General features: G+C 66.4%; 53 protein-coding genes and 2 pseudogenes (1 of these 55 running past the window's edge). 29 read left to right on the top strand and 26 right to left on the bottom strand.

From position 1 onward, the window contains the following. Positions 1-364, bottom strand: the beginning of a protein-coding gene (locus J7360_RS02795; protein WP_057660516.1) for a nucleoside transporter C-terminal domain-containing protein. It extends 935 nt beyond the left edge of the window; the window shows 364 of its 1299 coding nt (coding positions 1-364); its start codon is at positions 362-364; its stop codon lies beyond the left edge, outside the window. A 901-nt stretch (positions 365-1265) separates the two neighbouring features. Between J7360_RS02795 and J7360_RS02790 the strand changes: the two genes are divergently transcribed. From J7360_RS02790 to J7360_RS02770, 5 genes are all read left to right on the top strand, one after another. Then, positions 1266-2234 carry an aldo/keto reductase gene (locus tag J7360_RS02790; RefSeq protein ID WP_033473935.1) on the top strand — a complete coding sequence of 323 codons (969 nt, stop codon included), beginning with the start codon at positions 1266-1268 and terminating at the stop codon, positions 2232-2234. 154 nt (positions 2235-2388) lie between these two features. Continuing rightward, complete coding sequence (locus J7360_RS02785) at positions 2389-2628, top strand: hemin uptake protein HemP (RefSeq protein WP_003485179.1); 240 nt, start codon at positions 2389-2391, stop codon at positions 2626-2628. A gap of 265 nt (positions 2629-2893) precedes the next feature. After that, positions 2894-5125, top strand: a complete 2232-nt coding sequence (locus J7360_RS02780; protein WP_057660514.1) for a TonB-dependent hemoglobin/transferrin/lactoferrin family receptor — start codon at positions 2894-2896, stop codon at positions 5123-5125. Between the two features lie 5 nt (positions 5126-5130). After that, a complete protein-coding gene (locus tag J7360_RS02775) occupies positions 5131-5700 on the top strand; it encodes a hypothetical protein (RefSeq protein ID WP_057660510.1) in 570 nt (189 codons plus the stop codon). 15 nt (positions 5701-5715) lie between these two features. Next, positions 5716-6639, top strand: a complete 924-nt coding sequence (locus tag J7360_RS02770; RefSeq protein ID WP_007972115.1) for a DUF6607 family protein — start codon at positions 5716-5718, stop codon at positions 6637-6639. A 126-nt stretch (positions 6640-6765) separates the two neighbouring features. Here J7360_RS02770 and J7360_RS02765 read toward each other — a convergent pair whose 3' ends face one another. From J7360_RS02765 to J7360_RS02735, 7 genes are all read right to left on the bottom strand, one after another. Beyond that, positions 6766-7119: a DMT family protein gene (locus J7360_RS02765; protein ID WP_005910790.1), complete on the bottom strand. Its 354-nt coding sequence runs from the start codon at positions 7117-7119 to the stop codon at positions 6766-6768. 79 nt (positions 7120-7198) lie between these two features. After that, entirely contained in the window at positions 7199-8083 is an 885-nt protein-coding gene (locus J7360_RS02760) for an ABC transporter permease (RefSeq protein WP_033483786.1), read from the bottom strand. Next, entirely contained in the window at positions 8080-8913 is an 834-nt protein-coding gene (locus J7360_RS02755) for an ABC transporter ATP-binding protein (protein ID WP_057660509.1), read from the bottom strand. The genes J7360_RS02760 and J7360_RS02755 overlap by 4 nt, the downstream gene beginning before the upstream one ends. 3 nt (positions 8914-8916) lie before the next feature. After that, on the bottom strand, positions 8917-9963 hold the full coding sequence (locus J7360_RS02750; RefSeq protein ID WP_209033210.1) for an ABC transporter substrate-binding protein: 1047 nt from the start codon (positions 9961-9963) through the stop codon (positions 8917-8919). Between the two features lie 40 nt (positions 9964-10003). Further along, on the bottom strand, positions 10004-10921 hold the full coding sequence (locus tag J7360_RS02745; RefSeq protein WP_209033208.1) for a TauD/TfdA family dioxygenase: 918 nt from the start codon (positions 10919-10921) through the stop codon (positions 10004-10006). A 248-nt stretch (positions 10922-11169) separates the two neighbouring features. Continuing rightward, positions 11170-13653 carry an FtsX-like permease family protein gene (locus J7360_RS02740; protein ID WP_209033206.1) on the bottom strand — a complete coding sequence of 828 codons (2484 nt, stop codon included), beginning with the start codon at positions 13651-13653 and terminating at the stop codon, positions 11170-11172. Next, positions 13650-14255, bottom strand: a complete 606-nt coding sequence (locus J7360_RS02735; RefSeq protein ID WP_343237334.1) for an ATP-binding cassette domain-containing protein — start codon at positions 14253-14255, stop codon at positions 13650-13652. Before J7360_RS02735 ends, J7360_RS02740 begins: the two co-directional genes overlap by 4 nt. Before the next feature lie 103 nt (positions 14256-14358). On the opposite strand from J7360_RS02735, the gene J7360_RS02730 reads away from it, so the two are divergent. The 3 genes from J7360_RS02730 to J7360_RS02720 all read left to right on the top strand — a co-directional run bounded on the left by J7360_RS02730 (position 14359) and on the right by J7360_RS02720 (position 17248). Next, entirely contained in the window at positions 14359-15027 is a 669-nt protein-coding gene (locus J7360_RS02730) for an arylesterase (protein ID WP_209033202.1), read from the top strand. A gap of 91 nt (positions 15028-15118) precedes the next feature. Further along, complete coding sequence (locus J7360_RS02725; RefSeq protein ID WP_002811889.1) at positions 15119-15832, top strand: response regulator transcription factor; 714 nt, start codon at positions 15119-15121, stop codon at positions 15830-15832. A 144-nt stretch (positions 15833-15976) separates the two neighbouring features. Continuing rightward, positions 15977-17248: a HAMP domain-containing sensor histidine kinase gene (locus J7360_RS02720; protein ID WP_057660502.1), complete on the top strand. Its 1272-nt coding sequence runs from the start codon at positions 15977-15979 to the stop codon at positions 17246-17248. Between the two features lie 425 nt (positions 17249-17673). Here J7360_RS02720 and J7360_RS02715 read toward each other — a convergent pair whose 3' ends face one another. Next, positions 17674-18375, bottom strand: coding sequence for an SGNH/GDSL hydrolase family protein (locus J7360_RS02715; RefSeq protein WP_022558345.1), 702 nt, complete (start codon positions 18373-18375; stop codon positions 17674-17676). Positions 18376-18557: 182 nt separating this feature from the next. Here J7360_RS02715 and J7360_RS02710 point away from each other — a divergent pair, with 182 nt between their 5' ends. The 8 genes from J7360_RS02710 to J7360_RS02675 all read left to right on the top strand — a co-directional run bounded on the left by J7360_RS02710 (position 18558) and on the right by J7360_RS02675 (position 23959). Beyond that, on the top strand, positions 18558-18938 hold the full coding sequence (locus tag J7360_RS02710; protein WP_005910722.1) for a diacylglycerol kinase: 381 nt from the start codon (positions 18558-18560) through the stop codon (positions 18936-18938). 94 nt (positions 18939-19032) lie between these two features. Beyond that, positions 19033-19671 (top strand): LemA family protein, encoded by a 639-nt coding sequence (locus J7360_RS02705; protein WP_005910712.1) that lies wholly within the window; start codon positions 19033-19035, stop codon positions 19669-19671. A 336-nt stretch (positions 19672-20007) separates the two neighbouring features. After that, positions 20008-20901: a TPM domain-containing protein gene (locus J7360_RS02700; protein ID WP_057660497.1), complete on the top strand. Its 894-nt coding sequence runs from the start codon at positions 20008-20010 to the stop codon at positions 20899-20901. Continuing rightward, positions 20901-21392, top strand: coding sequence for a TPM domain-containing protein (locus J7360_RS02695; protein WP_007972126.1), 492 nt, complete (start codon positions 20901-20903; stop codon positions 21390-21392). The genes J7360_RS02700 and J7360_RS02695 overlap by 1 nt, the downstream gene beginning before the upstream one ends. 53 nt (positions 21393-21445) lie before the next feature. After that, positions 21446-22336 (top strand): prolipoprotein diacylglyceryl transferase, encoded by an 891-nt coding sequence (lgt, locus tag J7360_RS02690; protein ID WP_022558348.1) that lies wholly within the window; start codon positions 21446-21448, stop codon positions 22334-22336. Then, positions 22333-23127, top strand: a complete 795-nt coding sequence (locus J7360_RS02685) for a thymidylate synthase (protein ID WP_007965797.1) — start codon at positions 22333-22335, stop codon at positions 23125-23127. The genes lgt and J7360_RS02685 overlap by 4 nt, the downstream gene beginning before the upstream one ends. A 53-nt stretch (positions 23128-23180) precedes the next feature. Next, positions 23181-23468 (top strand): hypothetical protein, encoded by a 288-nt coding sequence (locus J7360_RS02680; protein WP_033481460.1) that lies wholly within the window; start codon positions 23181-23183, stop codon positions 23466-23468. Then, positions 23465-23959 carry a dihydrofolate reductase gene (locus tag J7360_RS02675; RefSeq protein ID WP_007965795.1) on the top strand — a complete coding sequence of 165 codons (495 nt, stop codon included), beginning with the start codon at positions 23465-23467 and terminating at the stop codon, positions 23957-23959. The genes J7360_RS02680 and J7360_RS02675 overlap by 4 nt, the downstream gene beginning before the upstream one ends. 111 nt (positions 23960-24070) lie before the next feature. On the opposite strand, the gene J7360_RS02670 is transcribed toward J7360_RS02675, so the two are convergent. The 8 genes and pseudogenes from J7360_RS02670 to J7360_RS02635 all read right to left on the bottom strand — a co-directional run bounded on the left by J7360_RS02670 (position 24071) and on the right by J7360_RS02635 (position 31581). After that, on the bottom strand, positions 24071-25144 hold the full coding sequence (locus J7360_RS02670; protein ID WP_057660494.1) for a sigma-54 dependent transcriptional regulator: 1074 nt from the start codon (positions 25142-25144) through the stop codon (positions 24071-24073). A gap of 104 nt (positions 25145-25248) precedes the next feature. Further along, entirely contained in the window at positions 25249-26436 is a 1188-nt protein-coding gene (locus J7360_RS02665) for an acyl-CoA dehydrogenase family protein (RefSeq protein ID WP_007965791.1), read from the bottom strand. Positions 26437-26560: 124 nt separating this feature from the next. After that, entirely contained in the window at positions 26561-27319 is a 759-nt protein-coding gene (locus J7360_RS02660) for an ABC transporter ATP-binding protein (RefSeq protein WP_022558351.1), read from the bottom strand. Continuing rightward, positions 27316-28169 (bottom strand): annotated as a pseudogene (locus tag J7360_RS02655) (ABC transporter permease). The gene J7360_RS02660 and the pseudogene J7360_RS02655 overlap by 4 nt, the downstream one beginning before the upstream one ends. Before the next feature lie 8 nt (positions 28170-28177). After that, positions 28178-29182, bottom strand: coding sequence for an aliphatic sulfonate ABC transporter substrate-binding protein (locus J7360_RS02650; RefSeq protein WP_209033200.1), 1005 nt, complete (start codon positions 29180-29182; stop codon positions 28178-28180). Between the two features lie 11 nt (positions 29183-29193). After that, entirely contained in the window at positions 29194-30357 is a 1164-nt protein-coding gene (ssuD, locus tag J7360_RS02645; protein WP_057660487.1) for an FMNH2-dependent alkanesulfonate monooxygenase, read from the bottom strand. 209 nt (positions 30358-30566) lie between these two features. Continuing rightward, on the bottom strand, positions 30567-31130 hold the full coding sequence (gene msuE, locus J7360_RS02640; protein WP_007965781.1) for an FMN reductase: 564 nt from the start codon (positions 31128-31130) through the stop codon (positions 30567-30569). 172 nt (positions 31131-31302) lie between these two features. Next, the gene (locus J7360_RS02635) at positions 31303-31581 is read right to left on the bottom strand and encodes a hypothetical protein (RefSeq protein ID WP_176215008.1); all 279 of its coding nucleotides are present in this window, start codon (positions 31579-31581) and stop codon (positions 31303-31305) included. Between the two features lie 42 nt (positions 31582-31623). On the opposite strand from J7360_RS02635, the gene J7360_RS02630 reads away from it, so the two are divergent. The 8 genes and pseudogenes from J7360_RS02630 (at position 31624) to J7360_RS02600 (ending at position 42016) form a co-directional block, all read left to right on the top strand. Beyond that, positions 31624-33735, top strand: coding sequence for a TonB-dependent receptor (locus tag J7360_RS02630; protein ID WP_232782208.1), 2112 nt, complete (start codon positions 31624-31626; stop codon positions 33733-33735). Positions 33736-34133: 398 nt separating this feature from the next. Beyond that, positions 34134-35426: an acyl-CoA dehydrogenase family protein gene (locus tag J7360_RS02625; RefSeq protein ID WP_022558355.1), complete on the top strand. Its 1293-nt coding sequence runs from the start codon at positions 34134-34136 to the stop codon at positions 35424-35426. Beyond that, positions 35423-36196 (top strand): annotated as a pseudogene (locus J7360_RS21275) (NtaA/DmoA family FMN-dependent monooxygenase); the annotation flags it as partial. The gene J7360_RS02625 and the pseudogene J7360_RS21275, both read left to right, overlap by 4 nt. 73 nt (positions 36197-36269) lie before the next feature. Beyond that, a complete protein-coding gene (locus J7360_RS21270) occupies positions 36270-36884 on the top strand; it encodes a hypothetical protein (protein ID WP_007970942.1) in 615 nt (204 codons plus the stop codon). Continuing rightward, positions 36881-38515: an ABC transporter substrate-binding protein gene (locus J7360_RS02615; protein ID WP_209033195.1), complete on the top strand. Its 1635-nt coding sequence runs from the start codon at positions 36881-36883 to the stop codon at positions 38513-38515. Before J7360_RS21270 ends, J7360_RS02615 begins: the two co-directional genes overlap by 4 nt. Next, the gene (locus tag J7360_RS02610) at positions 38512-39489 is read left to right on the top strand and encodes an ABC transporter permease (RefSeq protein WP_022558356.1); all 978 of its coding nucleotides are present in this window, start codon (positions 38512-38514) and stop codon (positions 39487-39489) included. The genes J7360_RS02615 and J7360_RS02610 overlap by 4 nt, the downstream gene beginning before the upstream one ends. Further along, entirely contained in the window at positions 39486-40370 is an 885-nt protein-coding gene (locus J7360_RS02605) for an ABC transporter permease (RefSeq protein WP_057660478.1), read from the top strand. Before J7360_RS02610 ends, J7360_RS02605 begins: the two co-directional genes overlap by 4 nt. Further along, complete coding sequence (locus J7360_RS02600; RefSeq protein WP_209033194.1) at positions 40367-42016, top strand: ABC transporter ATP-binding protein; 1650 nt, start codon at positions 40367-40369, stop codon at positions 42014-42016. The genes J7360_RS02605 and J7360_RS02600 overlap by 4 nt, the downstream gene beginning before the upstream one ends. A gap of 187 nt (positions 42017-42203) precedes the next feature. Here J7360_RS02600 and J7360_RS02595 read toward each other — a convergent pair whose 3' ends face one another. The 9 genes from J7360_RS02595 to J7360_RS02555 all read right to left on the bottom strand — a co-directional run bounded on the left by J7360_RS02595 (position 42204) and on the right by J7360_RS02555 (position 51520). After that, the gene (locus J7360_RS02595) at positions 42204-43148 is read right to left on the bottom strand and encodes a symmetrical bis(5'-nucleosyl)-tetraphosphatase (RefSeq protein ID WP_007965228.1); all 945 of its coding nucleotides are present in this window, start codon (positions 43146-43148) and stop codon (positions 42204-42206) included. 28 nt (positions 43149-43176) lie between these two features. Further along, positions 43177-43560 carry a Co2+/Mg2+ efflux protein ApaG gene (apaG, locus tag J7360_RS02590; RefSeq protein ID WP_007965232.1) on the bottom strand — a complete coding sequence of 128 codons (384 nt, stop codon included), beginning with the start codon at positions 43558-43560 and terminating at the stop codon, positions 43177-43179. Positions 43561-43596: 36 nt separating this feature from the next. Then, on the bottom strand, positions 43597-44385 hold the full coding sequence (gene rsmA, locus J7360_RS02585; protein ID WP_209033192.1) for a 16S rRNA (adenine(1518)-N(6)/adenine(1519)-N(6))-dimethyltransferase RsmA: 789 nt from the start codon (positions 44383-44385) through the stop codon (positions 43597-43599). A 117-nt stretch (positions 44386-44502) separates the two neighbouring features. Continuing rightward, positions 44503-45474, bottom strand: coding sequence for a 4-hydroxythreonine-4-phosphate dehydrogenase PdxA (pdxA, locus tag J7360_RS02580; protein ID WP_057660474.1), 972 nt, complete (start codon positions 45472-45474; stop codon positions 44503-44505). Between the two features lie 19 nt (positions 45475-45493). After that, the gene (locus J7360_RS02575; RefSeq protein ID WP_057660472.1) at positions 45494-46885 is read right to left on the bottom strand and encodes a peptidylprolyl isomerase; all 1392 of its coding nucleotides are present in this window, start codon (positions 46883-46885) and stop codon (positions 45494-45496) included. Beyond that, complete coding sequence (lptD, locus tag J7360_RS02570) at positions 46882-49317, bottom strand: LPS-assembly protein LptD (protein ID WP_172955781.1); 2436 nt, start codon at positions 49315-49317, stop codon at positions 46882-46884. The genes J7360_RS02575 and lptD overlap by 4 nt, the downstream gene beginning before the upstream one ends. Before the next feature lie 116 nt (positions 49318-49433). Beyond that, positions 49434-50342: a histone deacetylase family protein gene (locus tag J7360_RS02565; RefSeq protein WP_057660470.1), complete on the bottom strand. Its 909-nt coding sequence runs from the start codon at positions 50340-50342 to the stop codon at positions 49434-49436. Positions 50343-50380: 38 nt separating this feature from the next. Continuing rightward, positions 50381-50938, bottom strand: coding sequence for a cob(I)yrinic acid a,c-diamide adenosyltransferase (locus tag J7360_RS02560; RefSeq protein ID WP_005921106.1), 558 nt, complete (start codon positions 50936-50938; stop codon positions 50381-50383). A gap of 3 nt (positions 50939-50941) precedes the next feature. Further along, positions 50942-51520: a hypothetical protein gene (locus J7360_RS02555; RefSeq protein ID WP_057660468.1), complete on the bottom strand. Its 579-nt coding sequence runs from the start codon at positions 51518-51520 to the stop codon at positions 50942-50944. 340 nt (positions 51521-51860) lie between these two features. On the opposite strand from J7360_RS02555, the gene ubiH reads away from it, so the two are divergent. From ubiH to J7360_RS02530, 5 genes are all read left to right on the top strand, one after another. Next, a complete protein-coding gene (ubiH, locus tag J7360_RS02550) occupies positions 51861-53069 on the top strand; it encodes a 2-octaprenyl-6-methoxyphenyl hydroxylase (protein ID WP_057660467.1) in 1209 nt (402 codons plus the stop codon). Beyond that, positions 53066-54247, top strand: a complete 1182-nt coding sequence (locus J7360_RS02545) for a UbiH/UbiF family hydroxylase (RefSeq protein WP_057660587.1) — start codon at positions 53066-53068, stop codon at positions 54245-54247. Before ubiH ends, J7360_RS02545 begins: the two co-directional genes overlap by 4 nt. A 127-nt stretch (positions 54248-54374) precedes the next feature. Then, positions 54375-55097: an alpha/beta fold hydrolase gene (locus J7360_RS02540; protein WP_057660465.1), complete on the top strand. Its 723-nt coding sequence runs from the start codon at positions 54375-54377 to the stop codon at positions 55095-55097. A 102-nt stretch (positions 55098-55199) separates the two neighbouring features. Beyond that, positions 55200-55631: a nuclear transport factor 2 family protein gene (locus tag J7360_RS02535; RefSeq protein ID WP_022558369.1), complete on the top strand. Its 432-nt coding sequence runs from the start codon at positions 55200-55202 to the stop codon at positions 55629-55631. A gap of 151 nt (positions 55632-55782) precedes the next feature. Beyond that, positions 55783-56814: a transporter gene (locus J7360_RS02530; RefSeq protein WP_057660463.1), complete on the top strand. Its 1032-nt coding sequence runs from the start codon at positions 55783-55785 to the stop codon at positions 56812-56814. Positions 56815-56843: the final 29 nt, after the last annotated feature.

The following is a 56843-nucleotide window of genomic DNA, read 5'->3' as shown; positions in this document are numbered from 1 at the left end:
TCTGCATCACGCCCAGGTGGTAAAGCACGCCCATCAGCGCCGAGAAGAAAATGATGGTGGGCAGCACCTGGAACGCAAAGATGAAGCCGTAGCTGTCGATGTTCATCAGGTTGCCGAAAATGAAGGTGGACCCCTCATTGACGAAACTCAGCACCTTGACGAAGCCCTTGCCCAGCGCGTCGAACACGTCGCGCCCGCCCGGCACCAGCAGCACCAGTGCGGCGAACGAAATCTGCAGGGCCAGACCGGTGGCGACCAGCTTCCAGTCGATCGCGCGGCGGTTGCTCGAAAACAGCCAGGTGATGCCGATGAGCACCGCCAGACCGAACAGGCCGAAACCGATCCTTCCCAAACCTTCGACCATTCCAATCCCCGGGCTGCTGATGGCAAAACGGGAAGCCTAGAGCAGGGGGTGACAGGGGGCAAGGCGAGGGGCATTCAGATGGCCTCGGTCGACCCACAGGCGAGAGGCGGCGGGCTCGGGCAGGCCCGCGTTGGCGCGCCGTGGGACCGTGCTTGCGCAAAGTCGGGAGTTCGCTTGGACGAGGTGGCGGCATTTCACAGCGTGGCGGCGCGGCTGGCGGCTGTCGTGGCCGCGCCCGAATGAGGTGTTCACCGTCATGCGTCAGCGTTCGGGGGAACTGCCGCGCAGCCTGCAGTGGCTGAAGCGCGTGATTCGATCTACTGCTGCGACTGCTACGGCTGTCGTTGCTGTATCCGCTTCATTGGGCGGGGTGTCTCTGGCGCAGATGGCCTGGGACTGTTGGCGTTTGTGCGCGAGTGCTGCTGACCGTTGCACGCATGTCCGCCGGCGTCATGCGCTGGTGTATCCAGGCACGGTGCCGCATCCGGTGTCGGGGCACGCCGTCAATCCGTCCATGCGGCTGGCTGGCGCATGCATGCCACCAATGGCCCCACCCTGATTGCGACGCCACACGCCGGCGATTTTGCCTGTTACCGGCAAGCAGTCGCTGCAGCAAGGCGTCGCGTCTGTCACCTGTGGATTGATGGTGACGCATCACGCATGTAGGTGTGGAAACGCCCATGCAAGCCGAAGCATTCGGTGCAGGTAACCACCAACGGCAGACCAGCACCGACGCAAGCACCGATCACGGTGCATGCGCAGTGCAGGCGGTGCTGCGAACAGGCAGTCGAGCCGGGAACAGGTCGATGTACGGCGCCGTACACGTCGCGCGCTGTGCCTGCCCGACTACACTGCGCACTCCGGTCCGGGGCAGGTGCCCTGGAGGTTGTGGGAGTTCGCCATGCTTTACCGTCGTCTGGGTTCCACCGGGCTGCAGCTATCGGCCTTGTCGTTCGGGGCCTGGGTCACTTTCGGCAAACAGATCGGGCGCAGCGAAGCGCGCAATCTGATTGCCGCCGCCTGGGACAACGGCATCAACTTCTTCGATAACGCCGAGGTCTACGCGCGCGGTCGCGCCGAGGAAGTGATGGGCGATGTGATCGCCGATCTGCGTTTGCCGCGCGATGGCTTTTGCGTGTCGAGCAAGGTGTTCTTCGGTGCGGTCGACAGCCCGCGGCCGACCCAGCGCGGGCTCTCGCGCAAGCATGTCACCGATGCCTGTCACGCCGCGCTCAAGCGCCTGCGCGTGGAGTACCTGGATCTCTATTACTGCCATCGACCGGATCCGGAGACCCCGATCCAGGAAACCGTACGCGCCATGGATGCGCTGATCCGCCAGGGCAAGGTGCTGTACTGGGGCACGTCCGAATGGAGCGCCGCGCAGTTGCGCGAGGCCTTCGCCATTGCCGAACGCGAACATCTGCATGCGCCGGCGATGGAACAGCCGCAATACAACCTGCTGCACCGCGAGCGGCTGGAGCGCGAATACGCGCCACTGTGCGAGAACGGGCTGGGCACCACGATCTGGTCGCCGCTGGCCTCGGGCCTGCTGACCGGCAAGTACAACGCGGGCGTGGAGGCCGACAGCCGGCTGGGCCAGCCGGGCAACCAATGGTTGCAGGACGAAGTGCTGGGCGCGCCTGAAGCGCGCCGGCTGGAGCGCGCCCGCGCGTTCTGTGCGGTGGCGGCCGAGCTTGGCCAGTCGCCGGCGCAGTTGGCCATCGCCTGGTGCCTGCGCAACCGGCATGTGTCCAGCGTGATCCTGGGCGCGAGCCGGGTCACGCAGCTGGAAGAAAACCTCGGTGCCCTGGACACCCTGGATCAGGTCGATGACGCCGGCTGGGCGCGGGTGGAGTCGAGCACGCGCTGAGCCTGGGTCGATCGCGTGCTGCGGTGGATGTCTTGTGGCGGTCGCCGCAGCTGAACCATCGACACCCATCGATTTGTGTCATGAATCGAAAATCAGAGAGCAATTCAAAGATCAGGCTCATCAAATGAGAATGGCTCTTGATCATTAAATGAGAATGGTTATTATTTGTCTGGCCAACCGACTGGAGAACCAGATCATGACCGCTCACCCCGTGCTGCTTCGCTCCGAACCGGTCAATCTGCGCGACCGCGCCACGCCGCGTGCCGTGCCCGCCGAAGACCTCATCAGCAGCGAGGCGCTGCTCAAGGGCCGGCGTGAAGTGCTGATCCAGCACGGCGATCGCGTCTATCGCCTGCGCCACACCAGCAACGACAAGCTGATCCTGACCAAGTAATTCCAGCCACGAACTGGGCTGCGCACAGCCATTGTGCGCAGCCGCTGCCGCAACGCTCATCGTGCGCCTTGAGTGCCGATGACGCGATCCTGCTCCGCGCGCAACGCTCGATGGCCATCGCATCCCATCTGCCGCACTCGCTCGATGCGTGTGCGCAAAGATCGCAGCGGGCGCTGCCGCCGCCGCCCGCCACTCCACTCCCTCTTCCCTGCCGCGCGCGGCCTATGCCGCAACGCGCGCTGCCGGGGACGCGTAAAGGTTCCGGATGATCCGCCTGCATCCGCTGGTGGTCGCGCTGTCGCTGGCGCTGCCTGCTATTTCCCTGTGTGCCCGTGCTGCCGAACGCGATGCCGGAGCGGAGGCTGCGCGTGAGGTGCACGACTTCGATCGGCTACAGGTCACCGCCACACGCACCCAGCGCGCACTGGTGGATGTGCCCAGCACGGTGGATGTGATCGATCGCGAACAGCTCGACAACCAACTGGTGCGCGAACTCAAGGACCTGTTCCGCTACACGCCGGGGGTATCGGTCACCAGCACCAGCGGCCGCTTCACCGGTGCCAGCGGCATCCGCATCCGCGGGCTGGATGGCAACCGCGTGGCGATGTTGGTGGATAACGTGCCGGTGCCGGACAGCTTCAGCTTCGGCAGCTATCTCAACGCCAACCGCAACTTCGTCGACCTGGAAACGCTCAAGCGCGTGGAAGTGGTACGCGGACCGGCCAGTTCGTTGTACGGCTCGGACGCATTGGGCGGTGTGGTCGCCTTCGTCACCAAGGATCCGTCGGACTATCTGAGCGCCGCCAAGCACAGCTACGTCGGCCTGAAGTTCGGCTATGAAGGCGACTGGAATGGATTGTTCGCCGGTGCCACCGGCGCGTTCGGTGGCGAACGCTGGAGCGGCATGGTGGCGGTGAGTCATCGCCAGGGTCAGGAAACGCAAAACCAGGGCGATCACCGCAGCCGCGATTTCACCCGCACCGCGGCCAATCCGCAGCGCATCGATGGCCGCAGCGTGCTCGCCAAACTGGTGTACGCGCCTAGCGCGCAACAGCGCTTCAAATTCACCGTCGAAGGCAACGAAGACTACGGCCGCATCGACGCGCTGACGGGAGTCGACACGCGTAGCCCGACTGCTTCGCTGCGCATCCTGTCGCAGCAGGGACGCGATCATCAGACCCGTGCGCGGGTATCGCTGCGGCATGAAATCGATGCGCTGGATTCCGCATTGGCCGACGATCTGCAGTGGCAACTGTATCGCCAGGATAGCGAGAGCCTGCAGCGCACCAACGAGTTGCGTGGCAACAACACGCGCCGGCATAACGAACACACCTTCGATCAGCGTGTTTACGGGCTGCTGGTGAACGCGCATAAATTCATCGACACCGACACGCTCAGTCACCAGATCACCTATGGCCTGGATGGCACCTGGACCGACACGCGGGCCAAGCGCGACGGCTATTCGGTCAATCTGGCCAATGGCGTGGTGACCAACCGCGTCGGTCAGGACGTGTTCCCGGTGCGCGATTTTCCCATGAGCGAAACCACCAAGCTCGGGTTGTATGCGCAGGACGAAATCGGCCTGCTCGATGGCCGCTTGTCGCTGACGCCGGGCGTGCGCGTGGATGATTTCCGCCTGTCGCCGCAGGTGGACGATATCTTCCGCGAGGACAATCCAGGCGTGGCCGCTGAGACTCTCGACGACACCCAGCTCTCGCCCAAGTTCGGCGCGGTGTGGCGGTTCTCCGATGCGTGGTCGGCGTACGCCAACTATGCGCATGGCTTTCGCGCGCCGCCGTACAACGACGTCAATATCGGCTTCACCAATCTGCAGGCGCGCTATACCGCCATCGCCAATCCGGACCTGAAATCGGAGACCAGTCGCGGTGGCGAACTTGGCCTGCGTTTCAACGATGCGGTCGGCTATTTCGGGCTCGCCGTGTACTACACCGACTACCGCAACTTCATCGAATCGTATGCGCCGGCTGGCGTGAATGCCGACGGGCTGGCGCTGTTCCAGTCACGCAACGTGGACGATGTAGTGATCAAGGGCGCCGAAGCGCGCGGCGGGATCGATCTGGGCGCGCTGGCGGGTTGGCAGGGCTGGTCGGTGAACAGTGCGGTTGCCTATGCGGAAGGCGACAACCTCACCGACGGCACCCCGCTCAATTCGGTCGACCCGTTGCGCGGCACGCTTGGCGTGGCCTTCGACGGCGAGCGCTGGGGGGCGGAATTGATCGGCACCTTTGTGGCCCGCAAACGTCGCCCGCAGCTGGACAGCTACTACGCTCCGGCCGGCTACGCCACGCTGGATCTGATGGGCCACTGGGAATTCGCGCCTGGCGCCAAGGTCACTGCCGGCATCTTCAATTTGGCCGATCGCCGTTACGTGGACTGGAACGCGCTGCCTAACGGCACGCTGGCCAGCAGCACGGTGCTGGACCGCTTCACCGGCGCCGGGCGCACCGCTTCGGTCAGCCTGGCCGTGAACTGGTAGCGGCCATGCCCAACGTCCGCGCAGTCCCGTTGTCCTTGCATGCACGCGCGACCTGCGCGGCACTGCCGCGACCACAGCAATTGGCTGCCCTGGGGACGGTACTCTGCCTGTATCGGCCAGCGTTGGGCAACGAACTGGATGGTTGGCAGCACGCAGTCGCTGCGGCCGCGTCCCGTCGGGTGGATAGCGACGGCGTGCACGAAAGCATCTGGTTCTTCGATGTCGCAGGACACTGCTGCTGGCGGCTCTGCCTGTTGCCGGACAGCGATTTCCTGAGCTGGGACCGCCTGGTCTCGCGGCTGCCACCACTGCCAATGGACACGCACCAACTGGGCGTCGGCGAACGGCTATGGCGCCGCCTGGCCGGGCGCATGCGCGGCGATGCATGGCGCTTGAGCGCACTGCGCTTGCAGCCTGCGGCCAGCCACGAGCATCCCATCACCGCCAGCCTGGCCACCGTCTCTGCGCTGGGCGCTGAGGTTGCTGCACGGTTGGCGCGCGAAGAGGGCATCGACGGCCGCGTGGTCGTGGACGACTGTTGCTGCTGCGCGCACGCCCCTGATGTTCCCCGATGAAAACCGAGAGTGCCGATGAGCCGATTGTTCTCCCGCTGTGTTGCCGCCACACTGAGCCTGTTGCCGTTGCTTGCCGCCGCCGATGCTCAGCGTGATCGGCAAAGCATCCTGGCGATGCAGGGCGAATACGCGGTGGACTTTGCCTTCGACGAAACCGTGCTGCTCAAGCCCGGCTACGAGCGTGCCTCGGCGATGCGCAGCGGCGCCAGCGAAGTGGTCATCGTGGTGGAGGATTCGCCGCGCAAGCTGGTGCTGCAGCACGTGCTGGTCGACGAAAAGACCGGGCATGTGACCAAGCACTGGCGGCAGGACTGGACCTTCGAGGCACCGCAACGGTTTGAATTCACCGCCGAGCAGACCTGGACGGTGCACGCGCTGCCGCCGGCCGTGAGCGCCGGTGCCTGGACCCAATGCGTGTATGAAGTCAGCGACGCGCCACGTTATTGCGGCACCGGCCGCTGGGACTACGCCGATGGCCACCCCACCTGGACCAGCGATCTAAGCTGGCGCCCGTTGCCGCGGCGCGAGTACACCAAGCGCAGCGACTACAACGCGCTATCGGTGATCAACCGGCACACGCTGACGCCGAATGGCTGGACCCACGAACAATTCAACACCAAGGTGTTGCGCAAGCCCGACGGCACCCAGGAAACGATTGCGCGCGAGTTCGGCTTCAACGATTACCGCAAGACCACCGAGGTGGACTTCGCCCCGGCCTATGCGTACTGGAAGGGCACCCAAGCCTATTGGGCCCGGGTGCGCACGCGCTGGGCCTCATTCCTGCAAACACCACCGGGCCTGCATCTGAAAACCAAGCCGGACGGCATGGCGATGATCGTGCCGATGTTCGAGCAGGCCGAGTCAGTGCAGAAGGGCAAGCGGGTCAAGGACGCGCAAATCGATGCGGTGTTCGCGCAGTGGGTCGAGGCGGCGAACTAGGCACCCCGATGCCGCAGGAGCGCATCCGGGCGCGACATGGCATTCCCGATAAGGCCAATCGCGCCGCGGGACGCGCTTGCGAGGTCGCGCCCGGGTGCGCTCCTAGGAGCGAGACGGCGCTTGTCGTTACTCCTTGAACATCAAAAACGCCGCCACCAGGATCAGGCCGAACGCGGCCCAATGGTTCCACTTCAGCGACTGCCCCAGGTAGAAGGTGGAGAAACCGGCAAAGACCAGCAGCGTGATCACTTCCTGCATGCCCTTGAGCTGCGGCGCCGAATACACCGCGCTGCCCAGACGGTTGCCAGGCACCTGCAGGCAGTATTCGAAAAACGCGATGCCCCAGCTGACCAGGATGGCGATCATCAGCGGCGTGGTCTTGTACTTCAGGTGTCCGTACCAGGCGAAGGTCATGAACACGTTGCTGGCGATCAGCAGCAGGACCGGATACAGGTAGGCGGTGAAGGGGGCAGTGGGCATGGCGGCGAGCGGCAGAGAATGGGGGCCGAAGCATAAGCCAACCTCGTTAAGCGCACGCGACCGGACCGCCGAGGCCGCTCTAGCGCTGCATGCCCCAGCGGCGCACCGTCAGCCGCTCGACCGCCTGGAACACCACGCCCTCCACCAGCAATCCCAGCACGATCACCATCGCCAGCCCCGCGAACACCTTGTCGGTATAAAGCTCGTTGCGGTTCTGGAAGATGTACCAGCCCAGGCCGCCCTGGCCGGAGGTGGCGCCGAAGACCAGTTCGGCAGCGATCAAGGTGCGCCAGGCGAACGCCCATCCGATCTTCAGCCCGGACAGGATCGCCGGTAGCGCTGCCGGAATCAGCAGTTGCGCCACATAGCGCGGGCCGCGCAGGCCGTAGTTGCGCCCGGCCATGCGCAGCGTGTCCGGCACTGCCTGGAAGCCGGCGTAGGTGGTCAGCGCCAGCGGCCACAGCACCGAGTGCACCAGCACGAACACCAGGCTGCCGGTGCCCAGCCCGAACCACAGCAAGGCCAGCGGCAACAGCGCAATGGCCGGCAGCGGGTTGAACATGGCGGTCAGCGTGCCGAGCACATCGCGGCCCCAGCGTGTGGAAGCGGCCAGTGCGGTCAGCACGAACGCCAGCAGCACGCCCAGCGCATAACCCTGCGCCAGCACGCGCAATGAGGCACCGACCCGGCGCAGCAGTTCGCCGGACAGCAGCCCGTCGTAGAACGCGCGCGCGGTCTGCCCTGCGCCGGGCAGCATCAGATCGTCGCCGACCAGCCGCGCGGCGATTTCCCATGCCGCGACCAAGACCGCCAGCACCAGTGCCTTGCGCAGCCACGGCGGTGCCTGCCAACGCGTGGGCGTGGTCGCGGCAACCAGGGCAGGGTCCAGCGGCGTCAGCGCCACTTCGTACTCGGGTCGCACCGGTGGAATCGGCGGCAATGCGCTTGCAGTGCTGCGGCTCATGTCAGCGCCTCGCGTTGGCGCAGGGACGGGCGACGCAGCGGTGCCACCTTGTCGTCATCCAGCGTTTCATCGGGCAGATCGAACAGCAACCGGTGAATACGCTGCGCGGTCTGCTGGAATGCCACGCTGCCGGCACTGTGCGGGCCGAAGGCGTGCGCGTTGAGTTCGGCGCGCACCTGGCCCGGGTGCGGCGACAACAGCAAGACCCGGTTGCCGACCACCAAGGCCTCTTCGATGGAATGGGTGACGAACAGCAGCGTGAAGCGCAATTGTTCCCACAATTCCAGCACCTGCTCCTGCATGCGCGAACGCGTCAGCGCATCCAGTGCCGCGAACGGTTCGTCCATCAGCAGGACACGCGGACGCATCGCCAGGGCGCGTGCAATGGCCACGCGCTGCTTCATGCCGCCGGACAAGGTGTGCGGGTAGGCATCTGCAAATCCGCTCAGCCCGACCTGGGCCAGACTTTCGTCTGCCCGCTCGCGCGCTTCGGCGCGGCCGAGCTTGCGCGCCGCGCGCAGCCCGAACACCACGTTCTCGCGCACGGTTTTCCATGGCGCCAACTGATCGAATTCCTGGAATACGACGACCCGGTCGGGCCCGGGGCCGGTGACCGCATGCCCCTCCAGACGGATCTGTCCTTCGCGCGGCGTAACGAAACCGGCAACCGCCTTGAGCAATGTGGATTTGCCGCAGCCCGATGGCCCGAGCAGCACGAAGCGGTCGGCTTCGTGCACATCGAAGCGCACGCGATGGGTCGCGCGCACCACGCGCTGGGCGGAGGCATATTCCAGGCTGACATGATCGACCTGCAGCAGGGGCGTCGACATCGCTCAGCTCCCGCCCGCAATCAGCGGGTCGTCGAAAAAGTAATCGCCCACCTTGCCCGGTGCCTGCTTGATCGCCCCGCTGTGCTGCATGAACTTGCCCAGCCCCAGCGTGTTCTGCGGCGCCACGGTGAACTGCACCTTCGGATCCTTGAGGATCTGCAGCACCAACGCGCGGTCGATGCCCGAGCCATTACGACGCAGGAAGATATCGGCTGCCTGCTCCGGATGGGCAGTGACGAACTTTGCTGCCTGGTCCAGCGCGGCGACAAATGCGCGATAGGTCTTGGGATTGTCCTTGCGGAATTTTTCCGTGGCGTACAGCACCGTTGCCGACGACGGGCCGCCTTCGATCTCGTACGAACGGGTGACGATATGCGCGGCCGGGTTGCGTGCCAGTTCCTGCTCCTGAAACGGCGGACTGGCAAAATGCGCGGTGATTTCGCTGCGCCCACGGATGATCGCCGCGGCGGCATCCGGATGCGGCAACGCGACCTGCAGCGCATCGAGCTGATGGGTGCCCTTGTCGCCCCAGCGTTGTTGCGAGGCATGCTGCAGAAACCGCGACTGCACCGAGACACCTGTCGCCGGCACTGCAATGCGGTCCTTCGGCGTGAAATCGCCGATGGACTTGATGCGCGGATTGTTGCTGATCAGGTAGTACGGGAAATTGCCCAGCGAGGCGACGCCGCGGACATTCTGGCGGCCGCGCGTGCGGTCCCAGATGGTGAACAGCGGGCCGACGCCGGCACCGGCGACATCGATCGAACCGGTCAACAACGCATCGTTGACCGCCGCCCCGCCGGAGAGCTGCAGGAACTGCACGTCGATGTCCACGCCGGCGGCCTTGCCCTGCTGTTCGATCAACTTCTGGTCCTGCGCCACGTCCAGCAGCAGGTAAACGATGCCGAATTGCTTGGCGATCCGCAGCTTGCCTTCGGCTTGCGCATGCGCGCTATGCAACAGCGGCAACGTGGCCAACACCAACAGCGCGATGCGCCGCGAAAAACGCCGGTGCGGCAAAGGAGCGTGGGAAGAGACGGTCAAACGCATGCGGCGCTCCAGTCGAGAAGGGGGAGGGAACAGGTGATGCTCAAAAAGGCGCATCGCCTTCGATGGTGGTGCGGTTGAGCCGACGGCGCAGATGATCCGGCGTACCCGCAGCCAGATGCATCACCGAGCGGTTGTCCCAGAACACCATGTCGCGCGGCTGCCAGCGATGCCGATACACCAGCGCAGCATGCGTGGAGTGTTCGAACAGCGTCTGCAACAGCGCGCGGCTTTCGTCCTCGGGCAGGCCGACGATGCGAGTGGTGAAATGCTCGCTGACGAACAGCGCCTTGCGGCCGGTTTCCGGATGCGTGCGCACCACCGGGTGCTGCACCGGCGTCACTTCGGCAATCTGCTCCGGCGTCAGTGCCGGGCGCCACGGATTGCGGGCGCGCAACTCTTCGTACTTGGCCAGATAACTGTGTTCGGCACGCAGGTCCTGCACCGTGCGCTTGAGCGATTCGGGCAGCGTCTGCCATGCCAGGTGCTGGTTGGCAAACAGCGTGTCGCCGCCTTCGCTGGGCAACTCCTGCGCATGCAGCAGCGACCCCAGGCTCGGGGTTTGCTTGTACGACAGATCCGAGTGCCAGTAATGCCCGGCGTCGCCCATGCCGATCAGCTCGCCGTTCTCCTTGATGTTGGACACCACCAGCACTTCCGGCTGCCCGCGCAGTTGAAAGTTGCGCAGCACATGGATCTGCAGCGGCCCGAAGCGACGGCTGAATTCCACCTGCTGCGCCGGTGTGATGCGTTGATCGCGAAACACCAGCACGTGGTGATCCAGATGCGCGCGATGGATACGCGCGAAGGTGGCGGCATCCAGCGGTTGCGCAAGGTCCAGGCCGATCACCTCAGCGCCCAGCGGCGCGTCGAAGGGCACGATCCGGACACTGGAGGTCTGCACGGGGGAGGACGCATCGCGCGGCGTGTGCACGCGCGCTGCGGAAGTGATGCTGGCCATGGCGTGGCACCTCGACGGCAACGAAAGGCCGCCTGGGCCGGCGGCCGGACACACCACTGTAGGCAGTCGTGCCACCGCTGCGAACGTACGATTTGCAAGGTGCTTATGCGCTGCAGACATATGCTGCACTCAGCGACGGGCGAGGCGTCTCACGCGGCGCGCCACGGCGTCCGTTACCTGGCCTGCAGCCCAGCTACCAGGCCGCGCGTCGCACGCCGTTGCCCGCATGCGACGCGTGTTACCCGTGCTTACTCGCTCCGCAATGCCAACGCCGGCGGCGTGGACAAGATGCGCCGGGTGCCCGACCAACCCGCCAACAGGCTCAACGCCAGCCCGAATGCGCCGCCGAGCAGCAGTCGCGGCCAATCCGGCGTCAACGCAATCTCGAACGCCTGCGTCCCCACGACCGCGCCGATCACGGCCGCAGCGGACACTGCCAGCGTCGCCGCCAGCAAGCCAAGCGCGCCGAATTCCACCAGCACCGCACCGCGTAGCTGGCCACGGCGTGCGCCCAGGGTGCGCAACACCGCGCTGTCGTAACGGCGTTCGCCCGCGGTGGCCTGCAACGCGGCCAGCAACACCAGCACGCCGGCCAGCAGGCTGAAGCCCATCACCAATTGCACCGCCTGTGCCACCTGGTCGATGACCTCGCGCACGCGCCCAAGGATGGCGTCGATATCCAGCAACGAAATGTTCGGATAGTCGCGACTCAGCGCCGCCAGCTTGGACGCATTGCCCGGCGGCAGGTGGAAGGCGGAAATCAGGTTGTACGGCGCATCGCCGACCGACCCTTGATTGAGCAGCAGGAAGAAGTTGACCCGGAACGAATCCCAGTCGGCCTTGCGGATGCTGGTCACGGTGAACGTGCGTTGCTGTTCGCCCAGCAGCAAGGTGATGCGATCGCCCAGTTTGAGCTGGTAGCGCTGCGCCCAGCCTTCTTCCACCGAGGCTTCCGCCGCGGTGCTGTCGGCCGCCCAGAACTTGCCCTGCAGCAGCGTATTTGCGGGCGGGAATGCATGGCGCCAGGAGAAATTCACCGGGCGGTTGTCGCCGTCGCCATCGTCGGCCGGGTCGCGGTCGCCGCGCACCGGCGGTTTGTCGTTGATGGCGACCAGGCGCCCGGTGGAGAACGGCTCCACGGCCGCATCGTTCACCCCCAGACCGCGCAGCGTCTGCAGCACCGGCTGGGTTTGTTCGGGCTGGATGTTCATCAGGAAGTAGTTGGGCGTGTCCGCCGGCAGGCGGTCGCGCCATTGACCGAGCAGGCCCGGGCCGACCACCGCCAGCAGCAACAGCGCGCATAACGACAGCGACAGCCCGACCAGCTGCACCACGCTCAAGCCGCAGCGCCGGGTCAGCGAGGCCAGGCCAAGTTTCCAGGCCCCGCGCAGGCGGTGCTGGATCGGTCGCAGCAACGCGAGCAGGGCCAGCCCCAGCAACATCGCCACCAGTGCCAGCGCGGCCAGGCCGCCCAGCACCCAGCCGGCCAACATCAGATTGCCGGTGGCATAGACGGTGAGCGCCAGCGTGGCGGCCAGGGCTGCGCCATACACCAGCAGCGAGCTGGGCGGCACTGCAGCAAAGCTGCGGTTGAGCACGCGCATCGGCGGCACGTTGCGCAGCCGTAGCAGCGGCGGCAGGCCGAAGCCCAGCAACAGCACCAGGCCAATACCGGCACCGGCCAGGGCAGGGGTGGCCTGTGGCAGCGGCAACCGGTTCGGGATCAGACTGCCCAGCGCCTGCACCAGGCCTTCCTGCGCGAGCATGCCAAGCCCGATACCGACCAGGCAGGCCGGGATCGCGGTCAGCAGCAATTGCAGCGACAGCATCGCCAGGATGTCGCGCTGGCGGGCACCCAGGCAGCGCAGGACCGCCACGGTGTCGATGCGTCGCATCGCAAACCGGTTCGCTGCCAGGGCCGTGGCCACGCCGGACAACAGCACCGCCAGCAACGCCGACAAGGCCAGGAAGCGGCCGGCGCGATCAAACGCTGCACGCATGCCGCGCTGGGTGTCTTCGATACCGACCAAGCGATACTCGCTGGCGCGTGGTTTCAACCAAGCGCGCAAATCGGCGATGGCATCCGGTGCGCCGGCGAACATCAACCGATAGGAGGCGCGGCTGCCGGGGCCGAGCAGGCCGGCGCCTTCGATATCGGCGCGATTGACCAGCAGCGGCGGCGAGAGTTGCATCAGCTCACCGGAGGCATCGGGTTCGGCGCGCAACACACCGGTGATGGTCAGATGGCCGGCGCCGAATTCCAGTTGCTCGCTTACGCGCAGGCCCAGCGCTTCGAGCAGGCGCGGATCGGCATAGGCCTGGCCCGGCGGCGGTGCGCTGGCGACGCTGCCTTCCGTCCCGGTGCCGTTCTTGGACACCAGCAACTGCCCACGCAGCGGGTAGCCGGCGCCGACGCCGCGGATATTGGCCATCTGGCTGGCATCGCCATGGAACAACACGCTAGGGAAGCTGACCATGCGCGTACTCTGCAGGCCGCGTCGTTTGGCTTCTTCGGCGAAGTCGGCCGGGATTTCCTGCCGCCCGGTCACGCCCAGATCGCCGCCGAGCACTTCGGCCGCGCTGGAGGTCAGCGCGAGCGTCACCCGGTCGACCAGGGTGCCCACCGCGGTCATCACCGCCACGCCCAGCACCAGCGCGGCGAACACGGTCAGCAGGTCACCGGCCAGGAATTCGCGGCGCACTGCGCGCGCGGCTTGTCGCACGACGTTCATGCGGCCGGACCGGTCTGTGCGTGCAGGCGGCCGCTGTCGATGCGGTAGATGTGGCGACAACGCTGCGCCAGCGTCATGTCATGCGTGACCAGGACCAGCGTGGTGTCGCTGGTGGCATTGAGCGCGAACAACAGGTCGCTGATCTGCGCGCCTGTGGCCTGGTCGAGGCTGCCGGTGGGTTCATCGGCGAACAGGATGCGCGGGCGCGCCACGAATGCACGCGCCAACGCCACGCGCTGCTGCTCGCCGCCGGACAGCTGGCGCGGATAATGCCGCGCACGTGCGCTCAGGCCCACGGCCTCCAGGACTTCGCGCACCCGCGCGGAATCCTCGCGCCCGGCCAGTTCCAGCGGCAGTGCGATGTTTTCTTCGGCAGTCAGCGCCGGCAGCAGGTGAAAGCTCTGGAACACGAAGCCGACGTCGCGGGCGCGCAGCGCGGCGCGTGCCTCTTCGTCGAGCTGGCCCAGGTCCTGGCCCGCCAGCACGATGCTGCCGCGGCTGGGCAGGTCCAACCCGGCCAGCAAGCCGAGCAGGGTGGTCTTGCCCGAACCGGACGCACCGACGATGGCGATGCTGTAGCCTTCACTGACCGTCAAGCTCACGTTGTCGAGGATGTGGAGCGTTCCCTCCGGGCCACTGACGGACTTGCCGACCTCGCGAACGTCGATGGCGGTGCGGGTGCTAGAGCGGGGGGCCAGACTGTCGATGAGGAATCTCCGAATGCGTGAAAGAACACTGCGATATGGCGTGCTGGTCCTGTGGCTGCTGACACTCTCCCTGCTTGCGCCGGGGATCGCCTCTGCCAAAAGTCCGGTTGCCACCGCGCCGATCCTGGTCGTCGGCGACAGCCTGAGCGCTGCGCACAACATCCCGGTGCAGTCCAGTTGGGTGACTTTATTGGACCAACGCCTGAAGCGTGACATGGCGACGCCACCGGCGGTCGTCAATGCCAGCATCAGCGGCGAAACCACCTCCGGCGCGCTGACCCGGCTGCCGGGCCTGCTGGAAAAGCACCGCCCCGGGGTGGTGGTCATCGAACTCGGCGGCAACGACGCGCTGCGTGGGCTGACTCCCGCCCAGCTCAAGGGCAATCTGGAAAAGATGATCCAGCTCAGTCAGCAAGCCGGCGCCAAGGTACTGCTGCTCGGGATCGACGTACCGCCCAATTACGGCCCAGCCTACCGCGAGCGGCTCAAGGCGACCTATGCGGACCTTTCCAAACAGTACAAGACCGCGCTGGTGCCGTTCTTCCTGGAAAAGGTCGCGCTGCAGCCCGGCCTGATGCAGGCAGACGGTCTGCACCCCACCGCCGCTGCGCAACCGAAGGTGCTGGAGACGGTGTGGCCGGCGTTGCGCCCGCTGCTCGGCCGCTAATTGCCGGACAACGCAAAACGTGAGCCAGTCTTCACGCCCTTTCCACCGGCGATCCGGCATGTTTCACAAAGCTGAATACCGAGGAAAGTCCATGCGTCAGACCAAGGAAACGTCCGGCCTCGTGCTGGTCGTCGAAGACAACCGCAATATCTCCGAAATGATCGGCGAGTACCTGGAAGGCCGTGGCTTCGAGGTCGACTACGCGCAGGACGGCCTGGACGGCTATCGTCTTGCAGCGGAGAACAGCTACGACGTGGTCGTGCTGGATCTCATGCTGCCACGCCTGGACGGCATCGAAGTGTGTCGCCGCCTGCGTAACGACGCACGCAAGTCCACCCCGGTGTTGATGCTGACCGCCCGCGATACGCTGGACGACAAGCTCACCGGCCTGGGATTCGGTGCCGACGATTACCTGACCAAGCCGTTCGCGATTCAGGAACTGGAAGCGCGCCTGCGTGCCCTGATCCGTCGCGAGCGTCGCCAGGTGGGCTCGGAAGTGCTCAAGGTCGCCGATCTGGTGCTTGACCCGGTGAGCATGCGCGCCACCCGTGCCGGCACCGAGCTGCAGCTTTCGCCGATCGGCCTGCGCCTGTTGACCATCCTGATGCGCGAGTCGCCGCGTGTGGTCACCCGCCAGGAAATCGAGCGCGAAATCTGGGGCAATGGCTTGCCGGATTCGGACACCCTGCGCAGCCATCTGTACAACCTGCGCAAGATCATCGACAAGCCGTTCGACCGTCCGCTGCTGCACACCGTGCAGAGCGCCGGCTATCGCATCGCCGACATCGCCCAACCGATGGCGTGATGTCATGCGCGCCGGCCGCCGTTCTGGCGGCCGGCCGCTGTGCAGGCGCTCACGCGCCGATCGATCTCCTGTGCTGCCGGCTGGTTGCACGAAGGACTCACGGAAGTGTTGCCTATACTCCGGCGCACTTCCCTGGATGCAGCAATGCCACACGGGCTCCCGAGAAAAATACGTCTCGCCTTCCTGCTGCAGGTCGCGCTGGCGAGCCTGGCGCTTGTGCTAGCCGGGTACTTGGTGTCGTTCGTTATCAAATACAGCCTGGTGCGCACCGTGCTCGCCGACGAGGCCGTGCATTTCTGGCAGATGCAAAAGAGCGCGCCGGACAACCGGCCGCCGAATACGCGCAACATCCAGGGATATTTTTTGCCCACCGGTACCGCCGCCGAGGCCGCTCCAGCCGCGCTGCGTCACCTGTCTCCGGGCTTCAGCGAAGTGGCTGCCGCCGATGCGCTGGTGTATGTCGATCAACGCCCGGAGGGGCGGCTGTATCTGGTGTTTCCGCGCTCGCGCGCGGCGCATCTGACGTTGTGGTTCGGTGTGGTGCCGGCGATTGTGGTGTTGGTGGCGATCTATGGCGTGTCCTGGTTCACCTACCGGGTTTCCAAGCGGCTGGTCTCGCCGATCAGCTGGCTGGCCCGGCGCGTGTCGCATTGGGACCCGCGCAACCCGGATGTGGACGAACTGGCTCCGGAGCGGCTGCCTGCCGAACTGCAGGGCGAAACGCGCCAGCTGGCCGCCGCGCTGCATGCGCTGGGGCTGCGCGTCAGCGAGCATGTTGCGCGCGAACGCAACTTCACCCGCGATGCCAGCCATGAATTGCGCACTCCGCTCACGGTGATTCGCGTGGCCAGCGACATGGCCTTGGCCGACGACGAATTGTCCGCGCGCACGCAGCGCAGCCTGCGCCGCATCCAGCGCGCCGGCCACGATATGGAGGCGGTGATCGATGCGTTCCTGATCCTGGCACGCGAAGCCGAGATCGACCCGCAGAGCGAAAACTTCGATGTGGCCGAGCTTGCCAGCGAAGAACTGAAAAGCGCGCGTGAGCTGCTTGGCGATAAACCGGTGTCGTTGCGCATGGTCGGCGACCGCAGCCTTCAGATGTTCGCCCCGCCCAGGGTGATGCGAGTGGTGCTCAGCAATCTGTTGCGCAACGCCTGCGCTTACACCGATACCGGCAGCATCGAGGTCGAGGTGACACACGACCGCATCGTGGTCCGCGATACCGGCATTGGCATGAGCGAAGAAGCGCGGGCACGCGCGTTCGAGCCGTTCTTCCGCGCCGACCCCACCCGCCCGCAAGGCACTGGGCTTGGCCTGTCGATCGTCCGTCGGCTGTGCGATCGCTTCGGCTGGCGTATCGAACTGCAGAGCGAAGCCGGCGTCGGTACGTCCGTGGCGGTGGTCGTCGCCTGAGGCGGCATTCGGTGGTCCTGGCGCGTGCTGATGACGCCTTGCTGCCGGCCAAGTAGTCAGGCAGCGATGGCAGGAAACGACGAACGGCTGCCGCACGGGTATTGGATAACCGCGTGGCCCGCTATGTTTCCTGCTCGGCAGCCGGAACGCGCAACGTGGCGTCAACAGTGCAGCGCGCGACGCGTACGCGCTTGCGGCGTGTTTGGCGACGTTGCAGAGGCCTGGCATCGCTCGCGCACCGCCAACGCGGTCGCCGCGGGCCTTAATCGCAGACGCCTACGTCAGTTGTGTGGGACAGGACCGGCAGTTTGCCGCCACCCGGCAGTTTGCCGCCACGATGCAACGTGCTGCCCTGGAGCGGCAGCCAACGTCTCACCTGCAGACCGGCGATCCGGCGACAGGCGCCGGATCGGCTCGGTTGTGTTCTAGCGTTGTTCCAATACCGGTGCCACGACCTTGCGCCAGATCGCGTACCCATCGGCCGTCATATGCAGCCTGTCGGCGCGGAACAGTTCTGCGCGCGGCTTGCCGCTGGCATCGAGCATCGGCGTATAGATGTCCACGAAGTCCACATGCGGCAGCGGGGCTAGCGCGTCCTTGATCAGGCGGTTGGCCGTGATCACGGCCGGCAGCAGTTGCGCGCGCGACGGGCTGGGCTTGATCGACAGATAGCTGATGCGTGCCTCGGGCAGGTCGCGGCGTACACGTGCCACGAATGCCAGCACGTCATCGCGCACCTGTTCGGGCGTGCGGCCGCTGTTGAGGTCGTTGTCGCCGGCGTACAGCACCACCTGGCGTGGCGCGTATGGAATCACGATGCGGTCTGCGTACCAGGTGCTGTCGCGCACTTCCGAGCCGCCGAAACCGCGATTGATCACCGGCTTGCCAGGGAAATCCTGTGCCAATGTCTCCCAGAACCGGATCGATGAGCTGCCGACGAACACGATGCCGTGCTTGGGCGGCGGCTGACGCGCGTCGCTTTCGGCGAAGCGTTGCATGTCTTCTTCCCAAGCGGCATTGGAGACCTGCGCCGGCACCGCCGGAGCGGTGTGCAGGGCGTCGGCGTGCACATGGCCGGACAGAAAGGCTAGGGCGCACAGCACGCTGCGCAGGCGATGGATGGTCATGCAGGAACCTTCGACAGTGAAGCGGGCTCCCATGGTGCGCCAGGCTGGAAGCTGAGGGCAAACCTGCCGGCAGCTGGCGGGGCGGGGCGCCACGGTGCAAGATTCGCACTTTCCCCAGCAGCGACAATGCCATGCGTTCGACTTGTTCCCTTCTTCGCCCATGCGGCAGGACGCACTGACGCATGGCCGATCAATTGGGGCACGTTCCGCGCGGCCCGCGCCGCATGCTCAAGGCGGCGATCTGGTCATGGCAGGGATTGCGCGCGGCGTGGCTGCACGAATCCTCGTTCCGTCTGGAGGTCTGTCTGGCGGCGGTGCTGGTACCGCTCGGTCTGTGGCTCGGGCAGTCGGGACTCGAGCGCATTGCACTGATTGCACCACTGTTGATCGTGCTGGCTGCCGAACTGCTGAACTCGGCCATCGAAGCGGTGATCGAACGCTACGGCCCGGAACACCACGTATTGGCCGGGCGTGCCAAGGACATGGGCTCGGCCGCGGTATTCGTGCTGCTGATCAATGTGCTGTTGTGCTGGGGATTGATCCTGCTGCCGCGGCTGTGGTGACGCACGGTGGGCAGGGAACCGGTCAGGGGCGTGTGCATGCGGGCTTGACTTGGCACGTGGCATGCTCGGGCTCTCTTCCAACGGAATCGCCTGCATGCCTGTCCTGATTCGCGCCCTGGTGTTGCTGATCCTGACCGCGTCGCTGTCCGGTTGCGGCTATAACGCGATCCAGCAGAAGGAAGAGGGCGTCAAGGCCGGTTGGTCGGAGGTGCTCAATCAGTATCAGCGCCGCGCCGATCTGATTCCCAACCTGGTACGCACCGTGCAGGGCTACGCCCAGCAGGAACGCCAGGTCCTGACCGAAGTGACCAATGCGCGCGCGCGCGTCGGCCAGATCCAGGTCAACGCCGATGACGAAGCGTCGTTGAAGCAGTTCCAGCAGGCGCAAGGCGAGCTGGGTAGCGCGCTGTCGCGGTTGTTGGTGGTCAGCGAAAACTATCCGCAGCTCAAGTCGGACCAGTCGTTCCGCGACCTGCAGGTGCAGCTGGAAGGCACCGAGAACCGTATTACCGTGGCGCGTGGCCGCTATATCCAGACCGTGCAGGACTACAACACCTACATCCGCTCGTTTCCGCAGGTGATCACGGCCAAGATCTTCGGATACCAGCCCAAGCCCAATTTCAGCGTGGAAAACGAAGCGCAGATCTCGCGCGCTCCGCAGGTGGATTTCGGCACGCAGCAGGCGCCACAGCAGACGCCGCAGCAACAACCCGCGCCGCAGCCTGCGCAGTAATCAGCGGCGGTGCGTGCCTGTGCGGTCGTCGCCAGCAAGCGCAGCACGCGCTGTCGAAAGACGCACAGGCACAAGCCAAAGCAACGCATGCCAAGCGGCACATCAGCACGATCTGCGGACCACACCAACAGGACGTTTGAGGCGAGAGCAAGCCGCTCTTCCATCGGGGAAAGCGGTTGGGTGAGGGGACGGTGCCAGGCCTTGTAATCGTCCCAACCACCCGTGGCTTCGCTTCGGGCAAATCCTCTCTCTGTAGGAGGCATTGTCGCGCAGGGAGAGGGCTTGGCAAAACCCAGCGTTGATCGACGATCGGCGCGCATCACCTAGGAGTTGGCAATGCGGCGAATGGCTTTGCGAGTGGTGTGGATGATGGCGTTGTTGCTGTTGCCGGCGTCGTTGCTGGCGCAGGAGTTGGCTGCCATCCCGCCGCTGCGCTCGCCGGTGGTCGACGTCACCGGCACCCTGGATGCGGGGCAGATCCAGCAACTCGAGCAACAGGCGCTGGCCTTGCAGCAGCGCAAGGGCGCGCAGCTGCAGATCTTGATCGTGCCGACCACGCAGCCGGAAGCGATCGAGCAATACACCCAGCGCGTGTTCGACCAATGGAAGATCGGCCGCAAGGGCGTGGACGACGGCGTGCTGCTGCTGGTGGCCAAGGACGACCGTCGCGTCCGCATCCAGCCGGGTTACGGCCTGGAAGGCGCCATTCCGGACATCACTGCCAACCGCATCATCCAGGAGTATCTGGCGCCGCGCTTCCGTGAGGGCGATTACGCTGGCGGCATCGCGGCGGCGACCGCAACCCTGGCCGGCCTGATCGAAGGCGAGGCCCTGCCGGCGCCGGTCAGCGGGCATGCCGAGGGCGGCAACGGCGCGGGCGGCGGCGGCTGGATCATGGCGCTGTTCATCGGCTTGGTAGTGGCCATGGTGGCGCGCGGCATCCTGGGCGCGCTGCCGCGCCCGCTGCGCGCCGTGCTGACCGGCGTTGCCGCCGGCGGTGCGGCATTGCTATTGACGTCGTTGCTGTTCGCCAGCGCGGGTGCGGCGGTGATCGGCTTGCTGGCGGGCCTGTCCTCCGGCTCGCCGGGCCGCTTTGTCGGCGGCGGCGGTTGGGGCGGCGGCGGCTTCGGTGGATTTGGCGGCGGCGGCCGTGGCGGTTTCGGCGGCGGTGGTGGCTGGGGCGGTGGCGGCGGGTCATCAGGAGGCGGTGGCGCCTCGGGGAGCTGGTAATGCGGTGGCTCAGGCATATCTTCGCGCCCTCGGCGCAGCGCACATTTCCAGCCGCATGCATGGACGCCATTGCGGCGGCGGTGACGGCCAGCGAGCGCTCGCACACCGGCCAGATCATGGTCGCGGTCGAGGCCGACCTGCCACTGGAGGCGTTGTGGCGCGGGCACAGCGCGCGGCAGCGCGCCGAGCAGGCCTTCGCCCAGCTGCGGACCTGGGATACCGAAGCCAACAACGGGGTGCTGATTTACCTGCTGCTGGCCGACCACGCCATCGAGGTGGTGGCGGACCGCGGCCTGCGCAGCCGGGTGCCGGAAGCGCGTTGGGCAGAAGTGTGCCGGCGCATGCAGCAGTTTCTGCGCGAAGGCCAGCACGAAGCGGCTGTCCTGGCCGGCATCGAGGCGGTGACCGAGTTGTTGGCCGAACATTTCCCGGCCAGTGACGGGGCGCAGCATGAAGACGAGCTACCTGACCGGCCGCGGATTTTAGGTTGAGCGCGTGCGAGGTGTCAGAATAGCGGCCTCGCTCTACGTGATACGCGGTCCGCATGATCTATCTGCACGCCATCGACCCCATCGCCTTCTCGCTCGGCCCGGTGCAGGTGCACTGGTACGGCTTGATGTACTTGGCGGCGTTTTTCTCGGCCTGGGCCCTGGGCCGTTCGCGCATCCTGCGCGGTCGCCTGCCCGGGGTAGACATGGATGGTTTTTCCGACCTGCTGTTCTACGGCATGCTTGGCGTGGTGTTGGGCGGGCGCATCGGCTACATGCTGTTCTATGCGTTCGAGACCTTCCTGGCCAACCCGCTGATCCTGTTCAAGGTCTGGGAAGGCGGCATGAGCTTCCACGGTGGCCTGCTTGGCGTGTTGATCGCTTGCTGGTTGTGGGCGCGCAAGCACCGGTTGCACTTCTTCGATGTGATGGACTTTGTCGCCCCGCTGGTGCCGCTGGGTCTTGGTTTCGGGAGGCTCGGCAATTTCGTCGGCGGCGAATTGTGGGGAAAATTCACCCAGGCCGGCTGGGGCGTGATCTTTCCGCATGCGCCGGAGCTGGCCGACCGCTTGCCCGCGCAGATCCAGGCGCAGTACGCCGCTGGCGCCTTGAATCAGTTCGCACGCCACCCCTCGCAGCTCTATGAAGCTGCGCTGGAAGGGGTAGTGATGTTCGTGGTGTTGTGGACGTTCTCGATGAAGCCGCGCGCACGGTATGCGGTCTCCGGCCTGTTCGCATTGCTGTATGGCGTGTTCCGTTTCATCGTCGAATTCGTGCGCGTACCCGACGCGCCGATCGGCTACCTGGCCTTCAACTGGCTGACGATGGGCCAGATTCTGAGCCTGCCGTTGATTGCGGTCGGCCTGGTGTTGCTGGCGATGTCGCGTCGCGCGCCGGTGTTGCAGCCGGTGCTGCCGGTGATCGTGGGCGTGGAGGCTGCCAAGTGAAGCCGTATCTGGAGTTGTTGCAGCACGTGCTGGAACACGGCGCAGAGAAGTCCGACCGCACCGGTACCGGCACGCGCAGCGTGTTCGGCTGGCAGATGCGCTTCGATCTCAACGACGGCTTTCCGTTGGTGACCACCAAGAAGCTGCACCTGCGCTCGATCATCCATGAGTTGCTGTGGTTCCTGAAGGGCGACACCAATATCGGCTACCTCAGCGACAACCAGGTGCGCATCTGGGACGAATGGGCCGACGACAATGGCGATCTCGGTCCGGTGTACGGCAAGCAGTGGCGGCGCTGGAGTGGCCCGGACGGTGTCGAGATCGACCAGATGCAGTGGCTGGTGGATGAGATCAGGCGCAACCCGGATTCGCGTCGTCTGGTGATCAGCGCCTGGAATGTCGGCGAGCTGCCGCAGATGGCGCTGATGCCGTGCCACAGCCTGTTCCAGTTCTACGTGGTGAACGGCAAGCTCAGTTGCCAGCTTTATCAGCGCAGCGGCGACATCTTTCTGGGCGTGCCGTTCAATATCGCCAGCTATGCGCTGCTGACGCACATGGTGGCGCAGGCCACCGGCCTGGGCGTTGGCGATTTCGTGCACACGCTGGGCGATGCGCACCTGTATTCCAATCACTTCGAGCAGGCGCGCGAGCAGCTGACGCGCGCACCGCGCGCGCTGCCCACCTTGCGTCTGAATCCCGAGGTCACCGACCTGTTCGCGTTCCGCTTCGAAGACATCGCCATCGAAGGCTACGACCCGCATCCGGCGATCAAGGCGCCGGTGGCGGTGTGACGAGCGAGTTGCGGCATGGTCCGCTGGTATCCACTTGAGACGACAGCACTGTGATGGCCAAGCATTCGATCAAGGCACGGGAAAAACTGGCTGATTCGCTGATGGCAATGCAGGCCAGCCTGTTGGTGAATCTCACGAGCATCCTGCTCATCGCACCGATCGGCTTTTTCGGTATTGCCTTGTACAAGGGTGAACCCCTGCAGCTGACGAACGTCTTCGGTGGGCAGTCTTCGGCGGCGCTGGCGGTGATTGCCCTGTTGTACCTTGCGGCTTTCTGCCTTGGCATGATGGGCCGGCACGCCGCGATGAAGATCTACGACACGCTGTATCCGGACCGATGAAACTGACCCTGATCGTCGCCTTCGACCGCAACAACGCCATCGGCCGCGATAACGATCTGCCGTGGAAATTGCCGGACGATCTCAAACGCTTCAAGTCGCTGACGCTGGGCAAGCCGATCCTGATGGGGCGCAAAACGGCGCAATCGCTGGGGCGTGCGTTGCCGGGGCGAGTGAATCTGGTGCTGACGCGTTCGGGGCAGGTGCCGTTCGAGGGCATGCATGCGGTGGCATCGGTGGAACAGGCGATCGAGCGCGCTGCGCAGGATGGCGCGCAGGAGCTGTGCGTGATCGGCGGCGGCGAGGTGTATCGGCTGACCATGCAACGTGCCGATCTGCTGGCGGTGACTGAAGTAGACACGGTAGTGGATGGCGCCGATACGCATTTCCCGCCGATCGATCCTGCGCTGTGGGAGGCCGTGCAGCGCGAATCGCACGCGGCCGATGCCCGGCATGCGTTCGCATTCGACTATGTGGACTATCGGCGGCGTTGACGCCCTTGCGTGAGCGACCGAAGCGCGCTGCGTCTGCGGTGACCGCACCGTAGCAGCGCGTCATGTGAGCCGTGCTATGCGCAGCGTCGTCTCGCAAGCAGCCAGGCGTGACTACCCCAGGCGTTTGTTCACCACCAGCTCGCCCAGTTCGATCAGCCGCGCGCGCACGATGTTGCGGCTCAGCCCCAGCAGCGCGGCAGTCTTGACCTGGTTGTGGTGGCAGTGCCGATACGCGGCACGGAACAGTTGATCTTCCACCGTCGCATGCAGCGCGCCACCGGCGCTTTCGAACAGGCTGTCGAAGGCGCGTTCGAGCAGGGCCTGGCCGTCTTCGTGCGGGTCGCCGCCTGCCTGGCCTGGCAAGCGCAGTTGCGACAGGCGGATGTCTTCGGCGCGCACCACGCCGTCGCGGTGGATCAGCAAGGTGTGGTGGATGACGTTCTCCAGCTCGCGGATATTGCCTGGCCACGGGTACTCGACCAACAGGTGCTCGGCATCCGCGCTGATGGTCACGCGGCCGTGTCCCAGGCGCTGGCTGTAGATATCGACGAAGTGGCGGATCAGCGGCGGAATGTCGCCGGGGCGTTCGCGCAGCGGCTTGAGCTCCACGCCCACCACGTTGAGGCGATAGAACAGGTCCTGGCGGAAATATCCATGCTGGATGGCGTGGTCCAGCGGCACGTTGGTGGCGGCCAGTACGCGCACATCGATCGGCACGCTGCGGCGCGAGCCCAGCCGTACCACTTCGCGCTCCTGCAGTACGCGCAGCAGCTTGACCTGGATCGGCATCGGCAGGTCGCCGATTTCATCCAGAAACAAGGTGCCGCCGTTGGCCTCCTCGAACCAGCCGGCCTTGGCGCTGAGGGCGCCGGTGAACGCACCTTTCTCATGCCCGAACAGTTCGGCATCGACCAGCGACTCGCTGAAGGCGCCGCAGTTGACCGCTACGAACGGATGGCGGGCCCGCGCGCTGCGATGATGGATGTGACGTGCGACCAGCTCTTTGCCGGTGCCGGATTCGCCGACGATCAGCACGCTGGCCTCGCTCGGCGCAACCCGTTCGAGGTGCGTCAGCAATGCCTGGGAAGACGGGTCTTCGAACACGTGCGCGGTGGCGCGCACGGCGTTGCCGGTGAGCACGTGTTGCTGCGCTGCAGGCAGGGTGAGCAAGCGGACCTCGGACATGGGACGGGCTCGTGCGTGGGGGAGAAAAGGGCGCGAGGCGGCGTCGGTTCAACACGGCGGGACGCGAGGTCCGAGTCGGAAATGCAGGTGACGCATCGTCTGGCTCAGGAATAGAAACTGGGAGTGGGTGGCTGGTGCCGCAGCGCCCATTCGCCAAGTTCGCGCAGCTTGTAATCGACCGGATCGTGCAGCGTCTGGGTGCGCAGGTTGCGCCAGTAGCGGTCCAGCCGCAGCGCTGCATGCGTGGCACGCGCGCCGGTGACCTCGAAGAGTTTGCTGCACACCTCCAGCCCGACGCGTGTGGTGGCGACCTTGGCGGCGGCCACCGCCAAGGCGACTTGCGCGCGCTCGTCGCGGCCGAGCGCATGCTCCTTGCGCCAGGCGGCGTCGAGCAATCCGGCAGCGCGTTCGGTCAGCAGTCGGGCGCTTTCCAGGCCCAGCCAGAACTCGCCGTAATGGGCCAGGATGTAGGGGTCTTCGCTGGCTTGTTCGACCCCGGAGCGGTGCCAGGCGCGGGCTTCGCCCAGGGTGTAGCTGCGCGCTTCCTCGAATGCGCCCTCGGCAATCCCCAGGAACAGATGCGCGAACAGCAACTGCGCGATCAGTGGGCGCAGACAGGCGAACGGAGTGCTCAACGGACCGGGATCCAGCAGTAGCTCGCTTTCTTCCACGCGGACGCGCTCGAAGGTGGTGCTGCCGCTGTCGGTCTGGCGCTGGCCGATGTTGTCCCAATCGTGGCCGAGCGTGATGCCGCTGCGCGCGGTGGGAATCGCACCGATCAACAAGTTGCCGCTGCGCTCGTCCAGGGCCGAGGCGATCAGCATCTGCGAATCGATGGCGCCGGAACAGAAACTCTTTCTGCCGGAAAATTCGCGCCAGCCTTCGCATTGCACGGCGACGGTGCGGGTATCCAGGGGGTTGAGCGCATTGCCCCAGAACCACTGCTTGCGCGCGGTCTGCTCCAGCCACGGCTGCCACTGCGCGGGCTGGCCAAACAGCCGCACGGTGGCGAGCATCAGATGATGGAAGCCGAACACATGCGCGATGGAGCTGTCGACCTTGGCGAAGGTGCGCACGACCTGCAGCACCTCGCTCCAGCTGGCGCCCAGGCCGCCGTACTGCACCGGAATGCTGAGCGCCAGCAGGCCGCTGGCGCGCAATGCATCGCGCTCGGCCTTGGGAGTGCCGCCGCGCGCATCGCGCTCGATCGCGGTGTCGGCGAACCCGGCCGCCAGGCGCTGGGCGGTCTGCAGCGGATTGAGCAGGGTCGGTTGCGGTTGGCGGCTGGTCATGCGCGGTGGCCTTGTGCAGATGCGAAGGAGTGGGGCGCTGACCGGACAATGGTCGGCACGTCGTGCGGAAGATCGCCAGCTGGGCATGCCGTATCCCGGAAGGCATTCCAGCGCCGGCCAGCGCTCAGAACACATGGAGGCTGTGCAAGGCCGCAAGCAGGTCCTGGCGGGCCTGCCGCAGCGCCGCCTCATGCGCCTGGCGATTGCGCGGACGCGGCATCTCCAGACGCTGTGCATGCGCGATCGTTCCGGGCTGGCCACCGATGACGATGACGCGGTCGCTCAGGTAGACCGCTTCGTCGATGTCGTGGGTGACCAGCAGCACGCTGAAGCCATGTTCGCCGGCCAGGCGCAGCAGCAGGTCCTGCAGCTTGATGCGGGTGAAGGCATCCACCGCGCTGAAGGGTTCGTCGAGCAGCAGCACGCGCGGTTGCCGGTACAGCCCGCGTGCCAGCGCCACGCGCTGCGCCTGGCCGCCGGACAGCTGTTTGGGCAGCGCGGTTGCGTAATCCAGCAGGCCGACCTGGGCCAGCAACTGCTGCACGCGCGCAGATTGCCGCGCGGCCGCCGGCGATAGATCGGCCTCGTCGGCGAAAGCGACATTGGCGGCTACATCCAGCCACGGCAGTAGCCGCGGCTCCTGGAAGATGAAGCCGATCTGCCGGTCCACGCCACGCACGCGGGCACCATCCAGCGCCACCTCGCCGGCGTAGTCGCGTTCCAGGCCGGCCAGGATACGCAACAGGGTGCTTTTGCCGCAGCCGCTGGCGCCGATCAAGCTGACGATCTCGCCGGGTGCCAGCTGCAGGTCGATATCGCGCAGCACCTGGCGGGTGCCGAAACGTTTGCCGGCGATGTGCAGCTGCAGGCCGGAGCTGCTCACGTAGGGCTCCCAGGGTGGCCGGACGCGCTGCGATTCTGCAGGTTGTCGCGCCAGCGCAAGGTGCGCGATTCGATGCTCTTGAGTAGGCCATCGCTGAGTTTGCCGAGCAGTGCGAGCAATACGATGGCGCCGATCACGATGTCCGGTCGCGAGGTTTCGCGCCCGTCGCTCAGCAGATAACCCAGCCCGCGGGTGGCAGCGATCAGCTCGGCGGCAACCAGGAACATCCAGGCCAGACTCAGGCTGGTGCGCAGCCCGGTGAAGATGGACGGCAGCGCCGCCGGCAGCAGGATGCGCCGCACCAGGCGTGGTTTGGACAGCCCGTAGCTTTCGCCCAGCTCCACCAGCGTGCGGTCGACCTGGCGCAGGCCGCTGACCACGCCCAGATACACGGGAAAAAAAACGCGCCGATGGCGATCAGGGTGATCTTGGGCGCTTCGTCGATGCCCATCCACAGCAGCAGCAACGGCACCCAGGCCAGGCTGGGCACTGCGCGCAGCGCCTGGAAGCTGGGGTCGAGCAGGCGTTCCAGCCAGCGGCTCAGGCCCACCGCCACGCCGACCAGCAGGCCGAGCCCGGCGCCGATGGAGAAGCCCGCCAGCACCCGCAACACACTGGCGCCAACATGACTGGCCAGTCCGCGGTTTGCCTCGTCGGCAAGCGTGCGCAGGATCTGGCTGGGCGGCGGCAGCAGGTAACTCGGTGTCCAGCCCAGCGCCGAGGCGAGTTCGAGTCCGGCGAAGAAGATCAGCGGCAGTAGCCAGCCCAGGCTGCTGGCGGGCAGCCTGAGGCGCGGTTGCGGCGGGGTGCCGGCCACGGAGGCGGAAACGCGCAAGGAGGTGTCGTTCATCGTCGTGCTCAGGCCTGCGCCACGCCTGCGCGCTTGGCGTAGCTGGGATCGATCAGCGCAGCCAGCACCTTGCCCAGATCGGTGCCGGGACGGACCAGGCCCTCTTCGAGCAGGATCGGCGCGGCGCTCTGCAGCGCCGCCCTCTCTTCCGGACCAATGACCGGATTGCGCAGGTCGGTGCGTTGCAGCTGCAGCGTGGCCACCTGGGGCGACAGCCGGGCCTCGGCGGCGATCAGCGCGGCCAGTTCGCCCGGGTGCGCGATCGCCCACTGGCGTGCTTTTTCGTAGGCCTGGATCACCAGCGGAATCTGCTCGGGGTACGCGGAGGCGAACGTCTCGCTGACATTCAAGAAGCCGCGCGAATTGAAGGCGGTGTTGCGGTAGATCAAGCGCGAGCCGGCCTCGATCTGGCTTGCGGCCAGGTGCGGGTCCAGGCCGGACCACGCGTCCACATCGCCGCGTTCCAGTGCAGTGCGTCCGTCGGGATGCTGCAGATGCACGATATCCACCGCACTCTTGCTCAACCCGGCCTGCCGCAGCGCGCGCAGCAGGAACAGGTAGGCGTCGGTGCCCTTGGTGGCGGCGATGCGTTTGCCTTTGAGTTCGGTCAGCTGCCGGATCGGCGAATTCCTGCCGACCGCCAGCGCGATCCATTCCGGGCGCGAGTAGATATACACGGCCTTGATCGGATTGCCTCTGGCGCGCGCCAGCAGCGAGGCCAGGCCAGCGGTGCTGCCGAAGTCGATGCTGTTGCCGCCCAGATATTCCAGCGCGCGGTTGCTGCCGGCCGACAGCACCCACTTGACCTGGGTGCCCTGCGCCTTGAGCGTTTCCTCCAGCCAGCCGAAGTGTTTGAGCACCAGCGAAGTCGGCGAGTAATACGCGTAGTCCATGCGCAGTTGTTCGGGTACTGCACCCTTGGCTTGCGCGAAGGCGGTGCCGGACAGCAGCGGCGGGGCGCCGAGCGTGACGCCGGCGAGGGTTCCGAATTTGAGCAGGTTGCGTCGCTTCATGAGTGCTCCCGTCAGCGCGCCGAAGCGCGCGGCACGATGGTGTTGGCGATGACTTCGCCGAAGGGCCCGCTCAGTGCCTGGCCAGGAAGTTTTTGCTTGAGCGTGCGCGGCAGCAGCGGGAATACCAGCTCGGCGAAACGGTAGGCTTCTTCCAGATGCGGGTAGCCCGAGAAGATGAAGGTATCGATGCCGAGCGCGGCATATTCTTCGATCCGCTTGGCCACGGTCTGCGGATCGCCCACCAGCGCGGTGCCGGCGCCACCACGCACCAGGCCGACGCCAGCCCACAGGTTGGGGCTGACTTCCAGATCGGCGCGGGTACGGCGTTGACCGCGGCTGTGCAGTGCGGCCATGCGTCGCTGGCCGACCGAATCCATGCGCGCAAATGCACTCTGCGCGCGTTCCACCGTTTCGTCGTCCAGATGGCTGATCAGTGACTCGGCCGCCGCCCACGCTTCTGCCTCGGTCTCGCGCACAATCACGTGCAGGCGGATGCCGAAGGTCAGCGTGCGCCCGAGCGCCGCGGCCTTGCTGCGGACCGAGGCGATCTTTTCCGCAACCGCATCCGGTGGTTCGCCCCAGGTCAGATAGGTATCGACCTGCTCGGCCGCCAGATAGTGCGCAGCGTCGGAAGAGCCACCGAACCACACCGGCGGATACGGCCTCTGCACGGTGGGATACAACAGCTTGGCCGCCTTCACCTGCAGATGTTTGCCGTCGAAGTCGTAGCTCTCGCCGCTATGGCTGTGGGCGATGATCTCGCGCCAGATGCGGATGAATTCTGCTGATGCTTCATAGCGTTCTGCGTGGTCCAGAAAGACGCCATCGCCTTCCAGTTCGCCGCGGTCGCCGCCGGTGACCAGGTTCACCAGCAGGCGCCCGCCGGAGAGGCGGTCGAAGCTGGCCGCCGTGCGCGCGGCGAGCGCGGGCGCCATCAGGCCGGGACGCAGCGCGACCAGAAACTTCAGCCGACGCGTCGCATTGATCAGACTCGATGCGATGACCCACGGATCCTCGCAGGAACGCCCGGTCGGAATCAGTACACCCTCATAGCCCAGCGTATCGGCGGCGACCGCCACCTGGGTGACGTATTCGGCGCTGACCTGGCGTGCGCCATCGCTGGTGCCCAGGTAGCGGCTATCGCCGTGGGTGGGGATGAACCAGAACATGTCCATGGTGGGTCTCGGTCATGCGCGTCCATCGCAGCAGCCCGCACATCATGTGCAGGGATTGAATGGGGAGTTCGTTGCAAGCGTGTTCCGTTTCGACCAGGCGGTTGTCTTCTGGGGCACCGGCAGTTGCGGCGATTGGGTGGTCCCGTGGTTCGAAAAAGTCCGCATCCTGTACGTGCATCTGCATCTGCATCTGCATCTGCAGCGTGCAGTCAGGCAATGCGCAACAATGCATCGGTGCGCGCGCCAAGCACGCCAGCGGCGCGCTCTGCGGCCAGCTCGATGCGCTGGCGCACGGCAGGGTTGACCACGCGATACTCGTGGAAATCCGTCTCGGTGGCGTAGATGCCGATCGGCAGGGTCACCGCCTGGAAGAACGAAAACAGCGGGCGCAGTTGGTGATCGATCACCAGTGCATGCCGTTCGCTGCCGCCGGTTGCCGCGAGCAGGATCGGTGTATCGATCAACGCGTTGATATCGATCAGGTCGAACAGATGCTTGAGCAAGCCCGGATACGAGCCGCGATACACCGGTGCGACCACCAGCAGCAGGTCGGCCGATTCGATCTGGCGCAGCGCCTGCTCGGCGGCCTCGCCCAACTCGCTGCGCCACAGGGCGGCACCCAGCGGCCGGGCGATATCGCCCAGCTGGATGATGCTTGGCCTGATTGCCACGCGCTGCCCGAGTTCGGCTAGGGTCGCCTCGGCTAATGCCAGGCTGCGCGATGGGCGCGAGGTGCTGCCGGAAACAGCGACGACATTCAACGGACTGCGCATGCGGAGAATCCTGTAATGACGATGGCGGGCGGTCGCGCGACCCTGCGTGGCGCCCGCACACCGATGGTGTTGCTGCGCAAACACACGCTGGCAGCTGCAGGCTGTTCGTGTGCCGACAGCGAGGCATTCCATCTGACTGCACGGCGGAGGACATGGCAATGGCACAGGGCGCTCAAATGCGCCGATCGCTTATCAGATTTGAGAATGACCTGATGAAAAAACCCTGAAATCCTGGGTTTTTCGGCTTGCGCCAGGCGTTGCTCATGGCGTTTGCGGCATGACGATAGTGCGCGCGGACATGACCGCGCGAAAAATGTTGGTGGGGAAACATCGAATCAGCATTTCGCCGCGCTGCAGGCACGATGTTGAGCGTTATCGACGGCATTTTGCGCGTGATTCCATGCGCGACGGCATTGGCGCGTCGCTGGCACGCGATGTGCGTGTGCAGCATCCAGCCGCGCCACGATGCGCAGACGATCAAGCGGAGAACACGATGTCCACGAACACACGCGCAGTGCTGTACTCGGCAATTGCCTGGGTGATGGCCGCCTCGGCGCAGCTGCCGGCGCAAGCGCAGCCGACCGATGCCGAGACCGATGCACAGGTGCACACGTTGCAGGCAGTGACGATCAAGGCCGAGCGCAAGCCGGAGCAGGCGCAAGCCGAGCAAGCCCTGCAGACGGTTGCCGGCAACACGGCGCTGGTGGACAACGAGCAAGTGGAACGCGGGCGCGCTGCCAGCGCCGAAGACGTGCTGGCCTTCCAGCCGGGCGTGTTCGCGCAGTCCACCAGCGGCAACGCGGCCGCCAAGATCTCCATTCGCGGCTCCGGCTTGAATACTTTTTATGGCGGCTACGTGCTGGGCACCAAGTTCCTGTTCGACGGTCTGCCGATCACCGGCCCCGGGGGAACCCAGGAAGATCTGCTCAGCATCGCCGGAGTGAATTACACCGAAGTGCTTTACGGCGCCAACGCCTTTCAATATGCGGCCACCAGTCTTGGCGGCGCGATCAACTTCGTCACCCACACCGGGCAGACCTCGCCGGGAACATATCTGCGGGTGGAGGGGGGGAGCTACGGCTATCGCAAGCAGCAGATCAGCAACGGCGGTGTGGCAGGAAATTTCGATTGGTACGTGTCGCTGCTGCACAACAGCCGTGACGGCTACCAGGACCTCACCGACACCAACGGCCGCGAACTGGTCGCCAATCTTGGCTATCGCTTCGGCCCGCGCCTGGATACGCGCCTGCTGCTGCGTTACCGCGAAGAAGAGTTGATCAACGGCGGCACGCTGACGCTGGCGCAGATCAACAGCGGCTCGCGTGCCAACCCGGCCCCCTATGGCCGCAAGAAAGGCGGCACCACGCTGGTGGGCAGCAAAACCACCTATGTCTTCGACGACGACGCGCGCCTGGAGCTGGGGGTGGACCTCAACAACTATCCGCTCTACAACAGCTGGCGTTATTCCACCACGCCGAACCTGTGGCGATCGACGGACATCAACACCAGCGTGCGTTACTTGCGCAGCGGCGACACCTTGTTCGGCCGCAACCTGGACACCAGCGTGACCTGGAGCGATACGCGGCTGGCGTTCGGCGATGCGCGCACGCACGACCGCGACAGCTGGCGCCTGCTCAAGGAGGTGCGCTACACCGGCTCGCGCGACACCGTGCTGACGCTCGGTGGCGAGTTGCAACTGGATGCGTCCTCGTGGCTGTCGGCAGGCGTGTCGCTGATCAATATCGATCGGGACGTCCGCGTGGTGCAGTCGACCACCGCCAATACCAGCGTGTATCCGCAGCGTTATGCATTGGACACATGGTACGCAGCCCCACGCTTGGGGTTGCGCTATCGGCTGACGCCGGATCTGCAGGCGTTCGCCAATGTGAGCCGCTCGATCGATCCGCCGGTCACCTGGCAGATCAGCGGCGGCGGGGTGGCCACACCGTTCGCGCGGCCGTTGGTGCCGCAAAAAGCCACCACCGCCGAAGCGGGCGTCCGCGGTAGCCACGGCATCTTCGATGGCAGCCTCACCGTCTACCGCTCCTGGATCAACGACGAACTGCTGACCGTGGTGACCCAGCAGGCCACTGCCAGTACCGATGCGGTGGTGGCCAACGCCAATGCCGGGCCGACCGTGCATCAGGGCATCGAGGCCTCGCTGAGTACGCGCGTATGGGACGGCGACGATGGCAGCGGGTTGAGCCTGCGCCAGGCCTATACCCTCAACGACTTCCATTACCGCCGCGATGCCGCGTTCGCACAGAATGCGTTGCCCGGCCTGCCGCGGCAGGTCTATCAGGCCGAGTTGCAATATGCGCATGGCAGCGGATTTTATGCACATCTCGATGTGCGCGCAGCGTCCAGCTATTACGTCGATTTCGCCAATACGCTCAAGGCACCCGGTTACGGCTTGCTGGGCGCCAAGCTCGGTTACGGCCTGCCGAGCGGGCGCTGGAGCGCCTGGGTCGATCTACGCAACCTGGCGAACAGACATTACGCCACTGCCACCAGTACCGCCTACGACCTGCAAGGGCGCGATTCCAATGTGTTCTATGTCGGCGACGGTTTCAGCGTTTTTGCCGGCGCATCGCTGCGCTTCTGAGTGCGGCCGCTGCCTGCCGTCGCCGATGAGCGCGTGTGTCCGTCGCGTTTCCGAGGTCGTTGCAAATGTGCATGCCATCAGGTGATTTCCGGGGATTATCAGTAAATGGATTTTGCTGCTGTGTGGACGCTGGATCAGCGGCTTACGCCAGGTCATGATCGAAATTGATTGCGGAGATTGTTGCGTTGACGCGGCAATTGCTGCAGCTCCGTCCCTGCTGACGTGGGCATGCGATGGGCAGGCAATGGGCACGCAATGGGCGTGCGGACTGCGATGAGGCCACGCATACCACCGGCGCGCAGCGGAATCCAACACGCCGGCCACGCGTTACGCCTGGGACCGCACGCATCCCGGCACCCCCTCCCCTGGATCGCTATTCCCTCCCCTTGGAGCTCCCCATGAATGCTCAAGCTGTCTTTCCCTCCGATACGTCGCCGCAGCTCGGCGCGCCGACCGATGCGGCGCTGGCGCAGCGCTTCGATCCGGTGTTTGCGCGCATCGCCGAGGGCGCACTGGCGCGCGAGCGCGAGCGCATCCTGGCCCATGAGCCGGTTGCCTGGCTGCGGGCGGCCGGCTTCGGCGCCGTGCGCGTGCCGCAGGCCCACGGCGGCCTCGGCGCGAGCCTGCCGCAGCTGCTGCGGCTATTGGCCCGGCTCGGCGAAGCCGATTCCAATCTGCCGCAGATCCTGCGTGCGCATTTCGGCTTCGTGGAAGGCCTGTACGGCAGTACTGCAGACGATGCGGCATCACGCGCGCGCTGGTTTCCGCGCGTGGCCGCCGGCGCGCTCTTCGGGGCGGCCATGGCCGAGCGCGGCCCGGCCACCGAGAACACGCTGACGCTGCGTCGCGACGGGGCGCATTGGCAGCTGGATGGCGAGAAGTTCTATTCCACCGGCACGCTCTACGCCGACTGGATCCTGGCGGCCGCCGTGGACGGTGGCGACCAGCTCGCGCTCGCGGTGCCTGCCGATGCTCAGGGGGTGACGCGGATCGACGATTGGGACGGCTTCGGCCAGCGCCTGACCGGCAGCGGCAGCACCCATTTCAGGGCGGTGCGGCTGCAGGACGAGCATGTGCTGCACCGCCATCCCGCCGGGCAGGCGCGGCCGGACAACTATCTCACTGCGTTCTACCAGAGCGTGCACCTGGCGACCTTGACCGGGATCGCGCGTGCGGTGCTGCGCGATGGCGTGGAATTCGTGCGCGCCCGCACCCGCGTATTCGGCGTGCCCGGGCAGACGCGGCCGGCCGACGATCCACTGGTGCAGCGGGTGGTCGGCCGCTTGTCGAGCCTGGCCTTCGCTGCAGAGGCGGTGGTGGAGCAGGTCGGCGTCTCGTTGCAGCAGGCCCACCTCGCGCATCATGCCGGCACCGCGTCAGAGGCCGATTACATCGCCGCCGATCTGGCCGCCTATCACGGCCAGCAGGTGGTGTTGCCACTGGTGCTGGAGGCCAGCACGTTGGTCTTCGAGGTCGGTGGCGCCTCGGCGACCGCGCGTGAGCGTGCGCTGGACCGGCATTGGCGCAACGCGCGCACCATCGCCTCGCATAACCCGGCGATCCTGCGCGAACGTGCGCTTGGCGACTGGCGATTGAACGGTCGTCGTCCACGCGAGGCGTGGTTCGCCGGCACCACATCCCAGAGCGCGGCCGGCGCAGATGCGAGCGTGTCGACGGGAGCGACTGCATGAGCGGCAATGCCGATCCCAAGCAATTGCACGTCAACCTGTTCGAGATGAACTGCGTCAGTCACATCGTGCACGGCATGTGGGCGCACCCGGACAACAACCGGCACCGGTTCAACAATCTGGAGTACTGGACCGAGCTGGCACAGCTGCTGGAATACGGCACCTTCGACGGCATCTTCCTGGCCGACGTGATCGGCGCCTACGACAGCTTCGGCCAGGGTGCGAAGGCCGCGCTGGAAGAGGCGGTGCAGATTCCCAGCAACGATCCGCTGCTGTTGATCCCGGCGATGGCGCAGGTGACCAGGCATCTGGGCTTCGGCGCGACCTTCTCCACCACCTACGAGCCGCCGTTCGCGTTCGCGCGGCGCATGAGCACCCTCGATCACCTGACCCGCGGCCGGGTCGGCTGGAACATCGTGACCTCCTACCTGCCCAATGCGGCGCGCAACTTCGGCCTGGAAGGCGAGGTGCCGCACGATCAACGCTACGAGATCGCCGACGAATACCTGGACGTGCTGTACAAGCTGTGGGAAGGCTCGTGGGACGACGATGCGGTGATCCAGGACCGTGAGCGGCGCATCTACACCGATCCGTCCAAGGTGCGCCAGATCGATCACCACGGCGCCTACTTCAAGGTCGCCGGCCCGCATCTGAGCCAGCCTTCGCCGCAGCGCACGCCGCTGCTGTTCCAGGCTTCCGGCTCGGCGGCCGGGCTGGAATTCGCCGCGCGGCATGCCGAAGTGGTGTTCACCGGCGGGCTGACCGCTGCCGACGTGCGCGCCAATATCGCCAAGACCCGCGCGCGCGTGGAAGCGCAGGGGGCGCGATCCGCGCGCGATCCGGTTCGTGGTGCAGGCCGGGGTGATCGTCGGCCGGACCGATGCAGAGGTCGCGGCCAAACTCGACAGCTACCGCGCGCTGATGAGCGTGCGCGGCGGCCTGGTGCACGCACAGTCGGACATCGATCTGCTGGCCTATCCTCGCGATCTGTTGATCGGCGAACTCGTCGGCGGGCGCGGCAAGGGCAGCGCCAGCGGGATCGGCCGTGGCGTACTGGCCGGCTTCGACCCGCAGTGGACGGTCGGACAGGTGCTGACGCGGCTGGAGGCGTTCGACCGCGAGCGGTATTTCGTTGCCGGCACGCCGACCGGCGTGGCCGACACCATCGAGCGCTGGCTCGACGAAGACGACATCGACGGCATCAACCTGCGCCAGTATCTGTCGTTCGAGACCGCACGCGATTTCATCGAACTGGTGGTGCCGGAACTGCGCCGGCGCGGTCGCTTCCGCCAGACGTATCGCGATGGCGAGACGCTGCGCGAACGGCTGTTCGGCGCAGGCCAGGCACGCTTGCCGGACGATCATTTCGGTGCGCGTTATCGCGACCCCGCCAATCTCAAGGTGCCGCCACCGCCGCTGCGGTTTCCGGCGCCGTTGGCGGCAGCCGGGAGCGGCGGATGAAGGCGTCGCTCGGCGTGGCGTTGGCGGTGCTGGCACTGGCCGGCTGTCGCCAGCAACCCGCGGCGTCGGCGGCTGCCGCCGGCAGCGTGCCGCGCCAGGGCGGCACGTTGATCTACGCCACCGACCGCGAGCCGACCTGCCTGGATCCGTATGTGCAGGGGGACATGCCGCAGGTATTCGTGGCCCGCCAATATCTCGACTCGCTGGTATCGATGGATGCGCGGGGCCGGATCGGGCCGTGGCTGGCGCGCAGTTGGGAGGTCTCCGCCGACGGGACCGCCTACACCTTCCACCTGCGCGAGGACGTGCGCTTCAGCGACGGCACGCCGTTCACCGCCGAAGCGCTCAAGGCCAACCTGGACCACATCGCCGATCCGCATACCCAGTCCAGCACCGCCGGCGGCTACATCCGCCAGTACCGCCGCACCGAGATCGTCGATACGCATACCGCAATCGTGCATCTCGACAGTGCGTACGCGGCATTTCTGGAAGTCATGGCGCAGGGGTTTCTCGGCTTGCAGTCGCCGGCCGCGCTGGCGCGTTCGCGCGAGCAGAACTGTCAGCAGCCGGTCGGCTCCGGGCCATTCAAGGTGGAGCGCTGGGACCGCCAGAACCAGCTGGTGCTGGTGCGCAATCCGGAGTATGCCTGGGCGCCGCCGACCGCCCGCCACAACGGCCCGGCCTATCTGGATCGGGTGGTGTGGAAATTCATCGCCGAACCGTCGGTACGCTTCGCCTCGTTGCAGGCTGGCGAGGTCGATGTCATCGACACCCTGCCGCCCGAAGCGCACGCGCCGGCGCGCATCAATCCCGAGCTCTCGCTATTAGTTGCCAATCGGCCCGGCAACCCCACCAACGGCACGCTCAACCTGACCCGCGCGCCGTTCGACGATATCCGCGTGCGTGAGGCCTTCCTGCGCTCGGCCGATGTCGAGGGCGCCCTGCAGAGCGTGTTCTTCGGCGAATTCGCGCGCGCCGGCGGCCCGCTCAGTGCCGGCACGCCGTTCTACAGCGCCGACTTCGAACACGCCGCCGACTACGACCCGGCACGCGCCAACCGCCTGCTCGATCAGGCCGGCTGGACCCGGCGCGATGGCGCCGGTTACCGCAGCAAGAACGGCCGCCGCCTGAGCGTGGATGTGCTGATGCGCAGCCAGACCTGGCCGGCCGAACAGACGCTGTGGGAGCAGGTGCAGGCGACCGCGCGCGGCACCGGTTTCGAGGTACGGCTGCACCTGCTCAGCGACGCGCTCTTGCAGCAGCGCCAGGCAGCCTGGGACTACGACGTGCGCGTGGGCTACTGGAACACCAATACCGCCGACGTGCTGCGGATCATCTTCGGCTCGCAATTCCTGGCCCCGGTCGGCGGCAAGGGCGGCTTCCACCAGAATGGCGCAGGCTTTGCCGATGCGCAGTTCGATGCGGTGGTGGCGCAGGCGCTGGCCACCCAGGACCCGCAGCAGCGCGCGCAGCTCTACCACCAGGCCCAGCGCATCGCCTCCGGCCAGTTCCTGCAACTCACCACCTATCCGCAGAGCACGCGGCTGGGTATCTACAAGACCGCGCACGGCGTGGCGCTGGAGCCAGCGCTGCAGGTCACCACGCTGTACGACGCCTGGGTGAGCAAATGAACGCGATCGCGAGCGGAAGATTCCGCCATGCCCCATGGCTGGGCCAGCTGCGCTCGCTGGCAATGCATCTGCTCGGTGCTGCGCTGGTGCTGTGGGCTGCGGCCACGTTGTTGTTCCTGGTGTTGCGGTTGATGCCGGGCGATCCGGCGCTGGCGATCCTGGGCGGTTCCAGCGCGAATCCAACCGCCGAGACGCTGGCCGCGGTACGCCGCGAGTATGGGCTCGACCAGCCATTGCTCCGGCAGTACATGGCGCACCTGGGCCGGCTGGTGCACGGCGACCTGGGCACTTCCTATTCCCAGCACCTGCCGGTGGTGCAGGTGCTGCGCGAGCAGGCCGGGGCGACCCTGCAGCTGACTGGCGCAGCCTTGCTGCTGGCCTGGCTGCTGGCGTTGGCGTCGGTGCTGCCGAGCGTGCGCCGCGGCTGGCGCGACCGGCTGTTTTCCACGCTCGAAACGGTGGCCGCCGCACTGCCGCAGTTCTGGCTCGGACTGGTGTTGCTGGCCGTGTTCGCGTTCGGCCTGCGGGTGCTGCCGCCGGCCGGCAGCGATGGTCTGCGCAGCCTGATCCTGCCGGCACTGACGCTGGCGTTGCCGCTGGCCGGCTTCCTGGCGCAGGTCACCCGCGAGTCGATGGCGCTGGCGCTGGAACAGCCGTTCGTGTTGTCGGCGCGCACCCGCGGCCTGGGCGAGGGGGCCGTTCGCCTGCGTCACGCCCTGCGGCATGCCTTGCTGCCGGGGCTGAGTCTGTCCGGCTGGGCAATCGGCGCCACCATCAGCGGTGCGGTGGTCACCGAGGTGATCTTCTCGCGCAAAGGCGTTGGCCGGCAGCTGTTCTACGCGGTGCAGGCGCAGGATCTGCCGCTGGCGATGGGCATCGTGCTGTTCATCGCGGCGGTCTATGTGATCGCCAACCTGTCGATCGACGCCCTGCAGCGACTGGTCGACCCGCGTCTGTCCGGAGAGTCCCGATGAATACCGCAACGCTGTCTCGTGCGCTCCCTCCCTGCGCGCTGTGCGCACGTGTCCGTGGCGCATTGCGCTGGCTGATCGCGCTGCCTCCCGGGCCCGCGTTGGCGGCTGCCTTTCTCAGCTTGCTGCTCGCGCTGGTGCTGGCGCCAGCGCTGTTCGCCGGCGCCGACCCGCTGGCGGTGGCGCCGCGGCAGGCGTTCCAGGCGCCGAGCTGGGCGCACTGGTTCGGCACCGATGCCTCCGGCCGCGATCTGTGGGCACGCGTGGTCTACGGCACGCGCGAATCGCTGGCGATCGGGGTGGCCGCCACCGCCCTGGCGATGAGCGTGGCCATCGCCCTGGGGCTGGCCGCCGGGCTCGGCGGGCGGTTGCTCGATCGCTGCATCGGCGCCACCTTGAACGTGCTGTTCGCGTTCCCGTCGCTGGTGCTGGCCTTGCTGCTGGTGGCGGTGTTCGGCGCCGGGCTGGGCCCGGTGATCGTGGCGACCGGCCTGGGCTGCGCGCCGGGCTATGCGCGCATGGTGCGTGGGCAGGTGCTCGCGGTGCGCGGTTCCGGCTACGTGGAAGCGGCGCGCGTGCTTGGCCATCGGCCGTGGCGGATCGTGCTGCAGCACATCCTGCCCAATGCGATGCGGCCGCTGCTGGTCACGGTGACCCTGGGCGTGGGCCAGATCATCGTGTGGGCGTCGGCACTGAGTTTTCTCGGGCTGGGCAAGCCGCCACCGGCGCCGGAGTGGGGCACCCTGCTGTCGGTGGGGCGCGACTTCGTCGCCCTGGCCTGGTGGATGAGCTTCTTCCCGGGCGTGTTCATCGTGCTCACCACGCTGTCCACCAGCGTGCTCGGACGCTGGTTGCAGCGGCGTCTGGAAGGACGCAACCCATGAGCACGCCGCTGCTGCGCGTGGATGGCCTCACCGTCATGTTCGCCCGCCCCGGCCAGCCTGCGCTCACGGTGGTGCGCGAGCTGTCCTTCAGCCTGGCGCCGGGGCGTGCGGTGGCACTGGTCGGCGAATCCGGCTCGGGCAAGAGCGTCAGTGCGCGCAGCCTGGTCGGCCTGGCCGGTGCGCACGCGCAGGTCAGCGCGCGCGTGCTGGCGCATGCCGGCCGCGATCTGCGCGGTTACAGCGAGCGGCAATGGCAGGGGTTACGCGGGAAGGACATCGGCTTCGTCCTGCAAGACGCGCTGGTATCGCTGGACCCGCTGCGCCCGGTCGGCCGCGAGATCGAGGAAGCATTGGCCGCACACGGCTGGGGCGATCGCGCACGCCGTCGCGATCGGGTGCTGGAGCTGCTGCAACAAGCCGGTGTGCCGGAACCGGCGCTGCGCGCGCGGCAACGCCCGGACCAGCTTTCCGGCGGATTGCGCCAACGCGCGTTGATCGCCTCGGCGCTGGCCAACGCACCCGGCATTCTGATCGCCGACGAGCCGACCACCGCACTGGACGCCACCGTGCAGGTGCAGGTGCTGGCGGCCTTGCAGGCGATCAAGCGACGCGGTGGCGCGTTGCTGGTCATCAGCCATGATCTGGCCTTGGTCGCGCAACTGGCCGACGAGGTGGTGGTGCTGCGCCACGGTGAGGTGGTCGAGCAGGGACCGATTGCGCAGGTGCTGCAGCGGCCGGCACATGCCTACACGCGTGCGCTGCTCGCGGCGATTCCCGGCGGCCGCGGGCCGCGCGTTGCGACTGCCCTGGCCGGCGCAGAGCCCGCCAACGCACCGGCACCGCCGTTGCTGGAGGTGCGCGGCCTGCGCAAGGCCTATCGCGGTCCGGATGGCGAGGCACGTCTGGCCGTCGATGGGGTCGACCTGGTGTTGCAGGCCGGGCGCACGCTGGGGGTGGTCGGCGAATCCGGTTCCGGCAAAAGCAGCCTGGCACGGCTGGTCCTGGGCCTGACCGAGGCGGATGCAGGCGAGGTGCGGCTGAACGGCCGGCCCTGGATCGGCAGCGTTGCCGCACGCGTGTCCGAAGCGCAACGTCGGCCGTGGCGGCGTGCGATCAGTGCGGTCTACCAGGATCCGCTGAGTTCGTTCGACCCCCGCTGGACGGTGGCCCGCATTCTCGGCGACGCGCTGGATGCGGTGGGCCTGCCGCGTGCTGCACAGCGCGCCCGGATCGCCGAGCTGCTCGAACAGGTACGGCTCGGTACCGCGCTGGCCGGCCGCTTCCCGCTGCAGCTCTCCGGTGGCCAGCGCCAGCGCGTGGCGATCGCGCGCGCCATCGCCACCGAGCCGCGTCTGATCGTGCTGGATGAAGCGGTGTCGGCACTCGACGTATCGGTCCAGGCGCAGGTGCTCGACCTGCTGGCGGACCTGCAGGCACACCTGGGGCTGGCCTACCTCTTCATCTCGCACGACCTCGGTGTGATCCGTCAGGTCAGTCACGACATCCTGGTGATGCGGCACGGACAGGTCCAGGAGGCGGGACCGGCCGAGCAGGTGTTCGCACAGCCGCGTTCGGCCTACACGCGTGCGTTGCTGGCGGCGATGCCGCGTCTGCCAGCGCCAGTCGACGCATTGCGGCAGGCCTGACACGCGGCCGGCATTGCTTCCGGAGCGGCCCGGGCGGCCGGGGCCGTTGCAACGTGCGACGCACAGCGCGGCAACTGCGGCCGCACCCGGCCGATAGGCGGTATCGCTTGCAAGCCGTCCAGCACTCCCGTGCCGGGAAGGCGGCGCGACGGCGTAGCGCTGGGCGCGCTGGCGCCAGGGCGCCGGATCAGCCGCCGGCTGGACCGGTCGATGCCGGTGTCGGAGCGGGCCCGGTCTGCGCTTGGTCGCCACCACGGTGCCGCTGCCGGCGACGCGGTTGCCGCGGGCGCTGCGCGGTTTTCGGCGGATGCGTGATCGGATTTCCCGGCACCTGCACCACCCGTAGTTCGTCGGTATCCAGCTGCAACGCGGTCAGCTTGCCGCCCCAGACCGCACCGGTATCGATCGCATGGACGCCCTGGGTGATGGTCAGGCCCAGCGCGGACCAATGCCCGCAGACGATCTTCAGGTCGCGCTCGACCCGTCCCGGCACTTCGAACCATGGATACAGGCCCTGCGCCTGCGTGCCCGGCGTGCCCTTGTCGTCGGTGGCAATGCGCCCACGCGGAGTGCAATAGCGCATGCGGGTGAACAGATTGATGATGGCGCGGCTGCGGTCATAGCCGCTCAGGCCCGGCGACCAGCCCGGCTGGTCGCCGTACATATTGCGCAGCAGCTTGCGATAGCCGCCGCCCTGCAGTTGCTGCTCGACCTCGCGTGCATGCTTTTCGGCCATCTGCGTGGTCCACTTCGGCGCCAGCCCGGCGTGGATCATCATCCAGCCCAGTTCGCGGTCCACGTGCGCCAGCTTCTGCATGCGTAGCCAGTCCAGCAGCGCATCGCGATCTTCTGCCATCACGATGCGCAGCAGGTCCGGGTTGACCTTGCGCTGCTCTTCTTCCGAGCGCGCGCCGATCGCCAGCAGCGACAGGTCGTGATTGCCCAGCACCACCACACTATGTGCGCGCAACGCATGCACCAGGCGCAGCGTTTCCAGCGATTGCCCGCCGCGGTTCACCAGATCGCCGCAGAACCACAGCGTGTCCTGGGCGGGGTCGAAATTGATCTTCTCCAGCAATCGCTGGGTGATGTCGTAGCACCCTTGCAGGTCGCCGATGGCCCAGACACTCATTGCGCGCGCTCCCTCACTCCAGCATCCATCAGTGCAGCGTCCTGGGTACGCTCAGCACGAAGGCGGCGATCGGGGCGATAAATTCGGTGCCATCGTCGGCCACCATGTCGTAGTGGCCTTGCATCTGTCCCTGCTCGGTCTCCAGCAGTACGCCAGAGGTGTAATGGAACGCTTCGCCCGGGCGCAGCCACGGCTGTTCGCCGACCACCCCTTCACCATCCACCTGCTCGGTGCGTCCGTTGCCATCGGTGATCTGCCAATGGCGCGCGATCAGGCGCGCAGGCACTGCGCCCGCATTCTGGATGCGTATGCTGTAGGCAAAGGCATAGCGGCCTTCGTCCGGAGTGGATTGATGGGCGAGGAAGCGGGGCGATACCTCGACCTCGACCCGGTAGCGCGGATCATCTTGCATGGTGAAAGTCTAAATAAAACGGTGTGGGAACGGCGCTCAAGCCAGCTCGACATTGGCCAGCCGGATGAAATCGGCGACCTCGAGTTGTTCGGCGCGTGCGTCCGGGCGCACCTGCGCAGCGTCGAAGTGGGCTGGTTCGCAAATGGCGGACAAGGCATTGCGCAGGGTCTTGCGGCGCTGCCCGAACCCGGCGCGCACCACATCGGCGAAGCGGCGGCGGTCGTTGATCAGTACCGTGGCCGGATCGCGCGGCACCAGCCGCACCACTGCCGAGTCCACCTTCGGCGGCGGCCGGAAGGCGCCCGGCGGCACCACGAACAGCGCAGTCACCTCGCAATACGCCTGCAGCATCACGCTGAGCCGTCCGTACACCTTGCTGCCGGGGCCGGCGGCCATGCGGTCGACCACTTCCTTTTGCAGCATGAAGTGCATGTCGGCCACGGCAGCGGCATGGTCCAGCGCATAGAACAGGATCGGCGAGGAAATGTTGTAGGGCAGGTTGCCGACCAGGCGGATCGGCGTGCCATCGGCCAGTGCAGTGAAATCCACGCTGAGCACATCGCGGTGGATGATGCGCAATGCGCCGATCGGCGCCGCGGCCTCGGTCAACGGCGCGATCAGGTCGCGATCGAATTCGATGACGGTCAGCGCGCCATGCTTGCGCAGCAACGGAAAGGTGATGGCACCCTGGCCTGGGCCGATCTCGACCAGATGCTGGCCGGCGCGCGGGTCTACCGCCTGCACGATGCGGTCGATGTAATACCGGTCGGCAAGAAAGTGCTGGCCAAGCGACTTCTTGGCCGGTGCGCTGAAAGAAGAATTCATCTGCGCAGTTTAACGGAGGCCGCGCCTGCACGCGGTGTCGTTTGCGCGCGCACCGCGCTTGGCGGATAGGCGGCGTGCACCATGCGGCATGCCCGCAGCGAGTAGGCACGCGTGGGTTTAGCGGCGCGCCGCCAATCGCGCACACAACGCAGTGGCCGCCATCAGGCTGGAGGGGTCCGCGATTCCGCGGCCGGCCAGTTCCAGCGCAGTCCCGTGATCCACCGCCACGCGCGGGTAGGGCAGGCCCAGGGTGATATTCACCGCCTGCTCGAAGCCGCTGTACTTGAGCACCGGCAGGCCCTGATCGTGATACATCGCCACCACCGCGTCGAAACCACGCAGTTTCTGCGGCAAGAAGGCGGTGTCCGCCGGCAGCGGGCCGATCAGCTGCATGCCCTGCCCGCGCAGTTGCTCCAGCGCCGGAATGACGATATCCAGTTCCTCGCGGCCCAGGTGACCGTCTTCGCCGGCATGCGGGTTGAGGCCGAGCACGGCGATGCGCGGGTGCTCCAGGCCGAAGTCGCGCTGCATCGCTGCATGGGTGATGCGCAGACACTGCCGCAGGGCATCGGCGGTGATCGCATCGGCCACCGCACGCAGCGGCAGATGGGTTGTCACCAGCGCGACGCGCACGATGCTGTTGGCCAGCATCATCACCACCGGGCAACCGGCTTGTTCGGCCAGCAGTTCGGTGGTGCCGGTGTAGGCAATCCCGCCGGCGTTGATCACTGCCTTGTGCACCGGGCCAGTGACGATTCCCTGCAGGCGGCCGGCGAGGCAGTCGGCCGCGGCGCTGCGCAGGCCGGCGATCACCGCTGCGGCATTGGCTGGGTCAGGTACGCCGAAACGCGTGGCCACGGCTTGGCGAATGGGATGCAGCGGCAGGTCGCCGGGCGCGCGTGCGGGCTGGTCGGGCTCGAGCAGCCGCACAGGCAACGACAGCGCCGTTGCGGCGCTGTGCAAAGTATCTGGGTCGGCGTAGGCAATCAGATGCGCGTCCGAGCGCGGCTGCTGCGCAAGCCGGACGCATAGCTCCGGCCCGATTCCGGCCGGCTCGCCTGGCACCAGCGCGAGCGACGGGACCATCATGCGATCCGGATGCCCGGCCTCAGCGCGTCGGCTTTGCCGGCGGCGGCGAGGGCGCTGCAGGGTCTGCCGATTTGGCTGGAGCGGCAGTGGCGTTGTCATCGGCGCGGTCGCCGGTGCGGTAGCTCACATACGCTTCGCCACGCAGTTCCTGCAGATAGCGGTTGTATTCTTCTTCCAGCTTGCGGCGACCGATGGTTTCGCGCACCTGCGCGCGCTGATTCTCGGCGCTGACGTCGGTCTGGCGGCTGCCGACGCGCTGCACGATATGCCAGCCCGCCTGGGTACGGAACGGCTCGGAGACCGCGCCGTCGGTCAAGCTTTCGACCTGCTTGCCGAAGTCCGGGCCGAACGCATCGGCTGGGAACCAGCCCAGATCGCCACTCTGGCCGCGGCTGTTGGTGTCTTCTGAGGACTCCTTGGCCGTCGCCTGGAAATCGGCGCCACCGACGATGCGTGCGCGAATCGTATCGATCTTGGCCTTGGCCTGCGCCTCGGTCTGGTTATCGCCGATCCGCACCAGGATGTGGCGTGCGTGGTACTCGGTGACCATCTTCTTTTCGCCGCCGGCATTGGCGTCGCGCATTTCCACCAGCTTGAGCAGCTGGAAGCCGCTCGGGCCGCGCAGCGGTCCGGCCACCTGACCGGGCTGCATGTCGCGGATCAGCTGCGCGAATGCGTTGGGAATCTCATCCAGGCTGCGCCAGCCCAGATCGCCACCTTCCAGCGCATTGGGGCTATCGGAATAACGCACCGCAGCGGCCGAAAAATCCAGCTCGCCCTTGTCGATCAAGGCTTTGACGCCATCGACCTTTTTCTGGCCGGTGGCGATCTGTTCGGCATTTGCGCCTTCCGGCAAGCCGATCAGGATATGCGCCAGGTGGTACTGGCTGCCGGTGGCGGCCTGTTGGGCCAGCGCGGTATCCACCTCGCCTTCGCTCACGCTGATGCGGCTCTGCGCGAAGCTCTGGCGCAGGCGCTGCACGATGATCTCGTCGCGCACCGATGCGCGGAAGTCGGCGTAGCCCATGCCGTCGGCTGCCAGCTTCTGGCGCAAGCCGTCCACGGTCGTGCCGTTCTGCTGGGCGATGCTGGCGATGGCGCGGTTGAGCTCCTCGTCGCTGACGCGGATACCGTTGCCATCGGCGCGGCTGACCTGCAACTTGACCAGTACCAAGCGCTCAAGGACCTGGCGCTGCAGCACATCGTCTGGCGGCAGCTGGTTTTCGCGACCGGCGTACTGCGACTTGACGTTGCGGACGGCACGATCGAGCTCGCTCTGCAGCACCACGTCTTCGTCGACGATGGCAGCGATGCGATCCAGCGGCTGGGATTGCTGTGCCGAGGCCAACGGCGAAACCGTGCTGGTAATGGCCAGCAGCGAGGCAAGAACAACAGAGAAAGGCTTGGTCATGGAATCAGGTTCGGATCGTAATCGTCCGGATTGGTCGTGGTGTTGCTGGGCGGGACCAGGTAGAGGTCGTCGCGGTAATAGCCGAGAATAGCACGGCGCAAAGTGCGATCCGTGTTCTGCCCGAACGAGCTCAAGCCCTTCAGCACGAACTCGATCTGGATCGAGTTGTCCATCTCCCCATCGCGGTTACGCACGAACCGGCGCACCAGTCCGCGTACCGCCAGGCAGCAGCTGTCCCATTGCACGCCACCGATGATTTCCAGCGGCTTGCGGTCCAGCAGAGAGTAGTAATACCGACCGACCGCGCTCCAGCTGGGGTTGATCGGGTACAGGAAGGAGAAATCGGCCTGCTTGAGCTGGTCGCTGTTGTCGGTGAGGTTGCGACGGTAGCGATACGCCAGGTTGATGATGCCGTCGTTGTTGAGCAGATAGCGCGTGCGCAGGCTGGCCAGATCTTCCTTGCGCGAGTTCGGGTTCCACTGGTAGGTGGCGCCCATCGACCAGCGGTCGTTGATCATGTAGTTGGCGTCGGCCACCCAGGCCGACTTGCCCTGTTCGACGGTCTGCTCGCTACCGGCGGCCGAATTGTTGCTGTTGTTGATGGTCACCAGCGAGTCGCTGAAGTACAAGATTTGGCCCGCACTCAGCGAGAGCTTTTCGCGGCCATCGTCCTGGCGCAGCCAGCGCGAGGTCACCGCCAGGGTCAGCTGGTTGGCATCGTTCTGGCGGTCGGCGCCGGTGTAGCGGGTGTCGCGGAACAACTGACCGTAGCTGAAGGTGAACGGACGAGTGTCGAACACCGGCAGATCGTCCTGGTCGCGGTATGGCACGTACAGGTAGTACATGCGCGGCTCCAACGTATTGAGATAGTTGGTGCCGAACAGCGAGGTTTCGCGATCGAAATACAGGCCGGCGTCCAGCGAGGCGATCGGCAGGCTGCGCGACGGGGTGCGGTTGCCGGTCAGCGGTGCGGTGTTGGCCAGCGTGGAATCCAGCTGGTACGCGGTGTAGCGCCATGCCACGGTGGGCGTCAGGAACCACGCTGCGCCCGACAGTGGCATCGAGATATACGGTTTGACGTCCAGGCGCGCGCCGCTGCCATATTCCTTGTTGCGGATATTGGTGCGGACGTACTCGTCGCCATTGTTGTTGTTGGCGTTCGGGATGTAATTGACCTGGTACGAATCGTCGTGGGTGAAGCGCACCGCCTCGGCATAGACGCCCGCCTCGAAAATGCCCAGCGGCTTTTCCCAGGTGAAATACGCGCGCGGCTGCCGGTTATAGGGCAGGGCCTGCTCGTCCAGCGTGTAGTCGGTGAGCTGCCAACGGTCGGCCATCAGGCCTGCGGTCCAGGTTTCCCCGGTGCCGTAGATGCCCACGGTGCTCTGCAGACTGGACGCCGAGCCCATGCCGTTCAGACGGCTGGTGAAGTCCTCGACATAGCGTGTGTCGCTGACCCAGGAGATGCTGCTGCGCGCCTGCCAGTGGGTGTTGACGTTGTGGTAGCCGCTGTAGAACACGCTGCCGCGGTCCTTGTCGCGCAACTTGTCGTTGGGCAGGTAATTGCCGGTGACTTCGCCGCGACCGCCTTCGTACAGGTAACGGAATTCGGTGCCGAACATGAAACCGCGCTTGCTCATGTAGCGCGGCAACAACGTGGCGTCGTAGTTCGGTGCCAGATTCAGATAGATCGGCTGCAGATAATCGAAGCCGTTACGGCCGGACAAACCGAATTGCGGAAACAGCAGGCCGGTCTGGCGGCGGTCGTCGATCGGGAACTTGAACCATGGGAAGTACAGCACCGGCACCTTGCCGATCTGCAGCACCGCGTTACGCGCGGTACCGAAACCTTCCTCGTTGTCGACGTCGATCTCGGGCGCGCGAACGCGCCAGATCGGCTGCGAGGGGTCGCAGGTGGTGTACGTGGATCGATGCATCTGCCCGACCTGGCCCTGCAGGTCCACCGATTCGGCGTCGCCATTGCCGCGGCGCTCCACCAACTGGTACTGGATGTTGGTGACCTTGTGGGTGTCGGTATCCTGATTGCCTTCGGCGCGGTCGGCGACCATGCGGAAAGAGGTGTCCTGGTAGCGGACATTGCCTTCGGCGATGTAGTTACCGGTTTCGGTGTCCATGCGCAGGTTGTCGGCACCCAGGAACTGGTCGCCGCGCTTCAACGCAACATTGCCTTGGTATTGCGGGGTGGTGCTGGTGCCGGAAAGCTGGTCGCCTTCGATGTCGGTCGGCAGCTGCTGGCGCATTTCGGCCGCCTTGGGGTCGGCGGCAGGGGCGCCGTCGAAGCCGGGTAGCGGGTCTACGGCCGGGCACAGTCCCCAGTTCAACGGCTTGTCGGCAGCCATGGCCGGGAGGCAGATGGCGATGCTCAAAGGCAGGGGCAGCAGGCGGAGAGCTCGGCGCACGCGTGGGTTCAACCAAGAAAATGGCGACTAGCTTGCCGCATACCCCGCATAGGGGCAATGAAGAGCGCCGGCGCCGGGTGGGCGAGGTTCATCGCCACCGGTGGCGCGACCGGCGCCCCGGCCGGGGTTCAGCGCAGCGCTGCCACGTGCGCCACGCTGCTTTCGCGCAGCGCCTGCAGGTCGTAGCCGCCTTCCAGGATCGAGACCACGCGGCCGCGTGCATGGCGGTCGGCCAGGGTGCGCAGCGCGCCGGTGAGCCAGGCGAAATCGTTGTCGTCCAGCATCAGGTCGGCCAGCGGGTCGCGCAGATGCGCATCGAAGCCGGCGGAGATCAGGATCAACTGCGGACGGAAGGCATCGACGAGCGGCAGCATCTCGTCTTCCCAGACATTGCGGAAGCGCAGTCCATCACTGCCTGGTGGCAGCAGCAGGTTGTGGATATTGCCGACGCCGCGCTCGTAGACGCTGCCCGAATGCGGATACAGCCCGGACTGGTGGGTGCTCAGGTACTGCACGGCGGGGTCGCGCTCGAAGATCGCCTGGGTGCCGTTACCGTGATGGACGTCGAAATCCACGATGGTGATGCGCTCCAGCCCATGCCGGTCGCGCGCATGGGCGGCGGCCACAGCGATGTTGTTGAACAGGCAAAAGCCCATCGACACCTGTGCGGTGGCGTGGTGGCCCGGCGGCCTGACCGCGCAGAAAGCAGTGCGGGTCTGGTCCTGCATCACCGCATCCACGGCCGCGATGCCGGCGCCTGCAGCGCGCAGCGCGGCCGCGCGCGAGGCGGGCACCATGCGCGTGTCCACGTCCAGCTGGCGATAGCCGTCGAAGGCGGTTTCCAGCACCGCATCCACCTGCTCGCGCTCGTGCACCCGGCACAGATCGCCCAGCTTGGCCAACGGCGCTTCGCGCCAGTCCAGATCCGGGAATGCGGCGCGCAGCGCCTCGACCACCGCTTCCAGGCGGGCGGGACTTTCGGGGTGCTCAGGGCCGGCGTCGTGACCGAGGCAGGCGGGATGGGTAAAGACCAACATGGGGCAACTTTAGCCTCTGCGCCGACCCGGGCGCATGCTCAACCGCGCCGGCGGTCGTGCCGCCACAGGACTTCCTGCCGACCATCGGCACGCGCCAGCACGCGCGCCAGCACGAACAGCAGGTCGGACAAGCGGTTGAGGTAGCCGATCGCCTCGCTGCGCACCGCTTCCTGGCGCGACAGCGCAACGGTCTCGCGCTCGGCCCGGCGCACGATGGTGCGGGCCAGATGGCAGCGCGCGGCGGCCTCGCCACCGGCCGGCAGGATGAATTCCTGCAGTGCGGGCAGCGTCTGGTTGAAGGCGTCCAGCTGCGTCTCCAGCGCCTGGATGTCGGTCGCGTCGATGGCCGCGTGGCCGGGGATGCAGAGCTCGCCGCCCAAGTCGAACAACTGATGCTGCACGGTAGTCAGCAGTGCGGCGATCGGCTCCGGCACGCCGGGTGCGGCCAGCAGCACGCCGATCGCCGAATTGGCTTCGTCCACGGTGCCGTAGGCATTGACGCGCAACGCATCCTTGCCGGTCCGGCTGCCGTCGCCCAGGCCGGTGCTGCCGTCGTCGCCGGTCCGGGTATAGATGCGGGAGAGCCGGTTGCCCATGGCTTAGCCGGCGTAGGGCTGGCGACGCGGTGCGGACAGACGCTCGGCAGCCACCTGGATCACCGCGGCGGCGGCCACGTACAGCGCGGCACTGCGCAGATATGGCCCCAGCCAGTCGGTGTAATTCTTGGACCAGCCGGCCACGGTCGGGTCGGCCACGCTGGCGCTGATCCAGTAGAAGCTGCCCTGGGCGATCAGCTGGCACAGCGCCACGGCGATCAGCAGGGCCGGCACCAGCCGCGCTAGCGCGCTCCACTGTGCGCCATGGTAGTGCCGGCGCAGCCATACGCCGCCGGCCCACAGCGCGAAGTACGCCGGGATCAGGCACCAGTACGCCGGCGACACGCAGTAGTGCTGCCAGAAGCTCAGCCCCTGGCCGGTGATCACCAGCCAGTCCACCGCCACGGCCAGCAGCATCAGCAGCGGAAATGCCAGCTTGGTGCGCGCAGCCAGATGAAATCCGCCGATGAAGAACACCGCCCAGGACGCATCCGGAACCGGCGCGAAGTGATTGATCCGCGTAGCCGCCATCAACACGGCGAGCAGACTCAGAATCAGGGTGTCGTGCGAACGAGAAGTCATGCGCGAAGCGGGCCGGATCACGGGCCCTGGAGTGTAGCGTGGAAGTGGTGCTGCCCGCGGCTTGGGTCACGGCAGCTGCAGAACGACTGCGCAGTGCCAAGCCGGCGTGGCCGGCGCCCGGAATCGGCCTGCGCCACGCCTACACCGCCGTTTCTGGGTGCGCCATCCACGCCCGCCTGGCGACTGCTCGCCACGCTTTTCCAGCCGCTGCATGTGTTTGGGGAGCGCGTGAAGCGCTGCGCTGCGCGTCAACCATGCACGGCGCAGGTGGCAGCGGGCGCGGCAAGATGTCCCGCCCTGCGTCGGCAACGCGCAGGGGGCGAAGGCTTATCATGTGGGGATGACACATCCCCATGACGTTCTGATCGTTGGCGGCGGCCTGGTCGGCTCCAGCCTTGCGATTGCGCTGGACCGCCTCGGCCTGGATGTCGGGCTGGTGGAGGCCACCCCGGCCGGCACGCCGCCGGCAGTGTTTGATCAACGCAACCTCAGTTTCGCCGCGGCCACCGTGAACGCGCTCGGTGCGCTCGGAGTGATGGCCAAGCTGCGCAGTCCGCCCGGGCCGATCCGGCGCATCCATGTCAGCCGCGCCGGGGACTTCGGCCGCGTGCAACTGGACGCGGCCGATTATGGCCGCGACGCCTTCGGCCAGGTGGTGGTGGCACGCGACTTCGGCGATGCCTTGCAAACGCGCCTGGACGAACTGACCCATCTGCGCCGTTACCGGCCCGCACGGTGCATCGGCATAGAACCGGTGCAGGACGACCTGCGCGCGGTGCGCCTGGCTACCGATGCGGGCGAGCAACGGGTGCAGGCCAACCTGGTGGTCGGCGCCGACGGCAGCCATAGCGCGGTGCGCGAGCTGCTGCATATCGGTACCGATGCCCACGATTTCCTGCAGACCCTGTTCGTGGCGCGCGTGCGTGCCTCACGACCGCCCGATGGCACGGCCTGGGAGCGTTTTGGCGAACATGGGCCAACGGCGCTGTTGCCACGCGGCGACCGTCATTACGGTGCGATCCATTGCGTGGCGCGCGCCGAGGCCGAAGCCGTGGCTGCGCTCGATGACACCGGCTGGCTGGCGCGCCTGCAGCGTGCAGCCGGCTGGCGTGCCGGGCGCATGGTCGTCACCGGCGAACGCAGTGCCTATCCACTGGTGCAGGTGCTGGCCGACAGCCTCATCGCCGAGCGCGTGGTGCTGCTGGGCAATGCCGCGCAGACGCTGCATCCGATCGGCGCGCAGGGCTTCAACCTGGGGTTGCGCGATGCGCTGACGCTGGCCGAATTGATCGAGCACGATCGCAGCGATGCCGGTGCCGGTGCGTTGCTGGCCGAGTATCTGGCGCGGCGGCGGGTGGACCGCGAGCACACCATCGGGTTTTCCAGCGGTCTGGCGCGGCTCACCGGCAACCCGGCACCGTTGCTGCGGCCGTTGCGTAGCCTGGGCTTGTTTGCGACCTCGCAGGCGGCCCCGCTGCAATCGATGCTGGTGGGCGGTGCCATGGGCTTCCGTGGCGATGTGCCGCAACTGTGCCGGAGCAGCGCATGAGCCGGCGCAGCACGCGCGAGGCCGTGATCGTCGGCGGTGGCGTTGTCGGCGCGGCCTGCGCGCTGGCGTTGAACGATGCCGGCCTGCGCGTTGCCCTGGTCGAAGGGCGCGAGCCAGCGCGCTGGCGCGCCGATCAACCCGATCTGCGTGTCTATGCCTTCGCCGCCGACAACGCCGCATTGCTCGACAGCCTGGGCGTGTGGAATGCGGTGCGTGCCGCGCGCGTGCAACCTTACCGGCGCATGCGGGTCTGGGATGCTGGCGGAGGTGGCGAGCTGGGCTTCGACGCCGACACGCTGGGACGCGAGCAACTGGGCTGGATCATCGAAAACGACGTGCTGGTGGACCGCTTGTGGGCCGCCGTGCATGCGGCCGGCATCGAAGTGCGTTGTCCGGCACGCGTGGTCGAGCTGGAGCAGGACGCCGCCAGCGTGCGCCTGCGCCTGGACGATGGCAGCCGGCTGGAAGCCGCAATGGCCATTGCCGCCGATGGTGCAGCATCCACCCTACGTGAACTCGCCGGGCTGCCGGTTTCCCGGCATGCCTACGCACAGCGCGGCGTGGTTGCCTTCGTGGAAACCGAACACCCGCATCAGGCCACCGCCTGGCAGCGCTTCCTGACGACCGGGCCGCTGGCCTTCCTGCCGTTCGCCGATGGCCGCAGTTCGATTGTGTGGACCTTGCCGGATGCCGACGCCGAGCGCGTGCTGGCGCTGGACGATGCCGATTTCTCGCGGGAGTTGACCCAGGCCTTCGCGGCGCGCCTGGGCGAGGTACGCGTGGTGTCGGCACGCACCGCCTTCCCGCTGCAACGGCAGTTGGTGCAGCAGTACGTCAGCGGCCGCGTGCTGACCCTGGGCGATGCCGCGCATGTGGTGCATCCGCTGGCCGGGCAGGGCGTCAACCTGGGCCTGCGCGATGTGGCGGCGTTGCGGCAGAGCGTGCGCGAGGCGATGGCCAAACGTGCCGATTGGGCCGCGCCGCATCGCCTGCAACGCTGGGCACGTACCCGGCGCAGCGAGAACACCGTTGCCGCCTACGGCTTTGATGCGATCAACACGGTGTTTTCCAACGACGACATGCACCTGACGTTGTTGCGCGGATCGGTATTGGGCCTGGCCGGCAAGTTGCCGCCGTTGGTCGATGTGCTGTGGAAGCGCGCCTCCGGCGGCGCGTGAGCCCATCGCGCCAGCCGCCGCAATCGGCGTCGGCGGCTGTCTGTCATGCCTTGATATGCCTTTGATGCTATAGCGAAGGCAGCAGGTTCCATACGACGTGCGTGGCTGCCGTGGCTACAGTCGCGCCATGACTTCGTCTGCGCCTCCTTCCTCCAAGCCGGCAGTGCTGCTGTTGTGCGGCCTGCTGTGCGACGCCGCCATCTGGCAACCGCAGCGCGTCGCGCTGCGCGATCTGGCCGATGTGCAGGTGATGGATTTCGCCGGCTTCGACAGCATCACGCAGATGGCCACGCATGTATTGGCCGTCGCGCCGCCGCACTTTGCGCTGGCGGGACATTCGATGGGCGGACGGGTCGCGCTGGACATCATGCGCCAGGCGCCCGCGCGCGTGCTGCGGCTGGCCCTGCTGGATACAGGCATCGCGCCGCGCCGCGCCGGCGAACGCGAAGAACGACTTGCGTTGGTGCGACTGGCGCACGCCCAGGGGATGCAGGCGCTGGCGCAGCGCTGGCTGCCGCCGATGCTGCACCCCGATCACAGCGCCGACAGCGAGTTGATGGATGACTTGATGGCCATGGTGCAGCGGCACAGTGCGCAGAGCTTTGCTGGGCAGACCCACGCCTTGCTGGAACGCCCCGATGCGGGGCCGGTGCTCGCGCACATCACGTGTCCTACGTTGTTGGGAGTCGGGCGACAAGACGCGTGGAGCCCGTTGGCGCGGCATCAGGACATGGCACGACACATTCCGCAGGCGCGGCTGGCGATCTTCGAGCACTGCGGGCACATGGCGCCGGTCGAAGCACCTTCCGCCGTCAGCGACGCGCTGCGCGACTGGTTGCAGGCCGCGTGATGGCGCGTAGGCCGAACGGATGGCGCTACGTGGCGACTATCGCCGAAACACGCAGTCGGCCGGGTATCGAGATTGCGTTGGTCACGTCTTGAGGAGCGCTGCATGCACGAAGACGCCTCGATCATCATCGCCTGCGAGCAAGCGATCCGCCGGTTCGCGCTGTACAACGATCGCCATGATCATGCCGGCCTCGCCGCGTTGTTCACCGACGACGGTGTGTTCGCGCGCCCCAGTGCACCGGATGCGCCCGTGCGTGGGCGCGAGGCCATCTTGCAGTCGTTTCGCGAGCGTGCGCCGCGCACCACGTGCCACCTGATGCTCAATACCTTGGTCAGCGTCCAATCGCACACGCTGGCGCACGCGCACAGCCACGTACTGCTTTACACCGCTGGTGATACCGCCGCAGCGCCGCCGTGGACGGCGCAATCGCCCGCATTGCTGGGCAGCTTCGAGGATGTGCTGGTGCTTGAGCAGGGGCGCTGGTTGTTCCAGCAACGGCTCGGGTCGCTGCTGCTGCGGGTCGGCACTGGCTGAGTCAGCGCATCCGGGCTGCAGACAACACCTTTACTCATCGCTGTCCTGATGGCGCATGCCGCATGCCGCCGTCTTCCGGTCCCGTTTTCTCCTCCCTCCATGTCGCGTCGCATCGCAGTCATCCATTCCCTTTGCATCGGAGATTCGCCTAGTGGAACGCGTCCGTTCGTCTGCTCGTTGTGGTTCGGTGTTGCCGCGTGGGCTGTCGCCTCGTCAACCTGCATTGATCATCGCTGCCTTGCTGGCCGCAGCGTCGCCAGCAGCATGGGCGCAGGCTGTGCCGGAAACCGCGGCGCCACCCCAAGGCGTCAATTTGGGGGGCACCAGCTTCTTAGATGGCTTCGGCTCCATGAAGCCTGGATGGACGGCCATCGAGTATCTGCGGTACTACGATTTCGATGCGATCAAAAATGCCAGCGGCGACAATTCGCCGGCGTTCCGCGACCCCAAGGTTGGCGTCAGCGTCGCGTTGACTCAGCTCATCTATGTCACGCCATACACCTGGAAAGGCGGTTCGTTGAGCTTCAATGCGATCGTGCCGCTGGTCAATTACGATACCTCCGTCGCTGCCGATAGCCCGGTGCGCTTGAGCAGCAATGGCTTGGGTATGGGCGATATCTCGTTCGGGCCGGCGCTGCAGATGCCGCCGGTGATGCGCGAGGGGCGGGTATTCTTCTTCCAGCGATTCGCCATCGACGCCTTCGCGCCCGTGGGCAAGTTCGATCGCGATATCGCCATCAACCAGAGCACCGGTTTCTGGTCGGTCGCACCGCACTGGGCCTTCACCGTGCAACCCAGCGACAGTTGGGAAATCAGCGGGCGGCTGAATTATCTCTACAACTTCCGCACCAGCCGCGCCGGTGGCGTGCCGCCGATTCCCGGGTTCCGTTTTCGCAATGGCCAGGCCGGCGATGTGCTCTGGGCAAACTTCGCCAGCTCGTTCAAGGTCACCGAACAATTGCGTCTGGGCATCAATGGATATTACCTGCAGCAGTTGAAGAACAACCGCACCAACGACCAGAGCATCCCCGACAGCAAGCGCAGGCAGTTCTATGTCGGCCCTGGGTTGTCCTGGCGGTTCGACGAAAAGAACCTTCTCAACTTCAATGTTTACCTCCCTCTCGAGGTCGAGAACTCGGTGGCAGGCAATAGCTATAACCTGATGATCGTGCACTCGCTGTAACGCGCGCCGGTCCTGCGTCCCACATTGCC

It is taken from the genome of Xanthomonas sp. D-99 (assembly GCF_017746145.1).
Classification (GTDB): Bacteria; Pseudomonadota; Gammaproteobacteria; order Xanthomonadales; family Xanthomonadaceae; genus Xanthomonas; species Xanthomonas cissicola.
Note: the sequence above shows the minus strand (reverse complement) of the source record. Positions and strands in the feature narration are given on the sequence as shown.

Excerpts from the sequence above, each read along its gene's own strand:
- J7360_RS02670 (WP_057660494.1), bottom strand. The coding sequence starts at position 25,144 with ATGTCCGAGGTCCGCTTGCTCACCCTGCCTGCAGCGCAGCAACACGTG.
- msuE (WP_007965781.1), bottom strand. The coding sequence starts at position 31,130 with ATGCGCAGTCCGTTGAATGTCGTCGCTGTTTCCGGCAGCACCTCGCGC.
- apaG (WP_007965232.1), bottom strand. The coding sequence starts at position 43,560 with ATGCAAGATGATCCGCGCTACCGGGTCGAGGTCGAGGTATCGCCCCGC.
- J7360_RS02545 (WP_057660587.1), top strand. The coding sequence starts at position 53,066 with ATGAGCCGGCGCAGCACGCGCGAGGCCGTGATCGTCGGCGGTGGCGTT.
- J7360_RS02775 (WP_057660510.1), top strand. The coding sequence starts at position 5,131 with ATGCCCAACGTCCGCGCAGTCCCGTTGTCCTTGCATGCACGCGCGACC.
- J7360_RS02665 (WP_007965791.1), bottom strand. The coding sequence starts at position 26,436 with ATGACCAGCCGCCAACCGCAACCGACCCTGCTCAATCCGCTGCAGACC.
- J7360_RS02555 (WP_057660468.1), bottom strand. The coding sequence starts at position 51,520 with ATGACTTCTCGTTCGCACGACACCCTGATTCTGAGTCTGCTCGCCGTG.
- J7360_RS02650 (WP_209033200.1), bottom strand. The coding sequence starts at position 29,182 with ATGAAGCGACGCAACCTGCTCAAATTCGGAACCCTCGCCGGCGTCACG.
- pdxA (WP_057660474.1), bottom strand. The coding sequence starts at position 45,474 with ATGATGGTCCCGTCGCTCGCGCTGGTGCCAGGCGAGCCGGCCGGAATC.
- J7360_RS02610 (WP_022558356.1), top strand. The coding sequence starts at position 38,512 with ATGAACGCGATCGCGAGCGGAAGATTCCGCCATGCCCCATGGCTGGGC.
- J7360_RS02745 (WP_209033208.1), bottom strand. The coding sequence starts at position 10,921 with ATGGCCAGCATCACTTCCGCAGCGCGCGTGCACACGCCGCGCGATGCG.
- J7360_RS02715 (WP_022558345.1), bottom strand. The coding sequence starts at position 18,375 with ATGACCATCCATCGCCTGCGCAGCGTGCTGTGCGCCCTAGCCTTTCTG.
- J7360_RS02770 (WP_007972115.1), top strand. The coding sequence starts at position 5,716 with ATGAGCCGATTGTTCTCCCGCTGTGTTGCCGCCACACTGAGCCTGTTG.
- J7360_RS02680 (WP_033481460.1), top strand. The coding sequence starts at position 23,181 with ATGGCCAAGCATTCGATCAAGGCACGGGAAAAACTGGCTGATTCGCTG.
- J7360_RS02700 (WP_057660497.1), top strand. The coding sequence starts at position 20,008 with ATGCGGCGAATGGCTTTGCGAGTGGTGTGGATGATGGCGTTGTTGCTG.
- J7360_RS02560 (WP_005921106.1), bottom strand. The coding sequence starts at position 50,938 with ATGGGCAACCGGCTCTCCCGCATCTATACCCGGACCGGCGACGACGGC.
- J7360_RS02540 (WP_057660465.1), top strand. The coding sequence starts at position 54,375 with ATGACTTCGTCTGCGCCTCCTTCCTCCAAGCCGGCAGTGCTGCTGTTG.
- J7360_RS02575 (WP_057660472.1), bottom strand. The coding sequence starts at position 46,885 with ATGACCAAGCCTTTCTCTGTTGTTCTTGCCTCGCTGCTGGCCATTACC.
- J7360_RS02785 (WP_003485179.1), top strand. The coding sequence starts at position 2,389 with ATGGTTATTATTTGTCTGGCCAACCGACTGGAGAACCAGATCATGACC.
- J7360_RS02675 (WP_007965795.1), top strand. The coding sequence starts at position 23,465 with ATGAAACTGACCCTGATCGTCGCCTTCGACCGCAACAACGCCATCGGC.
- J7360_RS02710 (WP_005910722.1), top strand. The coding sequence starts at position 18,558 with ATGGCCGATCAATTGGGGCACGTTCCGCGCGGCCCGCGCCGCATGCTC.
- J7360_RS02535 (WP_022558369.1), top strand. The coding sequence starts at position 55,200 with ATGCACGAAGACGCCTCGATCATCATCGCCTGCGAGCAAGCGATCCGC.
- J7360_RS02600 (WP_209033194.1), top strand. The coding sequence starts at position 40,367 with ATGAGCACGCCGCTGCTGCGCGTGGATGGCCTCACCGTCATGTTCGCC.
- J7360_RS02765 (WP_005910790.1), bottom strand. The coding sequence starts at position 7,119 with ATGCCCACTGCCCCCTTCACCGCCTACCTGTATCCGGTCCTGCTGCTG.
- J7360_RS02705 (WP_005910712.1), top strand. The coding sequence starts at position 19,033 with ATGCCTGTCCTGATTCGCGCCCTGGTGTTGCTGATCCTGACCGCGTCG.
- J7360_RS02695 (WP_007972126.1), top strand. The coding sequence starts at position 20,901 with ATGCGGTGGCTCAGGCATATCTTCGCGCCCTCGGCGCAGCGCACATTT.
- lgt (WP_022558348.1), top strand. The coding sequence starts at position 21,446 with ATGATCTATCTGCACGCCATCGACCCCATCGCCTTCTCGCTCGGCCCG.
- J7360_RS02725 (WP_002811889.1), top strand. The coding sequence starts at position 15,119 with ATGCGTCAGACCAAGGAAACGTCCGGCCTCGTGCTGGTCGTCGAAGAC.
- J7360_RS02630 (WP_232782208.1), top strand. The coding sequence starts at position 31,624 with ATGTCCACGAACACACGCGCAGTGCTGTACTCGGCAATTGCCTGGGTG.
- J7360_RS02625 (WP_022558355.1), top strand. The coding sequence starts at position 34,134 with ATGAATGCTCAAGCTGTCTTTCCCTCCGATACGTCGCCGCAGCTCGGC.
- ssuD (WP_057660487.1), bottom strand. The coding sequence starts at position 30,357 with ATGGACATGTTCTGGTTCATCCCCACCCACGGCGATAGCCGCTACCTG.
- J7360_RS02760 (WP_033483786.1), bottom strand. The coding sequence starts at position 8,083 with ATGAGCCGCAGCACTGCAAGCGCATTGCCGCCGATTCCACCGGTGCGA.
- J7360_RS02790 (WP_033473935.1), top strand. The coding sequence starts at position 1,266 with ATGCTTTACCGTCGTCTGGGTTCCACCGGGCTGCAGCTATCGGCCTTG.
- J7360_RS02635 (WP_176215008.1), bottom strand. The coding sequence starts at position 31,581 with ATGCTGCACACGCACATCGCGTGCCAGCGACGCGCCAATGCCGTCGCG.
- J7360_RS02605 (WP_057660478.1), top strand. The coding sequence starts at position 39,486 with ATGAATACCGCAACGCTGTCTCGTGCGCTCCCTCCCTGCGCGCTGTGC.
- ubiH (WP_057660467.1), top strand. The coding sequence starts at position 51,861 with ATGACACATCCCCATGACGTTCTGATCGTTGGCGGCGGCCTGGTCGGC.
- J7360_RS02780 (WP_057660514.1), top strand. The coding sequence starts at position 2,894 with ATGATCCGCCTGCATCCGCTGGTGGTCGCGCTGTCGCTGGCGCTGCCT.
- J7360_RS02615 (WP_209033195.1), top strand. The coding sequence starts at position 36,881 with ATGAAGGCGTCGCTCGGCGTGGCGTTGGCGGTGCTGGCACTGGCCGGC.
- J7360_RS02595 (WP_007965228.1), bottom strand. The coding sequence starts at position 43,148 with ATGAGTGTCTGGGCCATCGGCGACCTGCAAGGGTGCTACGACATCACC.
- J7360_RS02740 (WP_209033206.1), bottom strand. The coding sequence starts at position 13,653 with ATGAACGTCGTGCGACAAGCCGCGCGCGCAGTGCGCCGCGAATTCCTG.
- J7360_RS02730 (WP_209033202.1), top strand. The coding sequence starts at position 14,359 with ATGAGGAATCTCCGAATGCGTGAAAGAACACTGCGATATGGCGTGCTG.
- J7360_RS02750 (WP_209033210.1), bottom strand. The coding sequence starts at position 9,963 with ATGCGTTTGACCGTCTCTTCCCACGCTCCTTTGCCGCACCGGCGTTTT.
- J7360_RS02720 (WP_057660502.1), top strand. The coding sequence starts at position 15,977 with ATGCCACACGGGCTCCCGAGAAAAATACGTCTCGCCTTCCTGCTGCAG.
- J7360_RS02565 (WP_057660470.1), bottom strand. The coding sequence starts at position 50,342 with ATGTTGGTCTTTACCCATCCCGCCTGCCTCGGTCACGACGCCGGCCCT.
- J7360_RS02755 (WP_057660509.1), bottom strand. The coding sequence starts at position 8,913 with ATGTCGACGCCCCTGCTGCAGGTCGATCATGTCAGCCTGGAATATGCC.
- rsmA (WP_209033192.1), bottom strand. The coding sequence starts at position 44,385 with ATGAATTCTTCTTTCAGCGCACCGGCCAAGAAGTCGCTTGGCCAGCAC.